The organism is Hyphomicrobium sp. ghe19 (assembly GCF_902712875.1).
Taxonomy (GTDB): Bacteria; Pseudomonadota; Alphaproteobacteria; order Rhizobiales; family Hyphomicrobiaceae; genus Hyphomicrobium_B.
This window is the reverse complement of the sequence record NZ_LR743509.1, coordinates 4,555,966-4,597,500: the sequence shown is the minus strand read 5'-3', so window position 1 is coordinate 4,597,500 and position 41,535 is coordinate 4,555,966. Positions and strand designations below refer to the sequence as shown.

37 protein-coding genes (2 of these 37 cut by a window edge) are annotated in these 41,535 nt (G+C 60.2%); 20 read left to right on the top strand and 17 right to left on the bottom strand.

Annotated features, from left to right (window positions below):
* Both AACL53_RS21885 and AACL53_RS21880 read left to right on the top strand, forming a co-directional pair.
* Window positions 1-1,264 carry the 3' portion of a M23 family metallopeptidase gene (locus AACL53_RS21885; RefSeq protein ID WP_339086816.1) on the top strand. It extends 809 nt beyond the left edge of the window, so 1,264 of the gene's 2,073 nt are visible here — the last part of the coding sequence; the start codon falls outside the window, past its left edge; it ends in the stop codon at window positions 1,262-1,264.
* Window positions 1,265-1,460: 196 nt separating this feature from the next.
* On the top strand, window positions 1,461-1,721 hold the full coding sequence (locus tag AACL53_RS21880; RefSeq protein WP_339086814.1) for a hypothetical protein: 261 nt from the start codon (window positions 1,461-1,463) through the stop codon (window positions 1,719-1,721).
* Window positions 1,722-1,819: 98 nt separating this feature from the next.
* Here AACL53_RS21880 and AACL53_RS21875 read toward each other — a convergent pair whose 3' ends face one another.
* Window positions 1,820-2,248: a cytochrome c family protein gene (locus AACL53_RS21875; protein ID WP_339086812.1), complete on the bottom strand. Its 429-nt coding sequence runs from the start codon at window positions 2,246-2,248 to the stop codon at window positions 1,820-1,822.
* Window positions 2,249-2,399: 151 nt separating this feature from the next.
* On the bottom strand, window positions 2,400-3,242 hold the full coding sequence (locus AACL53_RS21870) for a c-type cytochrome (protein ID WP_339086811.1): 843 nt from the start codon (window positions 3,240-3,242) through the stop codon (window positions 2,400-2,402).
* A gap of 225 nt (window positions 3,243-3,467) precedes the next feature.
* On the opposite strand from AACL53_RS21870, the gene AACL53_RS21865 reads away from it, so the two are divergent.
* The 3 genes from AACL53_RS21865 (at window position 3,468) to AACL53_RS21855 (ending at window position 7,524) form a co-directional block, all read left to right on the top strand.
* Complete coding sequence (locus AACL53_RS21865; protein ID WP_339086809.1) at window positions 3,468-4,952, top strand: DUF1254 domain-containing protein; 1,485 nt, start codon at window positions 3,468-3,470, stop codon at window positions 4,950-4,952.
* Between the two features lie 319 nt (window positions 4,953-5,271).
* Window positions 5,272-6,654, top strand: a complete 1,383-nt coding sequence (locus tag AACL53_RS21860; RefSeq protein WP_339086808.1) for a glycosyltransferase family 39 protein — start codon at window positions 5,272-5,274, stop codon at window positions 6,652-6,654.
* 81 nt (window positions 6,655-6,735) lie between these two features.
* Window positions 6,736-7,524, top strand: coding sequence for an FkbM family methyltransferase (locus tag AACL53_RS21855; protein WP_339086806.1), 789 nt, complete (start codon window positions 6,736-6,738; stop codon window positions 7,522-7,524).
* A 645-nt stretch (window positions 7,525-8,169) separates the two neighbouring features.
* Here the strand turns inward: AACL53_RS21855 and clpB are convergent.
* The 7 genes from clpB to AACL53_RS21820 all read right to left on the bottom strand — a co-directional run bounded on the left by clpB (window position 8,170) and on the right by AACL53_RS21820 (window position 19,828).
* A complete protein-coding gene (gene clpB / locus AACL53_RS21850) occupies window positions 8,170-10,764 on the bottom strand; it encodes an ATP-dependent chaperone ClpB (RefSeq protein WP_339086805.1) in 2,595 nt (864 codons plus the stop codon).
* An 824-nt stretch (window positions 10,765-11,588) separates the two neighbouring features.
* On the bottom strand, window positions 11,589-12,683 hold the full coding sequence (locus AACL53_RS21845) for a DUF4167 domain-containing protein (RefSeq protein WP_339086804.1): 1,095 nt from the start codon (window positions 12,681-12,683) through the stop codon (window positions 11,589-11,591).
* Between the two features lie 426 nt (window positions 12,684-13,109).
* Window positions 13,110-14,012 carry a peptide chain release factor N(5)-glutamine methyltransferase gene (gene prmC / locus AACL53_RS21840; protein WP_339086802.1) on the bottom strand — a complete coding sequence of 301 codons (903 nt, stop codon included), beginning with the start codon at window positions 14,010-14,012 and terminating at the stop codon, window positions 13,110-13,112.
* Between the two features lies 1 nt (window position 14,013).
* Window positions 14,014-15,093 (bottom strand): peptide chain release factor 1, encoded by a 1,080-nt coding sequence (prfA, locus tag AACL53_RS21835; protein ID WP_339086800.1) that lies wholly within the window; start codon window positions 15,091-15,093, stop codon window positions 14,014-14,016.
* A gap of 108 nt (window positions 15,094-15,201) precedes the next feature.
* Window positions 15,202-16,086 (bottom strand): helix-turn-helix domain-containing protein, encoded by an 885-nt coding sequence (locus AACL53_RS21830; RefSeq protein ID WP_339086798.1) that lies wholly within the window; start codon window positions 16,084-16,086, stop codon window positions 15,202-15,204.
* A 100-nt stretch (window positions 16,087-16,186) separates the two neighbouring features.
* Window positions 16,187-18,481: a phosphoenolpyruvate--protein phosphotransferase gene (ptsP, locus tag AACL53_RS21825; protein ID WP_339086796.1), complete on the bottom strand. Its 2,295-nt coding sequence runs from the start codon at window positions 18,479-18,481 to the stop codon at window positions 16,187-16,189.
* 84 nt (window positions 18,482-18,565) lie between these two features.
* Window positions 18,566-19,828: an aspartate kinase gene (locus AACL53_RS21820; protein WP_339086795.1), complete on the bottom strand. Its 1,263-nt coding sequence runs from the start codon at window positions 19,826-19,828 to the stop codon at window positions 18,566-18,568.
* Window positions 19,829-20,039: 211 nt separating this feature from the next.
* Between AACL53_RS21820 and ubiG the strand changes: the two genes are divergently transcribed.
* Both ubiG and AACL53_RS21810 read left to right on the top strand, forming a co-directional pair.
* On the top strand, window positions 20,040-20,822 hold the full coding sequence (ubiG, locus tag AACL53_RS21815) for a bifunctional 2-polyprenyl-6-hydroxyphenol methylase/3-demethylubiquinol 3-O-methyltransferase UbiG (RefSeq protein ID WP_339086794.1): 783 nt from the start codon (window positions 20,040-20,042) through the stop codon (window positions 20,820-20,822).
* Between the two features lie 50 nt (window positions 20,823-20,872).
* The gene (locus AACL53_RS21810) at window positions 20,873-21,529 is read left to right on the top strand and encodes a rhomboid family intramembrane serine protease (protein WP_339086793.1); all 657 of its coding nucleotides are present in this window, start codon (window positions 20,873-20,875) and stop codon (window positions 21,527-21,529) included.
* A gap of 108 nt (window positions 21,530-21,637) precedes the next feature.
* Here the strand turns inward: AACL53_RS21810 and oxlT are convergent, their stop codons facing one another.
* Window positions 21,638-22,915, bottom strand: a complete 1,278-nt coding sequence (oxlT, locus tag AACL53_RS21805; RefSeq protein WP_339086792.1) for an oxalate/formate MFS antiporter — start codon at window positions 22,913-22,915, stop codon at window positions 21,638-21,640.
* A 158-nt stretch (window positions 22,916-23,073) separates the two neighbouring features.
* Between oxlT and AACL53_RS21800 the strand changes: the two genes are divergently transcribed.
* Together AACL53_RS21800 and AACL53_RS21795 are read left to right on the top strand one after the other, a co-directional pair.
* Window positions 23,074-24,078 (top strand): ketopantoate reductase family protein, encoded by a 1,005-nt coding sequence (locus AACL53_RS21800; RefSeq protein ID WP_339086790.1) that lies wholly within the window; start codon window positions 23,074-23,076, stop codon window positions 24,076-24,078.
* 59 nt (window positions 24,079-24,137) lie between these two features.
* A complete protein-coding gene (locus AACL53_RS21795) occupies window positions 24,138-25,661 on the top strand; it encodes an acyl--CoA ligase (RefSeq protein WP_339086789.1) in 1,524 nt (507 codons plus the stop codon).
* 88 nt (window positions 25,662-25,749) lie between these two features.
* On the opposite strand, the gene AACL53_RS21790 is transcribed toward AACL53_RS21795, so the two are convergent.
* Window positions 25,750-27,066: an MFS transporter gene (locus AACL53_RS21790; protein ID WP_339086788.1), complete on the bottom strand. Its 1,317-nt coding sequence runs from the start codon at window positions 27,064-27,066 to the stop codon at window positions 25,750-25,752.
* A 308-nt stretch (window positions 27,067-27,374) separates the two neighbouring features.
* Complete coding sequence (locus AACL53_RS21785) at window positions 27,375-27,659, bottom strand: hypothetical protein (RefSeq protein WP_339086786.1); 285 nt, start codon at window positions 27,657-27,659, stop codon at window positions 27,375-27,377.
* 264 nt (window positions 27,660-27,923) lie between these two features.
* Here AACL53_RS21785 and AACL53_RS21780 point away from each other — a divergent pair, with 264 nt between their 5' ends.
* The 5 genes from AACL53_RS21780 to AACL53_RS21760 all read left to right on the top strand — a co-directional run bounded on the left by AACL53_RS21780 (window position 27,924) and on the right by AACL53_RS21760 (window position 31,329).
* Window positions 27,924-28,049 carry a hypothetical protein gene (locus AACL53_RS21780; protein ID WP_339086785.1) on the top strand — a complete coding sequence of 42 codons (126 nt, stop codon included), beginning with the start codon at window positions 27,924-27,926 and terminating at the stop codon, window positions 28,047-28,049.
* A gap of 92 nt (window positions 28,050-28,141) precedes the next feature.
* Entirely contained in the window at window positions 28,142-28,402 is a 261-nt protein-coding gene (locus AACL53_RS21775) for a hypothetical protein (protein WP_339086783.1), read from the top strand.
* A 277-nt stretch (window positions 28,403-28,679) separates the two neighbouring features.
* Window positions 28,680-30,116, top strand: a complete 1,437-nt coding sequence (locus tag AACL53_RS21770) for a cytochrome ubiquinol oxidase subunit I (protein WP_339086782.1) — start codon at window positions 28,680-28,682, stop codon at window positions 30,114-30,116.
* A gap of 5 nt (window positions 30,117-30,121) precedes the next feature.
* On the top strand, window positions 30,122-31,129 hold the full coding sequence (gene cydB / locus AACL53_RS21765) for a cytochrome d ubiquinol oxidase subunit II (protein ID WP_339086781.1): 1,008 nt from the start codon (window positions 30,122-30,124) through the stop codon (window positions 31,127-31,129).
* Window positions 31,130-31,194: 65 nt separating this feature from the next.
* Window positions 31,195-31,329: a DUF2474 family protein gene (locus AACL53_RS21760; protein WP_339086780.1), complete on the top strand. Its 135-nt coding sequence runs from the start codon at window positions 31,195-31,197 to the stop codon at window positions 31,327-31,329.
* Between the two features lie 74 nt (window positions 31,330-31,403).
* Here the strand turns inward: AACL53_RS21760 and AACL53_RS21755 are convergent, their stop codons facing one another.
* The 4 genes from AACL53_RS21755 to AACL53_RS21740 form a co-directional block, all read right to left on the bottom strand.
* Window positions 31,404-31,946 carry an RNA pyrophosphohydrolase gene (locus AACL53_RS21755; RefSeq protein ID WP_339086778.1) on the bottom strand — a complete coding sequence of 181 codons (543 nt, stop codon included), beginning with the start codon at window positions 31,944-31,946 and terminating at the stop codon, window positions 31,404-31,406.
* A gap of 157 nt (window positions 31,947-32,103) precedes the next feature.
* A complete protein-coding gene (locus AACL53_RS21750) occupies window positions 32,104-32,631 on the bottom strand; it encodes an RNA pyrophosphohydrolase (protein ID WP_339086776.1) in 528 nt (175 codons plus the stop codon).
* A gap of 83 nt (window positions 32,632-32,714) precedes the next feature.
* Window positions 32,715-34,151, bottom strand: a complete 1,437-nt coding sequence (locus AACL53_RS21745) for a S41 family peptidase (RefSeq protein ID WP_339086774.1) — start codon at window positions 34,149-34,151, stop codon at window positions 32,715-32,717.
* Window positions 34,151-35,764 carry a peptidoglycan DD-metalloendopeptidase family protein gene (locus tag AACL53_RS21740; protein WP_339086772.1) on the bottom strand — a complete coding sequence of 538 codons (1,614 nt, stop codon included), beginning with the start codon at window positions 35,762-35,764 and terminating at the stop codon, window positions 34,151-34,153. The genes AACL53_RS21745 and AACL53_RS21740 overlap by 1 nt, the downstream gene beginning before the upstream one ends.
* A gap of 257 nt (window positions 35,765-36,021) precedes the next feature.
* Here AACL53_RS21740 and AACL53_RS21735 point away from each other — a divergent pair, with 257 nt between their 5' ends.
* The 5 genes from AACL53_RS21735 to AACL53_RS21715 all read left to right on the top strand — a co-directional run bounded on the left by AACL53_RS21735 (window position 36,022) and on the right by AACL53_RS21715 (window position 39,824).
* Window positions 36,022-36,210, top strand: coding sequence for a twin transmembrane helix small protein (locus tag AACL53_RS21735; protein ID WP_092869055.1), 189 nt, complete (start codon window positions 36,022-36,024; stop codon window positions 36,208-36,210).
* A gap of 67 nt (window positions 36,211-36,277) precedes the next feature.
* Window positions 36,278-36,859 (top strand): cob(I)yrinic acid a,c-diamide adenosyltransferase, encoded by a 582-nt coding sequence (locus tag AACL53_RS21730; protein ID WP_092869054.1) that lies wholly within the window; start codon window positions 36,278-36,280, stop codon window positions 36,857-36,859.
* 300 nt (window positions 36,860-37,159) lie between these two features.
* Window positions 37,160-37,915, top strand: a complete 756-nt coding sequence (locus AACL53_RS21725) for an electron transfer flavoprotein subunit beta/FixA family protein (protein WP_339086771.1) — start codon at window positions 37,160-37,162, stop codon at window positions 37,913-37,915.
* The gene (locus AACL53_RS21720) at window positions 37,915-38,859 is read left to right on the top strand and encodes an electron transfer flavoprotein subunit alpha/FixB family protein (RefSeq protein WP_339086769.1); all 945 of its coding nucleotides are present in this window, start codon (window positions 37,915-37,917) and stop codon (window positions 38,857-38,859) included. The genes AACL53_RS21725 and AACL53_RS21720 overlap by 1 nt, the downstream gene beginning before the upstream one ends.
* Window positions 38,860-38,894: 35 nt before the next feature.
* Window positions 38,895-39,824 (top strand): 3-hydroxybutyryl-CoA dehydrogenase, encoded by a 930-nt coding sequence (locus AACL53_RS21715; RefSeq protein WP_339086767.1) that lies wholly within the window; start codon window positions 38,895-38,897, stop codon window positions 39,822-39,824.
* A 59-nt stretch (window positions 39,825-39,883) separates the two neighbouring features.
* Here the strand turns inward: AACL53_RS21715 and AACL53_RS21710 are convergent, their stop codons facing one another.
* Window positions 39,884-40,681 carry a zinc ribbon domain-containing protein gene (locus AACL53_RS21710; protein ID WP_339086766.1) on the bottom strand — a complete coding sequence of 266 codons (798 nt, stop codon included), beginning with the start codon at window positions 40,679-40,681 and terminating at the stop codon, window positions 39,884-39,886.
* A 126-nt stretch (window positions 40,682-40,807) separates the two neighbouring features.
* Between AACL53_RS21710 and AACL53_RS21705 the strand changes: the two genes are divergently transcribed.
* Window positions 40,808-41,535: the 5' portion of an SDR family oxidoreductase gene (locus AACL53_RS21705; RefSeq protein ID WP_339086764.1), read on the top strand. The gene runs 31 nt beyond the window's last position; only the first 728 of its 759 coding nucleotides appear in the window; the start codon lies at window positions 40,808-40,810; the stop codon falls past the right edge of the window.

Sequence of the window (41,535 nt, the reverse complement as noted above, 5' to 3'; positions counted from 1 at the left end):
GGTACCCGCGCAAGGAACGGACTCCTGGCAGCCAAAGGCGGCGACGTCGGACAATCTCAACACGACCGATATCTTCAAGTCGACCGAAGCCCCCGACGAGCCGTCCGACGACCTCGAAGGCGGACAGGTGATCGTCGTGAAGGTCGGCCCGCAGGACACGCTCGCAAAAATCCTCGCCAAAGCCGGCGCGCCCGAATGGGACGTGCACAGCATGATCGAGGCGGGTCACGCAATCTTCTCGGAGAACGCACTCGTTCCGGGCCAGGAAGTTCGCATAACGCTCATTCCCTCGCTCTCCGATCCGCGCAAGATGGAACCGGCGCGCTACTCGATATTCTCCGATGGCCACGACCATCTCGTCACCGTCAGCCGCAGCGCCGCCGGCGAATTCGTCGGCTCTTCGCAACCGCCGTTCAACGACGAGCTGCAGCACATCGCCAACAGCGACGGCGACGATCCGCAGAACGTCAGCCTCTATGCCAGCGTCTATTTCGCAGGCCTCAATCAAAGTCTGCCGCCCGAAACCATCTCGAAGGTGTTGAGCATCAATGCCTTCGATACGGACTTCCGCCGCCGCGTCCGCCCGGGCGATGCGCTCGAGATGTTCTTCGACATGAAGGACGATCAATCGACCGACGGTAATCCCGGCGAACTTCTCTACACGGCGATCTCGAGCGGCGGCGCTCTCTACAAATTCTATCGCTTCCGCTCGGCCGATGGCGTCGTCGACTACTACGACGAGGACGGCAACAACTCGAAGAAGTTCCTTGTCCGCAAGCCCGTTCGCGGCGACGACGTGCGCCTCACGTCCGGCTTCGGCGTTCGTTTCCACCCGCTGCTCAACTCGCGAAAAATGCACACCGGCGTCGACTGGGCCTGCGCGCAGGGCACCCCGATCATTGCCGCAGGCAACGGAACGATCGAGGAAGTCGGACACAAGGGCTACTACGGCAATTATATCCGCATTCGTCATGCCAACGGCTATCAGACCGCTTACGGCCACATGAGCCGCTTCGGAAACGTGACCCCCGGCATGAAAGTCCGCCAGGGCCAGGTCATCGGCTTCGTTGGATCGACAGGTTTGTCGTCAGGTCCGCACGTGCACTTCGAGGTGCTCGTCAACAACCGCTTCGTCGATCCAATGTCGATTCAGGTGCCGCGTGAAAGAAAGCTCGACGGCAAGGATCTCGCCGAATTCCAGAAAGAGCGCGGCCGCATTGAAGAGCTCATGCGCCGCACGCCCGTGATGCAGCAGAACAAATAGCGCCGTTCTGTTTCGTTCGCCGCCGTGCATCTCGCGTTTGCGCATCACGAGAATAACCCGCGCGCGAAAAAATCTCAGAAACCATTTGTGAATACTCTGATGGAAAGCTCGGGGTCGTCATCAGATTTCGAATCGCGGATGATGCGATCTGGGTCTCAACACGTCCGCGGGGGACGAAACCACGGAGGGAAGAACCATGAAGACCTTTGCAGGCTGTCTTGTCGTCGCCGCAGGCATTGTCATCGGACCGGCCGCCGCCAACGCTTATGAACGCGTGACCGATGCAGCATTAGGCGGCCTCGCAGGAGCAGTTGTATTTGGTCCCGTCGGCCTCGTCGCAGGCGGCGTCATCGGCTACACCGCCGGTCCGAACATCGCGTGCAAAATCGGCGCGAAGCGCTGTTACCACCGCGCCCGTTACAACCGCGATCGCGATCGTGATCGTCCGCGCAACTAATCAGTCTTCCGCGATCGGCGGCCGGCTCCACGGAGTGGAGTCGCCGATCGCAATCACAGACACGCGCCAAAGGCGTGTCACCTATTGCAATCAGCACCTCACATCTTGTTGCCCGACTTCGTATCCTGCTTGAGGAAGGCGATGATCTTCGCGCGCTCGCCCGCATCCGCTAGCCCGCTGAAGATCGCGCCCATGTTGTTCCCCGGCACGACCGCATTCGGATTGGTGATCCATTGGTCGAGCGTCTTCTCGTCCCAAGTGATGCCCGAACTCTTGAGCGAATCCGAATATTCAAAGCCTGGAACGGTCCCCGCCTTCCGGCCGACGACGCCGTAAAGCGTCGGACCCAATCGATTGTCGCCCTTGTCGAACGCGTGACACTCGCGGCAATGGCCGTTGAAGGCCAGCTCGAGGTCGTCGTTGGAGGGATTGCTTTGAGCGAGAACTGCCGCGGTCGTGCCGAGGCAATAGAGAGTTGCGGCTGCGGCGACGAGAACGACGCCGGCCTGAAGGGAAATTTTTTTCATGCGACCTGGAGGAAAGTTTGAGATGCTTCGACGGATGATGAACGTGGAAGAATAAGCAGTGTTCCTCTCGAAACGTTTACAAATCCGACAAGTTACACGCGGCGCCGTTCGCGGCGAATTCCGCATCTGATTATTCGCGGACCTGCTTCTATCAGCGAGGCTGTTCCGAAGGCTTGGACGGCCGCGGCTGCGATGTAACGTAAGCCGCTACGTCCCATGCCTGCTGTTCGCTCAAAAACGGATTGCGATAGTCCGTCGTTAAGTAGGGCATGTTGGCTCGGATGAAGGCCGCGGCAGTTTCTATATGGCTCATGCCCGCTTCTGAATTGAACGAATCTGCGCCCCACAGCGGCGGCACCGAAAAACCAACCTCGGGTGGCAATCCACGTTGGCCCTGACCGTTCGTTCCGTGACAGCTGGCACATGAGTCGGAGAAAATTTTCTCACCGCGCTCACGGTCCGGTTTTTGCTGTGCCGGCGCTAGCGGCAGCAGTCCCATCCCGGCCACCCGCACACCTTCCGGAGAGTCTTTTCCAACAAATCGCATGTAGGCGATGAGGGCATCCATCTCGCGTCCGTTTTCGGGCAGCGGCTGGCCATTCATACTGCGCGTCATGCACCCATTGATGCGCTCGGAGAGCGTCACGACTTCATCGTTCGCCATCATGGGGAATGACGCGAACGTCGAAACAAAAGGTGCTGCGAACGGTTTGCTCCCGGCTTTCAAATGACATTGCGTGCAAGCCAAATCGTTGCCGGCATATCGTAATGCCGGATCCGAGGCGCTCTTGCCGATCAAATGCGGCGTCTCCGTAACGAGCTGCCATCCATACTGGATCAACTGGTTTTCAGGAGTTGCCGGAAGCTTGAAGACGTCGCGAGATGCGTACCAGTTAGGTGGCCATCCCCACACGATGTATCCGGCACCAAGTCCGATGAGCCCTGCTGTCAGCCCAACGAGCAGCACTATTCCCTTGGCATTTGGTCCGCTCATTGGCCCCCCGCGCAGCTAGTAGGACCTATCCTCTAACCTCGGAAGCGTTAACGGCCGCAAAATACCCGCCCGACCGACATCCCCGCGAAGGCCCGGATCCAGCAGACGCTCGTTATCCAGACGCGAAATTCGTTGTTTACCTTTTGCAACGGGATCTCGCGCGTTCGCAGGAAAAGAAGTGTTTTCATAGGGCCACGGGGTGTCGAGAGGGCAGGAGCCTGCAAGATGCCAGAACGTTCAGCGCGAGGACGACGCCTATGTATAAGCGCGTCGATTGCCGCTTGGTCCTTTGCCGTAGTGATCGGTCAATCGACGGCGGTAAGAGCCCAGAGCATCACCCCCCAGGAAGCACACGACATCGCCGTCAATGCCTACCTGTATTTCTATTCCCCCGTGACGATGGATCTGACCCGGAAGCAGCTAATCAATACGCCGGCCGGCGAGGAATCGATCGGTGGTCCGATGAATACCTTCGCCAACATAGAATCCTATCCGACTGCCGACATGCGGGTCGTCGTCCGCCCGAATTTCGATACGCTCTATTCGAGCGCCTGGCTTGATCTCACGAAAGAGCCCGTCGTTGTCTCGGTGCCCGATACGCATGGGCGGTACTATCTTCTGCCGATGCTCGATATGTGGACGGATGTCTTTGCGTCACCCGGCTGGCGAACGACCGGAACACAAGCCGGTAACTTTGTTCTCGTGCCGCCGGGCTGGAAGCCCGAACTGAAAGGAAAGATGATTGAGGATTTCGGGCTGCCGAAAGACACCCAGCTCATCGACGCCCCGACGCCTTACGTCTGGATTATTGGACGCACGAAGACGGATGGCCCGGCGGATTACGATGCGGTTCACGAAATCCAGTCAGGCTTCAAGATCACGCCGCTCTCCGAATGGGGCAAAGCCCCGGCGCCGATCGAAGCCAAGATTGATCCGAGCGTCGACGTGAAGACGCCGCCCAAAACCCTCGTCGATACAATGCCTGCCGGCAAATTCTTTGCTTATGCCGCCGAACTTTTGAAGCTGCACCCTCCGCACATTACGGATCAACCGATCATCGCGCAGATGCGCCATATCGGCATTGAGCCCGGCAAGAGCTTCGACATCACCAAGTTGGATCCCGCCGTTCAAAAGGCGCTTGAGACGGCTCCGCAGGACGCGCAGCAGCTCATCAAATGGAAGCTCCCGACATTGGCACGCGTGGCCAACGGCTGGTCGATGAACACCGACACGATGGGCGTCTACGGCAACTACTATCTGAAACGAGCCCTGATCACCCAATTTGGCCTCGGCGCCAACCTGCCCGAGGACGCGATCTATCCAGCAAACCTCGCAGACGACACTGGCAAGCCTCTCGACGGCGCCAATAAATACACAATCCATTTTGACAAGGCGACGATGCCGCCGGTCAACGCCTTCTGGTCAATCACGCTCTACGATGATGAGGGGTTCCAGGTTGCCAACGATCTAAATCGCTTCGCTGTCAGCAGCTGGATGCCCTTCAAGTTCAACGCGGACGGCTCACTCGATCTCTATTTTCAAAATGACAGCCCCGGCGCCGATAAAGAAGCGAACTGGCTGCCTGCACCAGAAGGGCCGTTCAATCTCACCTTGCGCCTCTACGCCCCGCAATCCGATGCGCTCACCGGCAAATGGAACCCGCCGCCTGTGGTGCGGAGCCTAGGCATCGCGCCGGTGACAGCCCAGTGAGGTCATAAGAACGCCCCTCGCTCAAGGGGCGTTCTCCTTTCAAATGTGGAAGGTCGTCTTTGGATCACGACAGCCCAAGAGAGCGTGGCGTTTGCATTGATGCACCACAGCGACCTGCAAAGCGAAATGCTTACAGAACAGTAAGAATGCCGGCGCTATTCCGCCTTCGATGAGAAGCAGGTGATCAGATATATAAGCTCTCGATTTCCTGTCTCCGTCAGGCACCCAAAATAAAATGACGAATGAAATTGTTGGTTTCCCCCTCGGTGAAAATGGGCGGGCGGCAGCTCTGCAACGAGCAGCCCAACGAGTCATTCAATTGTGGGGGGCAGTAGCGGGTCGAGATTTCTCGCTTCCCTTGCTGATCGGCGTCTGTCTCCTGGTCTCGGTGCCGCCAGCGCTTTTTCATGGGTACCATTATGTTGAAGGACTGACTGTAACGATTGCTCAAAGCGCGTTGGACGATGGGAATTGGCTTACTCCGCACATCTACAATGCGCGTTGGATAGAGCGCCCGACGCTTCTATCCTGGCTGATAGCGGCGATTAGCCTGCCGTTCGGCCACGTCAGTCCATTCATTGCACGTCTCCCAATAATTCTATCTCTTCTGTCCGGTATTCTGCTGGTTTGGCGCGCCTTGCGGCCCGTGGCGAGCGCCGAAGCGGCCGTGTTTGGGGCGGCCCTATTTTTAGCGAGCCCCATCGTCATGCGATATTACGTGACGTCGGTGGCCGACATTCCACTCGCAGTCGTATTGTTCGGCGCATTCCTCGTTTGGTGGCGCTCATATGCCACCGGGCGAATTTCTCTCAGTTGCTGGATTGGAATTGGCGGACTTCTGGCGGTAGCGGCACTGATGAAGGGACCTCAGCCCGTTGCCTATTTCATGCTTGGTCTTCTGACCTTCGTCGCCATGACCTCTACGTGGTGGCAAATTCCGGGCCTCATTCTAGCGGGCTTTCTGGCGGCCATCCCCACCGGCTTATGGTACGCATATGTCTTCGTTCCCGGTGATCAAAGCGAATGGTTGAGATACACAAGGCTTGCATCTCCCGGGATCGCTCAGCCGCACCCGCTCGCCAATGCGGCCGACTTCTTTTTCGAGTCTCTTCCAGCGGCGTTGATGGCTATCGCCCTACTGCTGACGGGCCGCAGTTCCGTCAAAAAAACCGTCCCGCAAAATTTTGTGCTGGCACTGAGCTGCTACGCTTTCGCCTGCACCGTGGTCATTCTGTTTTGGCCAGCCGAGGTCAATCCCCGCTATGTCTTGCCGATGGTGCTGCCACTATGCGTGCTCGGGGGCATCGCCTACGACGCTTTGTCGGAGCGCAGGACAGTCCTCGTCGCGAGCGGCATTTGTATCACGACGGTTTTGTTGGGATATGCGGCGGTCCATTCAGTTTTCGATGGGCTGATCACACCAGCTTATATTCATTCGAAAATCAGCGGTGCACAAATCGTTGAGCTCGTCCGCAATGCGCCCGCTCCAATTTATCGGACAGATCCGCGCGCGGGCCTGAATGAATTTTCGTATGTGCCCTCCAGGGTCACGACAATCCGTGCAAATACGATATCGACGATCGCTAAACCCGCATGGATCGTGGTTCCCTCAACGGACGCACCAGCGATTATTGCGCAAGGCAAAGGACGAATAATGTCTCGCCTGGCATTAGACCACTCGATTTTACTTAGATTTGAATAGGTTTGTCGACTATTGTATTACCAGGCGCTATCTTGCTCGCCGACTTGGCTTTGAGCTTAGAAGACTCCTGGAAGCATCATCGTGCTGAAACATCTGGCTGTATCAACGGCTCTTCAGTTAGGCATTTCAATCGCAAAGATCGCGGATCCGAACGATGTTCGCGCGTTAATCCGGCGCATGCACCCGGTTACGACTGAGCACGAACTTGTGCGCATCGGTTGCTCAGGCGACGGCGGCTACCTCGTTCCGAATGATTTGGACGGCATCACCGCCTGCTTCTCGCCCGGCGTCGACAACCGGGCAACCTTTGAGGAAACGCTCATTGCGCGCGACATCCCATGTCACCTAGCCGACGCCAGCGTGAACTTTAATCCGATTAAGGACGAGACCAAAAGCACGTTCCTCAAAAAATACATTGGCGTGTTGAACAATGATCTATTCATCACGCTCGATAAGTGGATCGATACTTTTGATCCTAGCGGCGGCGATTTGTTGCTGCAGATGGATATCGAGGGCGCTGAGTGGCAAGCGTTGCTCAATATTTCCGAGAAAAATCTCGCGCGCTTCCGCATCATTATCGTTGAGCTGCACGATATGGAACGACTGATGGACAAACATGCCTTCCAGGTCATCAAAGCGGTGATGGATCGGCTGCTCGAAAAGTTCTACATCGTGCACAATCATCCGAACAACTATGGCGGCCTCGTCACCGCGGGTGACATTGAGATACCGCGCGTGCATGAATTGACGTTACTCCGGCGCGACCGGGTAGAGAACGCGATGCCCGCGACACGGTTTCCACATCTGCTCGACCGGACCAACGCTGAGGATCGGCAAGACATCCTGCTGCCGCCGATCTGGCACGGCTGAAACCCTTCGCAGTTGCTCCGCACCTGCTTCCGCTCCAAGGCCAAAGCGCCGATGCAGTGGGCACAGGGACGCGGCACCTCTGCGCGTCAGCGCAGCATCGCGATCGATACTTGGCGCCGGATTGGGTCAGAAGCGAACGCGATGCTCACCGCGCCGCACATCCCTTGATGCGTGTCGCGCGGCAGGCAGCAAATCCCCGGCTTGATCGTCTCGAAGGGCGGCCCTGCATGCCCGCTCAACGTTCGCGGCACGAGCTTCTGCCCTTTGTCCAGCGCGGTAAGATACGTAGGCTGTGCGCCGATAGAGCGGGGATAGTTTTTCCCTGGCGATCTTTTGCGAACCAGAAGATAAAGCTCGAACGCAACACGGCCTTCACTCGCGTTCGATGGCAACAGCTGATGTCGAAACTCAAGGATGAATTGCGCGCAGTTTTGCAGGAAGAAACGCGCCTACTTGAAACAAGCGGCGACAGCGGCGCCGCAAGCAAACATCCCCGAGGAGTGACGTCCCGGTCGATTGTTTATTCGTCGAACTGCAGCCATAGCGGACGCTGGGATCGATGGAGACCTTGATGGCCGCGAAATGCTTGACGAGCCGTCCCCGTCGGCCGACTGCGCAGAGCGCGCAGTCGCCGGGGACAAAGCATCAAGCAATCTCCTTCGCCCGTACCCCGTTGATCGTCAGATCGCCGTCGGCAACGGAAAGGCGCACGGTGTCGCCGTCCTTCACGTCGCCCGCCAGGATCTTCTCGGCGAGCGGGTCCTGCACGGTCCGCTGGATGACGCGCTTCAATGGCCGCGCGCCGTAAGCGGGATCGTAGCCGCGGTTGGCGATCCACTGCCGCGCCGCATCGTCCAGCTCGATCTTGATCTTGCGATCCGCGAGCAGCTTCTGCAGACGGCCGATCTGAATATCGACGATCTTCGTCATCTCGCTCCGCTGCAAGCGGTGGAACAGAATGATGTCGTCGAGACGGTTCAGGAACTCGGGCCTGAACTTCGTCCGGACTTCCGCCATCACCTCTTCGCGCACGGCTTCGGTGTCCTCGCCTTCCTTCTGGTTGACGAGATATTCCGCGCCGATGTTCGACGTCAGCACGATCAGCGTGTTCTTGAAGTCGACCGTGCGGCCCTGGCCGTCCGTCAGGCGCCCGTCGTCGAGCACCTGCAGAAGCACGTTGAAGACATCCGGGTGCGCCTTCTCAATCTCGTCGAAGAGGATGATCTGATACGGCCGCCGGCGCACGGCTTCCGTCAGCGCACCGCCTTCTTCGTAACCGACATATCCCGGAGGCGCGCCGATCAAGCGCGCAACCGAATGCTTCTCCATGTACTCCGACATGTCGATCCGAATGAGCGCAGTGTCGTCGTCGAAGAGGTATCCGGCGAGCGCTTTTGTGAGCTCCGTCTTGCCGACGCCGGTCGGGCCTAAGAACATGAACGAGCCGATCGGCCGGTTCGGGTCTTGCAGCCCGGCGCGGGCGCGGCGAACCGCAGTCGACACGGCGACGACGGCTTCCCGCTGTCCGATGACGCGCTTCGAGAGAGCGTCCTCCATCTTGAGAAGCTTCTCGCGCTCGCCTTCGAGCATCTTGTCGACAGGCACGCCCGTCCAGCGCGACACGACGGCCGCGATCTGATCCGGCGTCACCGCCTCTTCGACAAGCGCACCCTTGCCTTCCTGCTGTTCGACCGCTTGAAGCTTCCTTTCGAGTTCGGGTATTCGGCCGTAACGAAGCTCGCCCGCGCGCGCCAGGTCACCCTTGCGCTGCGCCTGCTCGAGTTCGTTCCGCAGGTTGTCGAGCTCTTCCTTGATCTTCTGCGCCGAACCGAGCTTCTGCTTCTCGGCTTCCCAGCGCTGCGTCATCGCTTTCGACTTTTCTTCGAGATCGGCAATCGACTTTTCGATGCGGCCAAGACGATCCTTGGAAGCCGAATCCGTTTCCTTCTTCAAGGCTTCGCGTTCGATCAGCAGCTGCATCAGATCGCGATCGATCGCATCGAGCTCTTCGGGTTTGGAATCGACCTGCATCCGAAGACGCGACGCCGCTTCGTCGACGAGGTCGATCGCCTTGTCGGGCAGAAAGCGGTCCGTGATGTAACGGTTCGACAGCGTTGCAGCAGCGACCAGCGCGCTATCGGTGATGCGCACGCCATGATGCAGCTCGTACTTCTCTTTCAAGCCGCGCAGGATCGAGATCGTATCCTCGACTGTCGGCTCAGAAACGAAGATCGGCTGGAAGCGCCGCGCCAGCGCCGCGTCCTTCTCGATGTGCTTGCGATATTCTTCGAGCGTCGTCGCGCCGACGCAGTGGAGTTCACCGCGGGCGAGCGCAGGCTTCAACAGGTTGCCGGCATCCATCGAGCCCTCGGTCTTGCCGGCGCCGACGATGGTATGCAGCTCGTCGATGAACAGAATGATGTTGCCGCCTTCGGCCTCGACCTCGGACAGAACGGCTTTCAAACGCTCCTCGAACTCGCCGCGATATTTGGCGCCCGCGATCAGTGCGCCCATGTCGAGCGAGAGCAGCTTTTTGTTCTTGAGGCTTTCAGGCACGTCGCCCTTGACGATGCGCTGCGCCAAGCCTTCGGCAATCGCCGTCTTGCCGACGCCGGGCTCGCCGATGAGAACGGGATTGTTCTTCGTGCGCCGCGACAGCACTTGGATGGTGCGGCGGATTTCTTCGTCGCGTCCGATAACGGGATCGAGCTTGCCGGTCGCCGCCGCTTCGGTGAGATCGCGCGAATAGCGCTTCAAAGCATCATAGGCCTGTTCGGCAGACGCCGTGTCGGCCGTGCGGCCCTTGCGAATGTCGTTGATGGCGCCATTGAGCTTGTCCGCCGTAACGCCCGCGTCGCGCAGGATCTTGCCGGCGTCCGTCGTGTTGTCGAGCGCCAACGCGAGCAGCAGCCGCTCGGCCGTGACGAACTTGTCGCTCGCTTTGTCGGCAAGCTTCTCGGCGGAATCGAACATCCTCGCCATCTCGGGCGAGACGTAGACCTGACCGGAACCGCCGGTCACCTTCGGCTTTTTGGCGAGATCGGCTTCGACCTCACGCAGCGCCTTCCGCGAATCTCCACCCGACCGCTGAATGAGACCGCTCGCCAGACCCTCCGGGTCGTCGAGCAGCACTTTCAGGAGATGAGCGGGGGTGACCTGTTGATGATTTTCGCGTAGCGCCAGCGACTGGGCTGCCTGAACGAAGCCCTTGGCGCGGTCCGTGTACCGTTCAAAATTCATGTCGCGTTCTCCAGCGCATTCTCACCACCCCATAAGGCCCGGAAAGAATGCCATGCGATTTGATATTTATCATCCAGGCGCGGACAAAGACCCAATGGTAGGCATCCCCACCGCCCCGTATGATCAACGCGATATAGGCGTGGGCGGCGCCGGAAAAAGGGGCTGGGAAGGCAAAACCGGGGGAAATTTCGCGCCATGGCAAAGGTTGGTCCCGCAAGGATTGAAGCTCTTTATCGCCACCCGGTTAAGGGTTTGATGCCGGAACCGCTCGAAAGCGTTCCTTTGACTCCCATGTAGACGTTGCCCTTCGACCCTGCGTACGCGATCGAAAATGGACACGGCCCCTTCGATCCTGAAAACCCCCGCCCTCTCTCGAAGATCCACTTCGTCGTGCCGATGACGAACGAGGAACTTGCAACGCTTCGCACGGAGCTTGACGAGCGGACGTCGACGCTCGTTATCGTCAAGGCGGGTATCGAGAACGCCCGCGGTGACCTTCGCACGGAGTACGACCGCCGCCGGATCGACCGGCGTCCGCGATTTGAAAATCCCTTCGTTTCTTTCGAAGACGCTCGGCCACTAAGATTTCGTCGTTTTACGCACGGATCGTTGATGGCGGCAGCGTCCAGACCGGCGACGACTTCGAAATCACCGATTGACGGCGGCCGCTCGCCACGCCCCACATCCGTCATCCCGGCGAAGGCCGGGATCCAGGCAACGGTCAGCGCAGCAGGTGTCCGCACCAGCCGATGGCGGCCTAAAACGCATTTCGCCGGCCACGGAGACCGTGACCGGCGAAAAAATGCACGCGCTGATGCTCGCGCTTATTCCTGGTCTTCGTTCGCGTTCGCAGCGGCCGGCGGCGCAACCGGAGCCTCGGCGGGCTCCTCACGGCGCGGGCGGCGAACTGGACGGCGAAGGAATGCCGGTTGTTCCTGCTCGATGGAGGCCGGAGCGGCCGCTGGCGCTGGACGCTCTGCTCGTTCGGGACGTTCAGCGCGCTCAGGACGCTCTGCCCGTTCCGGACGCTCCGCCCGTTCGGCACGCTCTACCCGTTCCGGACGCTCGGCTCGCTCGGGACGTTCGGCCCGCTCTGGGCGCTCCGCACGCTCGGGACGTTCCGCGCGCTCAGCGACAGGCTGCGGCGCGCCAACGACTGGCTGAGGGAAACCATTGACGCCATCGCGATCGCCGCCGTTGGAGTTGCCGTTCGGGCCCTGATAACGCTCACGGCGGCGGAAACCGCCCTCGCCCTGATTGTGATTGCCTTCGCCGCCATGCGGACGCCGGTCGTCGCGGTAGCGGTTGTCGCCACGGAAATCTTGCCGGTCGTTGCGATCGTTCCGGTCGTACCGCTGCTGGTCGCCCCGATCGTTGCGATTGTCATTGCGATTGTTGTTGAAGCGCTCGTGCCGCGGCTGGCGGTTTTCGTAGCGGTTCTGATTGTCGAAGTTGCGCGGCTGCTGCGGGAACGGCGGCTGCTGCGGATCGGGCTGCTGCCCAGCTTGGCCACCGAGCTGCGGCTGACCGCCGAACTCGTCGCCTTCCTCGTCACCGAACTCATCGCCGTCCGAACCCTCGGGCCCGGCGAGCGAATGCGTGCGAGCGGCCCCGTTACCCATGGGGTCGACGCCACCCTGCTGCGCCATCTGTTCGCGATAGCTGAGGATGATGCGATTGTAGTGTTCCGCGTGCTGCAGGTAATTCTCAGCCAGCACCGGATCGCCCGAAGACAACGCGTCACGCGCCAGCGTTATGTACTTTTCAGCGATGTGCGAGGGCGTGCCGCGGATTTTCACATCGGGCCCCGAGCTCTCGAAACTGCGCATCAGGGGATTTTGCGATTTGCGGTTATTGTTATTATTATTGTTGTTGTTGTTTCGACCGCGACCGCGACGGTTCTGTTGACCTTGCCTCATGGGCTCCCGTTCATGCTTGTTGATACGTTGCCACCGGCGCTCGCTGATCGTTATGCGGCGCCATGGATCCTCCGATCCAATTCAATAAGTCGATTCTAAAGCCACCACTGCCCCACGGACCTCAGTCCCGGCTCTTGCCCCACTGCCTTGGGCAAAATCGCAGTAATCCCGTTCATCAACCCTGCAAAAGATACTAGAGCCGTCCTCAAAGGAGCTTTGTCAGCACACGCGCCGAGAAAAGAAGCTCGACGCTCGACACTCAACGGACCAAGACGTCCGCGAAAGTTTGCGCTGATGATCTGAGATGGGAAGGCCGGGTTTATCGCCGCTTCAGCGGCACGTCAGCTCCGGGCGCATCCGATCAAACTCTTCACTGCCGATATTACCCCGGAAACACGTTTCCGCAAATAGAAATGATCGGTTAGGTTAGAGATGTATCTCCATTGCAACAGCTCGGGCATGTCCGCCGAGATCGAGGCGCCGGCCGATGGGCTGCGCACCGACTGCCTTGAATAGGCTTTCCACAGCATCCGCTTGTGTCGAGCCAACCTCAAGGATAAGCCTCAGCGGGCTCTGCAATTCCAAGGCGTTATGGGCGATCTCACGGTAAACGTCCAAGCCGTCCGCCCCGCCATCCAAAGCCAGAAGCGGATCGAAATCCTTAACTTCTCGCTCGAGGCCGGCAATCTCTTCCCCGCTTATATAGGGAGGGTTTGAGACGAGAAGGTCGAATGGGCCCGGACAGCCGGAGAGACCAGATGTCGCAACGAACACGATTCGGCCGGCAACGCCCAATCTATCGGCATTTCCCCGGGCGACTTCGAGTGCGGCCAAACTGACATCGGTCGCCACCCCCGTCGCGCCGGGAAGTTCGGCAAGCAGCGTCGAAATGAGAATGCCCGAACCCGTACCGATGTCGGCAATCCTAAGCGGCCGCCCCGAAAGCCCGCTCGACCTAATGACGTCGAGAGCGAGATCTATGACGGCCTCGGTATCGGGCCTTGGATCGAGAACGTCCGGCGTCACGGTGAACATCCGGCCATAGAATTCGCGTCGCCCGAGAATCCGTGAAACAGGCTCATGCGCAAGCCGGCGACTGACAGCGTCGCTGACGATCTCCGCTGCAGCTCCCAACGGCCGCGAAGCTGCCGAAATGAGCTGCGCGCCATCGATCCCAAGCAATCCCTGCAGCAGAAAACGCGCGTCGCGTTGCGGGCTTTCGAGCCCTTGCTCGACGAACGCCCGCGTCATTGCCGCCAAAGCATCCGCGACGGTCTGCTCTGGCCGAAGATCCACGAGAGGCAAATCCTGAGCGCGCGATACCGGCATGTTACGCCGCGCTCAGTTCCGCGAGCATTGTCGCCTGATGATCGGTCACGAGCGCGTCGATCAAGGCATCGAGACCGCCGCCGGTAATGATCTCATCGAGATTGTAGAGCGTCAGGTTGATCCGGTGATCGGTGACCCGGCCCTGCGGAAAATTATACGTCCTGATCCGCTGCGAACGATCGCCCGAGCCGACCTGCGATTTGCGTGCGTCGGAACGCTCGTTGGCGGCCTTCTCGCGTTCGAGTTCGTAAACGCGCGCTTTGAGAACAGCCATGGCCAGACGGCGATTCTGATGCTGCGATTTTTCCGCCGACACAACGACGATCCCCGTCGGCAAATGCGTCATGCGAACGGCGCTTTCCGTCTTGTTGACGTGCTGACCGCCCGCGCCGCCTGCCCGCATCGTATCGATGCGGATGTCTTCCGGCTTGATGTCGACGTCGAGTTCTTCCGCTTCCGGCATGATCGCGACCGTCGCAGCCGATGTATGGATGCGGCCGCTCGCTTCCGTCGCCGGAACCCGCTGCACCCGGTGCACCCCGGATTCGAACTTGAGCCGCGCAAACACGCCCTGGCCCGTGATCGAGGCGATGATTTCCTTGTAGCCGCCGAGATCGTTCTCAGACGCCGAGATGATCTCCGTCTTCCAGCCCTTGAGGTCGGCATAGCGTGAATACATGCGGAACAGATCCGCCGCAAAAAGCGCGGCCTCGTCGCCGCCTGTTCCCGCCCGGACCTCGAGGATCGCGCTTTTCTCGTCGGCGGCATCCTTGGGAAGCAGCGCGATGCGAAGAAGCTGCTCGAGCCCGGTGATGCGCTCCGAGAGGCTCGCGCGCTCCGCATAGGCGAGATCGACCATGTCCTTGTCGGCGCTTGGATCGCGAATAAGCTGTTCGAGGTCCTTGTTTTCCGCCTCCGCTTTGCGCAGGGCGTCAATCTGCGCCACGACGGGGCTCAGCTCCGAGAATTCCTTGGTCAACTTCACGTAGTCGGCTTGCGAGACGCCGTGGTTCAGCTGATCCTGAATAGCCATCCAGCGTTCGGAAAGACGGTCGAGTTTTTCGCGCGGCAGTGCTGACATGTGTTCGATGGGTTTCGCCGGTGGGCTTAGACGTGGGCTTTGATGACAGGCCGCGAAAGAACCGCGGAGCGCTCTGAGCGCGAAGGTCGCGCATCAGCCGGCTCGTATCTAATACGAACCGCCGCCGATCCGCAATTTATCCCCCCGCCGCGACCGGGGATCGTCGACCTCGATATAGCGCATACCGTCTCGGATGGGGCCGTAATGTTCCTGAAAATAGCTGCTGGCCCAGCGCACGGCCGACCCGAACGGCTTTGAAACGGTTTCAAAAATAGACGAATGCAACATAAGCAGCATCAGGCCGAGGGGCAGCGACACGGCGTAAAGGGCCCGCTGCGGCCGTCGCCGGAACTGATCGAGCGCTTCTTGCGGCAGCCGCTTGGCGCCATTCGCAATCGCCGAACCGGCACGCATGAAGTTGGCCGCCTGCACGCTGCCTTGCCGCCCGGACTGCCTGTCCCTCGGTCCGCTCGTCGGGTTGCTCGGTAGCGAGCGCGGCTCGGACCGCGGCCAAGCTGACTGCGGCGAAGAGGGTTGCGAACGCGGAAACGGCTGCGCCTGCGCATGGGGCGGTGAATACGCCGGCGCCTGAACGTGAGCCGGCGGGTAATCGCTGGCGGCGGGCAGGCTCTGAACCGGCGCAAAACTGGAAAGATACGAGATTAATTGGCCGATGGCATTGAGCGCCGGGCGGCCATTGATACCGGCCATCGACGTATACGTCATGACGATCGCCGAGGTGTCGGGCCAGTCCGGCAAATATTCGACATGGCCGGTTTCGAGCGCTTCGATGACCTCCGGGCGAACCTGCAGATACTCCGCCGCCTGCGGCAGCGTCAGCCGCAATGCCCGCCTGAGATCGATAAAGAATTGCCCGATGAGAGCGCGGCTTTCAGCGATTTGCTGATGCTGAGCCGAATCCATGCGCGCCGTAACCGGCCGCGCATATTCATAACCCCCGACCGGAACGGTCTGCTCAAAGCCACGACGCATACAACATTCCGGCATAACGCGCCGGCCCCCAACGTTAAGCATACTCTTGGCTAAAAATGCTTGTTTGTCAAAGCCTGAGCGCAAAAATGATCGGTGTTCGTTAACCGTCGATCGCGACGCGCTCCTTTTCCGCGAACTGGAGCAAGGACATGCGGACGTCTTTCGCACCTTCTTTCAAAAGTCCGTCGATGTAGGCCGTCGCCTTGGCGGCATCGAGCGACAGCACCATCGACTTGATCGGACCGATGGAAGCCGGCGCCATCGACAATGAACGGAAGCCGAGCGCGATGAGCGTCATCGCCTCGAGCGGACTTCCCGCCATCTCGCCGCAGAGCGTAACCGGCACGTTGTAGCCGTGCGCTGTCGTGATGAGCGTTCTGAGCGCCCTGAGCGGTGCTGGCGCCAGCACGTCGAAGCGGCTCGCGACGCGCGCGTTGGTACGGTCGGAAGCAAACAGGAACTGCATCAGATCGTTGGACCCGACCGACACGAAATCGACCCGCGTCAGAAAAGCGTCGAGTTCAAACAGGAGCGCCGGAACCTCGAACATTGCGCCGACGAGCACCGCCTCCGGAAGCGGATGCCCATGCTCGGTCAGAAACGCCTTTTCCCGCTCGATCAGCGCCCGGATGGCGCCGAGTTCATAGCTCGCAGACACCATCGGGATCATGACGCGAAGCTCGCGCCCGGCCGCAGCCTTGAGCAGCGCGCGCATCTGGAGCCGGAAAAGCTCAGGCCGGTCGAGCGCCATTCGGATCGCACGCCAGCCCATGGCCGGGTTTTCTTCCTTCGGCTGGCGAAGGTACGGAAGAACCTTGTCGCCGCCGACGTCGAGCGTACGGAAGACAACGGGCTTGCCGGCCGCTTCGTCGATAACGGATCGGTAAAGCTGCGTCTGCCGGTCGAGGCGCGGAAAAGATTCCGACAGCATGAACTGCAGCTCGGTACGATAGAGCCCGATCCCGTCGGCGCCGGATTCATCCAGATGAGGCATGTCGACCAAAAGACCGGCATTCATCATCAAGGTGATCGGAACGCCGTCCTTGGTGATTGCCGGGCGGTCGCGCAACGACTGAAAACGCTTCTGCCGGCGCGCGCGGAACCGCACCTTGTCGGAATATGCGGAAATGAGTTCCGGCGTCGGGCGAAGGTGAACTTCGCCCGTGACGGCATCGACGATCGCGGCATCTCCGGCGTAAACCCTGTCGACGATCCCAGTCGCCTGCCCGATCGCAGCAATGCCGAGCGCCTTCGCGACGACCGCGACATGGCTCTGGCTCGACCCGTCTTCGACGACGAGCCCCCTGAGGCGGCTTCGATCGTAATCGAGCAGCTCCGCCGGCCCCATCGTCCGCGCAACGAGGATCGTATCGGGCGGGAGACCGCCATCGTCCTCGGAACTCTTGAGACGCCCGGCAAGCACGCGCAGCAGCCGGTCGGAGAGATCGTCGAGATCGCGCTGGCGCTCCCGCCAGTACGTATCGTGCTGGCGCAGCATGCGCGTGCGCATGGCGTTTTGAACGCGCTCGACGGCAGCCTCGGCCGTCAAGCCGCCTTCGACGGCTTCGCGCAAACGGCGATGCCACCCTTTGTCATGGGCGAACATGCGATAGGCTTCGAGCACATCGCGGTGCTCGCCGACGTTCGACAGGTGCTCCTGCTCGAACATTTCGTCGATATGTTTTTGCAGCTTGTCGAGAGCCAGATCGAGACGCTCGAGTTCGATGGCGGGATTTTCCGCCAGCAGCTGCGTGACGACGATGCGCGGCTCGTGCAGCACCACATGGCCAAGCGCGATGCCGTCCGACAGTGGCTCGCCTTCGATCACACCCGGCTGCGAACGCGATGCTTCGATGGACGCGACGGTGCCCGCGACAGCGCCGGAAACGAGGTTCTCCGCGATCACCATCGCGGTCGCCTGCAGCACCTCGACGTCCTCGTCGGAATATTCCCTCGGCGTCCGGTTCTGAATGACGAGCACGCCGAGAACTTGCCCCGAACGCGAAATCGGCACAGCGAGGAGGGAGTGATAAATCTCTTCGCCCGTCTCCGGCCTGTAGGAGAACGCCGGATGGTTCGAAGCCTCCGGCTCGTTTACCGTTACGCCGAGCTCCGACGCGCGCCCGACCAGGCCCTCGCCGCGCTTCAGACGGGTTGTATGGACCGAATCGGGATTGAGGCCTTCCGACGCGAAAAGCTCGAGCGAGCCGTCCTGACGCTTGAGATAGATCGAGCAGACCTCGGCGACCATGACGCCGGCGATCTGGCGGACGATACGGTCGAGCTTCTCCTGCCCCTCGCCGCCATCCGCCATGATCTCGCGCAAATGGCGCATGATCACCCGGAGCGAGGTTTCGCTCGGTAGGGGTCTCGGATCGTCGCGCCGCGCTATCATAACCTTGCCAACCGTCCCGCCGGCAGACTGCTGCCGCAGATTGTTTCATATCCGCAAAGAGACGGGGCTTGGAAGTGCGCCCGTCTAATCGTTGTCGAGGCCGTAGGCGGAATGCAACGCGCGAACGGCAAGCTCAGCATACGCCGCTTCGATCAATACACTGACTTTGATCTCGGACGTCGAAATGGCGTGAATGTTGATGCCCTTCTCCGAGAGCACCTTGAACATCTGCGCCGCGACGCCTGCGTGGCTGCGCATCCCGACGCCGATGACGGAAATTTTCACGATGTCGGCTGAGCTCTTGATATCGAAATGGCCGATGTCGGCCTTGGCCTTCTTCAAAACGTCGATCGCGCGCGCAAGCTCGGCCGCCTGAACGGTAAACGTCATGTCCGTATGTTTGCCGTCGGCGCCGACGTTCTGGACGATCATGTCGACGTTGATGTTCGCGTCTGCGAGCGGCCCGAAAATCCGTGCGGCGACGCCCGGTTTATCGTCGACCTTGAGCAGGGTAACCTTGGCCTCGTCCTTCGCATAGGCGATGCCGCTCACGACTTGCTGTTCCACGATCTCATCCTCGTCGCATACGATAGTGCCGATATCTTCGATATTGTCTGGGCTGAAGGCCTTCATGCCATCGGGCGCGACAAAGCTCGAAAGAACGCGTGTTCTGACTTTGTAGACCATCGCCAGCTCGACGGAACGGGTTTGCAGTACCTTCGATCCGAGCGACGCCATCTCGAGCATTTCTTCATACGAGATCTTGGCGAGGCGCTTCGCCTTGGGAACGATGCGCGGGTCCGTCGTATAAACACCGTCCACGTCGGTATAGATGTCGCACACGTCGGCTTCGAGCGCGACGGCAATCGCAACGGCGCTCGTATCGGAGCCGCCGCGGCCGAGCGTCGAAATCCGCTTCTCGAGCGGCTCTATTCCCTGAAAGCCGGTAACGACCGCGATTTCACCGCCCTCGATGGCCTTTTTGATCTGAGCGCCCGGAATTTCGGTGATGCGCGCCGAGCCGTGGGCTGCATTCGTCTTCACCGGAACTTGCCAGCCGGTCCACGAGCGCGCCCTGAGGCCCATGCCCTGAAGCGTGATCGCGAGAAGCCCGGCGGTCACTTGCTCGCCGGTCGCGACGACGGCGTCGTATTCCCGGACATCGTAAAGGGGAGACGCATCCTTGACCCAGGCCACGAGCTGGTTCGTCACCCCCGACATGGCCGAAACGACGACGGCAACCTTGTTGCCGGCATCGACCTCGCGCTTCACGTGGCGAGCGACATTTTGAATCCGTTCGATATTGGCGACGGAAGTACCGCCAAATTTCATAACAACCGTCGCCATCGGCGAAGCGCTTTCCCTGAGCAAACCCGCTCGGACCCGGATAGGGGCCAAACGCGTAATGAGATTTGGATTGAGTCCGGCGCTTCTTAACCGCTCGCGCGCCCCCCTGCAACTGCCCTCGGCCTGGCAGGCCAAAACCAGGCCGAATTGGACAATCCCTTGACAATACGAGCGCCCGGCTCACGAGTAAGGCTTAAGACCGGAGAGGATAATGACCGCACCGCAACAATCTGGAGCCCCAAGATCTGGAGACGGCGACCGAACGCTCGATAGCGAAGAGGTCGAGCGTTTTTCGCGCCTCGCGAGCGAATGGTGGAACCCCACGGGGAAATTCCGGCCCCTTCATCAGATCGGCCCCCCACGCCTCTCGTTCATCCGCGATTCGGCCGTCGCACAGTTCGGCCGCGACGCCAAAGCCCTGAGGCCGCTATCCGGGCTGACGGCGATCGACATCGGCTGCGGCGGCGGCCTTGTCGCCGAACCCTTGGCGCGCATGGGCGCAACCGTGACCGCCATCGATCCCTCGGAACGCAATATCGCAATCGCCAAGTCGCACGCCGACCCGCAGGGCCTGACAATCGATTACCGCGCAGCCCGCGTCGAAGACCTCGTCGCCGAAGGCCGCTTATTCGATATCGTCGCATGCCTCGAAGTCGTCGAGCACGTTCCGGACCCCGCGAAGTTCGTCGCCGAATGCGCGGCCTTGGTCGCGCCCGGCGGCATCGCCGTTTTCTCCACACTCAACCGGACGCTCAAGGCCTGGGCTCTCGCCATCGTCGGCGCTGAGTATGTTCTCGGCTGGCTGCCGCGCGGCACCCATCAATGGGACCGCTTCATCACGCCCGAAGAGCTCGGACAATATGTCAGGGCGGCCGGCTTGGCCGACACGAACTTCGAAGGCATCACGTATAATCCGCTGCGGGACGTGTGGACGCGAAATCCAGATACCGGCGTCAATTATCTGATGTCGGCACGAAAACCCCACCCGGCCTGATCGAGTACGCAACGGCATTGAGCACGGCGCAGCTTCTTGAGGGGACGGCCATGTTTCCAATCGGCGACGACGACTCGACGGTCGGCACCACACCGGTCGTCACGTACGCCCTGATAGTGGCCAACATCCTTTTCTTTTTGGTCGAACTGAGCAGCGGCGACCAATTCGTCGAGAAGTGGGCGTTCATTCCGAGCCACTTCAGTCAAAGCCCGGCGACAGAATGGCCGACGATCTTCACCGCCATGTTCATGCATGGCGGCTGGATGCACCTCTTCGGCAACATGCTCTATCTCTACATCTTCGGCGATAACGTCGAGGACAACTTCGGACCGGTAAAATACCTCGCCTTCTATTTGACCGCCGGCGTCGCCGCGACGTTCGCCCAATATGTCTTCAATGAAGGCTCGAACATCCCGAACGTCGGCGCCTCCGGCGCAATTGCGGGCGTGCTCGGCGCCTACATTCTGATGTTTCCAAAATCACGTGTGGACGTGCTCGTCATTCGCCAAGTCATCTCGATGCCGGCGATGGTCGTCATCGGCTTCTGGATCGTCCTGCAGCTCCTCAGCGGCGTCGGCTCCGTGGCGGACACCGAGACGGCCGATACCGGAGGCATCGCGTACATGGCTCACGTCGGCGGCTTTGCTGCGGGTTTCGTAATCGCCTTGCTGTTCAGAAAGCGCGGCGGTCCCTCGCAAACGGCGTGACGCGCCGGAGAGACGCGCCCGGAAAGACGCGTCGGAAAAAAGCGAACGAGCCGGAACCAGGTTCCAGCTCGCTCGAAACTTTCAAAGCATTTGAAATCTAGCGACGCGTCACTGCTTCCGCAAAGCCCGCTCTCGCATCGGCTTCAAAACCAAGAGCGCGAGAACGGCCGCCAGGATATTCATTCCCGCTGCCGCGTAGAACACCGCGTGCCAGCTTCCCGTCGATTTCGTCAGGATGCTGGAGAACGGCACGAGTAGGGCTGCCGTTCCCTTCGCCGTGTAGAGAAGGCCTGCGTTCGTCGTCGCGAATTTCGAGCCGAACGTATCGCCGCACGTCGCCGGGAAGAGGCTGTAGATTTCACCCCACGCGAAGAACACGAGGCCAGTCAACAGCACGAACATGAACGGATCATGCCCATAGTGGCCGAGCGCGAGAATGCCGATGCCCTCGATGCCGAAGGCGATGAACATCGTCTGCTCACGTCCGATCTTGTCCGAGACCCAGCCGAAGAACGGTCGCGTCACGCCGTTGAGAATGCGATCGAGAGAGAGCGCAAACGTCAACGCCGGCAACGTAATGCCGAGAAGCGAAACCGGAACGTCCGCAACCTTGAAGTCCTTAGCGATGGGCGCGAGCTGCGCCGTGGCCATCAACCCGCCGGCCGCCATCATAACGAACATCGCATACATGACCCAGAAGATCGGCGACTTCAGCATCTCCAACGGTGAGAATGATCGCTGCGCCGAAACCAGCGTCGTTGGCCGGGCTGCGAGCGTCTCCTTCGGCGGCGATCTGAGCAGGAACGATGCAATCACGATGACGACGGACTGCAGAATTCCGAAATAGAGAAAGGCCGCTTCATATCCGTCAGCGGCGATGACCTTCGAGATCGGAATGATTGTCAGTGCAGACCCCATTCCGAAGCCTGCGGCCGTCACGCCCGCCGCAAGGCCGCGCCGGTCGGGAAACCATTTGAGCGCGTTTCCAACGCACGTGCCGTAAACCGCGCCCGCGCCGATGCCGCCGATCGCCTGTGCGACGTAGAGCATCATGAGCGAGTCCGCGTATGAGTTCATCGCCCACGAAATGCCGACCATGATGCCGCCGAACAGCACGAGCGGCCGCGGCCCGAACTTGTCTTCGAGATAGCCTTCGAATGGAATGAGCCACGTCTCCGTCAGAACGAAGATCGTGAATGCCCATTGGATCGCCGCCAGCTCCCAACCGAACTTGGTAGCCATCGGATTGACGAACAGCGTCCAACCGTATTGCAGGTTGGCGATCATCGTCATGCACAGCACGCCAAGAAGCAGCTGCAGCCAGCGCTTCGACGACGGCGCCGCGACACTTGAGGCGGGAGCGCTCGTCTCCGCTTGAATAGTCATAGTGTGGGCCTTCCCTCAGGCTTGTAATTCTTTTTGATTTCGCACTAAAAGCGCTCCGCACATAAATCGTGAAATATCGCGCTCGACAAGTGGAGCGTTGACGCGAACCGGCAACAAAGTTTTTGCTGCGCTGCGTAATACGTGAAGGACGAGGTTCAATGAAAATTTGTGTCGTCGGTGCAGGTGGTATCGGCGGCCTGCTTGCCGCACGCCTCGCGCAGTCCGGCGAAGAGGTCACCGTCATCGCTCGCGGGCCCCATCTTGCCGCGATCCGCGCGAATGGACTGAAGCTGATCGAAGAGGACGGACGCGAAAACATCTCTCGCATCGCTGCGACAGATAAAATCGCGGACGTGAGCGAACAGGATCTGGTCATCCTCGGAATGAAGGCACATCAGGTCGCAGCCGTCGTTCGCGATCTTCCCGCGATGTATGGTCGCGACACCGCCGTGCTCACCGCACAGAACGGAATTCCCTGGTGGTATTTCTTGCGCGTCAGCGGACCGCACGAAGGCCGGCGCCTCGAAAGCGTCGATCCCGGCGGCATCATCGCCGACAATCTGCCGGCCGAACGCGTGCTTGGCAGCGTCGTTTATCCGGCTGCTGAGATAACCGAGCCCGGCGTTATTAAGCATATCGAAGGCAACCGCTTCTCGATCGCCGAAATCGACAATTCGAAAACTGAACGCATAGTGCGTATTTCCGAGGCGTTGCAGAAAGCGGGCTTCAAAGCCCCCGTCGCAGGCGATATCCGCGCCGAGATCTGGACGAAGCTCTGGGGGAACCTGAGCTTCAATCCGATCAGCGCCCTCACACATGCTACTCTTGAGGATATCTGCAAATTCCAGCCGACGCGGGACGCGGCCGCACGCCTCATGCGCGAAGCCCAATCCGTCGGCGAAGCTCTGGGCGTTCGCTTCCGAATTCCCTTGGAGAAACGCATTGCGGGAGCCGAGGCTGTCGGCCCGCACAAGACGTCGATGCTTCAGGATATCGAGGCAGGCCGCGGCATCGAAGCCGATGCGCTGATTGGCTCCGTCATCGAACTAGGCCAGATCGCCAACGTCCCGACCCCGCAAATCGAGACGGTTTACGCCTGCGTGAAGCTGCTTGCGGCGACGCTCGCACGCGATGGCGGCCGCCTGAGAATCGAAAAAGCCTGAGTTGAAAAAAGCGTGACGACGCCTTCAAATGGCGACGCACTGGAGACACGAGTAACAAAATGACAACGAGCGCGACACTTCACGACCTTCTCAAAGCAGGCGATGACCAGGCCCCGGCGATCAGAGCTTCGGGCGCCGAACCACTCACATATGCGGGCTTTCGCACGCTCATTCTGAGAACGATCGCTCGCTTGAACGAGTTCGGGATAGGCCGCGGAGACCGTGTCGCGATCGTACTTCCGAATGGCCCGGAAATGGCGACGGCCTTCGTTGCAACCGCGTCGGCCGCGACCGCTGCGCCGCTCAACCCGGGATATCGCGCCGACGAGTTCGACTTCTACATGTCGGACATCAACACGAAAGCGCTCATCGTTGAGGAAGGCAGCACCTCGCCCGCGGTCGGCGTCGCCGAAAAGCGCGGCATCACCATCATCACGCTCAAGTCCGATCCCGCGCACGGCGCGGGCGCATTCACGCTTTCGACTGCTGCCGCCGGCCGCGAACAGCCTGATCGGCCCGGCCCGGCAGATAGCGACGATACCGCGCTGATCCTCCACACGTCCGGCACCACGTCTCGTCCCAAGATCGTGCCGCTGACGCACGGCAACGTCGCGGCGTCCGCGTCCAACATCGCGGCGGCACTGAACCTCGCGGCCGACGATCGCGCGCTCAACATAATGCCGCTCTTCCACATTCACGGACTGATCGCGGGCGTACTCGCGCCGCTGTCGCGCGGTGGCTCGATCTTCTGCACGCCCGGCTTCAATGCCCTCAAATTCTTCTCGGCAATGGAAGAGGCCGCGCCGACTTGGTACACAGCGGTCCCGACCATGCATCAGGCGATCGTCGGCCGCGCCAACCACAATCGCGAAACGATTGCGCGACATAAGCTGCGCTTCATTCGCTCGTCCTCGTCGTCGCTGCCGCCGCAAGTCATCACCGAACTCGAAGCCGCATTCGGCGCGCCCGTCGTCGAAGCGTACGGCATGACCGAAGCGTCGCACCAAATGGCGTCGAACCCGATCGGTGGCGTACGGAAACCCGGCACCGTCGGCATCGCCGCCGGACCCGAGGTTGCCATTATGGACACCAACGGCAATTTGCTCGGAGCCGGCGAAGTCGGCGAGATCGTCATCCGCGGCGACAACGTCACCGCCGGATACGAGAACAATGACAAGGCGAACGGCGAAGCCTTCACCAACGGCTGGTTCCGCACCGGCGACCAGGGCACCATCGATGCCGACGGTTACATCACTATCACGGGCCGATTGAAGGAAATCATCAATCGCGGCGGCGAGAAGGTATCGCCGCGCGAGGTCGACGAAGTTCTAATGGATCATCCGGCCGTCTTGCAGGTCGTCACGTTTGCCGTGCCGCACGACAAACTCGGCGAGGATGTCGCCGCGGCCGTCGTTCTGCGGGAAGGCCAGGAAGCAACCGAGCGCGAGCTGCGTGACTTCGCCGGCGAGCGCTTGGCGAACTACAAGGTGCCGCGCAAGATTCTGCTTCTGCCGGAAATCCCGAAAGGTGCGACGGGCAAGCTGCAGCGCATCGGCTTGGCGCAGAAGCTCGGCCTCGCCTGAGACAGGCTGCCGCCCACAAACTGACAAACAAAAACGCGCCCAGCTAACAGCCGGGCGCGTTTTTCATGACGGTAGTGATCGAAGAAACTTAGCGATCAGTCGACTCGAGCTGACGGCTCATCGCCAGCGCCAGCAGCGTAACGACGGCGCCTGAGAGCAGATACCCGCCAGCCGCCATCAGACCGAATTGGCTCGACAGATAAAGCGCGACGAACGGCGCAAACCCAGCGCCGACGAGCCAGGCAAGGTCCGTCGTCAACGCCGATCCCGTGTAGCGATAAGCCTTCGAGAAATTCGAGGCCACCGCGCCCGACGACTGCCCGAACGACAAGCCGAGCAGGATGAAGCCGGACACCATGAAGATGACTTCGCCGACGTCGCCGCCGTTGAGAAGCTGCGGCGCGAACCCGCTGAAGGCGGCAATGGCAGCCGCCGTCGCGGACAGCAGATTTCTGCGGCCAACGCGATCGGCCACATACCCGGAGAGCACGATGGTCACGAGACCGACGACAGCACCGATGAGCTCGATGACGAGAAAGCGCGATGGGCTCTGATCCGTGTAAAGGAAGACCCACGAAAGCGGGAACACCGTGACCATGTGAAAGAGCGCAAAGCTCGCGAGCGGTGCGAACGCACCGATGACGATATGCACGCCCTCGACGCGGATCGTCTCTCCGATGGGCTTCGGCTCGAGTTCACGCTGCTCGAAGTGCTGCGTGTATTCCGGCGTCACCACCATGCGAAGCCGCGCGAAGAGCGCAACGACGTTGATCGCGAACGCAACGAAGAACGGATAGCGCCAGCCCCAATCGAGGAAATCTTCCGACGAAAGGTTGGCAGCAAAATAGGCAAAGAGAGCAGCTGCGACCATCAAGCCGAGCGGCGCGCCAAGTTGCGGGATCATCGCGTACCAGCCGCGGCGCTTTTCAGGCGCGTTAAGCGCTAGCAGTGCGGGAAGTCCATCCCATTCGCCGCCGAGAGCAAGGCCCTGGCCGATGCGGAAAGCCGCGAGAAGAAACGCCGATGCCCAGCCGATTTGTTCGTAGCCGGGAAGGAACGCGATCGCGACGGTCGAGCTGCCGAGCAAGAACAGCGTGATGGTCAGCTTCACGCCCTTACCGTAGGCGCGATCGATGCCCATGAAGATGACGGTGCCGATCGGGCGGGCCACGAAAGCGAGCGCGAAAATCGCGAACGAATAAAGCGTGCCGGTCAGCGCATCGAGATGCGGAAAAACGAGCTTGGGAAAAACGAGGACTGACGCAATGGCGTAGACGAAGAAGTCGAAAAACTCCGAGGTCCGGCCGATGATGACCCCGATGGCGATCTCGCCGGGATTAACATCTCCGTGACGGGCATTCACGATTCTCGCGTCCCGTTCGAACGTGGCTGAGGCTCCACTCATCGGCCGTAATTGCTCCTTGAACCATGCCCAGCTCTGCGCGCAAAGCGACCGCGAGCCTCTTCGTAGCTTCTTGTCCCGGTCCCAACCGCGAGGGCATTGGGCAAATTGTCCAATGTGCCGGATGCCGCAGCGTCTCTCCCGAGCGCCATTCGCCTTTCCGGATCAGGACCTTGCCAGGGTAGACTGAGGTTCGGCATGTGTTGAGGGGCGGGCTGCTACGCAGATACCCCGGCGGCGTGACGTTAGCTCCCGCGACCGTCGTGCATGAACTTGTGGAGCCCCGCTCGGGCCCTGGAAAAATCGTCACCCTACTTTCCGGACGCGCGTTTTCCACTTCCTGGCCCGCCCGTACCGGGAATGGGCGGCGCCGGACCGAGCTGATAGCCGGCCGGTCCATCTTTCAAAAACTCGCGGTGATGAGAATTCGGCCGATCAATCGGGACGACCGGCGTCGTCTTGTAGGACTTCTCGGCTTCTTTCTGGATCCGAACGCTTTCGGGCTCCGCATCCCCATAAGCGATCATGCTGAACGCGCCGAGCCCGAGAATAGCTACCGCGGCCGCAATGCAGCCGCTGACGTACGGTATTGTCATCCTAAAGCTCCTCAAGCTCTCGGAAGCACTCCCCGCCGCGGACTCAAAATATGCCGGATCGCGTGAAATTCCAGATTATTCGGCCGTTCCGCGAATGCTCTATGTCGAATGATCGTAGGTCCGCGACGCCTCGATGCGGAACCTAGTTCAAAAACTTATTCACAAAGGATCAACCACTTTTCGACATTTCACTGCCAACACACTGAAAAATCGTACTAAGTTTCCATCATAATCAGTTCAAACAATTTGTATTCCTGATGCTTCATGTCAAAACTCACTGATCCCCCCGATGGCAGCGAAAGACCTTCGATGAGCTATTCGCTCATGCTAACGCTGCTTTGCGCCGTCCTCGTCGGCTTGGCCACTTGGACCATCTTCCTGATCCGCTGACGCAAATACGGCCAGCCTTGCAGCCTGATCCGGATTCCCCATGTAAATGAGGCGGGTGGGACCATGCGTGACGATGAATTATGAGGCTGAAAATGAAAAAACCAATCCTCGCCGTCGCGGCGGCGCTGGTTGTTGTTGCGCCGGTCTGGGCGCAAACGGCATCAGGTCAGACGTCTGGAGGATCGGACGTGATCATCCGCACACCGCCGAGCACCGTGAATAGCGGCGATAGAAATGTCGGCTCGCCTGCCCCGACCTACCCGGACCGCCTGAGGAACTACACCAATCCATCGATTTACAACACGCGGCCCGGCGGCGTCCAAAGCGGTGGTGTCGGCGGCCAGCGTCGTTAGCCGCATGACACTCGCAAAGATTACGCGAAGCACTTTCTTGATCTGAGTCTAATTTCGGATTTTTTCTGAATTGCTCGTCGCGATGAAATAGATCAGCCTGCGAACGATCGCGAACGATGATGTGCACTGAAAAGTCGCCCTCGCCTTAGCCGTTCATTAAGTTCGCGCAGGCGACACTGTTTCCGAATAGCGGTGCGAGGTGCAATGTAGCCGCGACTTTTCCGCCGGTGAAGGTGAACGCGTGATACCTCGCGCGCTCGGATACCGAGGCTAAAGCATGGATACCACCGCGGCATCTGCCCTGGCCATCGACTTGGCGCGTTTCCAGTTCGCATTCACCATCTCGTTCCACATCATCTTTCCTGCACTCTCCATCGGGCTCGCAAGCTATCTCGTGGTGCTGGAAGGTCTTTGGCTGTGGACTGAGCAAGCCAAATACCGCGAACTCTATCAGTTCTGGGTGAAGGTATTTGCGATCGCTTTTGCCATGGGCGTCGTGTCGGGCATCGTCATGGCGTACCAGTTCGGAACCAATTGGAGCGTTTTCTCGACCTTCGCCGGTCCGGTCACAGGCCCTCTCCTCGCGTATGAGGTTCTCACCGCGTTCTTCCTCGAAGCGGGCTTCCTCGGCGTTATGCTTTTCGGCTGGCAAAAAGTCGGCCCCGGCATTCATTTCTTCGCGACCATCATGGTCGCAGTCGGAACGTTGATTTCGACACTCTGGATTCTCGCGTCCAACAGTTGGATGCAAACGCCCGCGGGCTTCACGGTGGTCGACAACCAAGTCGTTCCCACCGATTGGCTGAAAGTCGTCTTCAATCCGTCATTCCCATACAGGCTCGCGCACATGACGGTCGCGGCGTACTTGGCGACGGGACTGCTCGTCGGCGCCTCTGCCGCATGGCACCTTCTGAGGGGCCGGCAGACGCCCGCCATACGCACGATGCTCTTGATGGCGATGGGACTGGTTTTGGTGCTGACGCCGATCCAGATGTTCATCGGCGATCAGCACGGCCTCAACACGCTCGAATACCAGCCGGCCAAGGTGGCGGCTATTGAAGGCCATTGGGTGAACATTCCCGGCGAGAGCGTCCCGCTCATCCTGTTCGGCTGGCCGGACATGTCGGAGGAAAAAACGCTTTACGCTGTCGAAGTCCCTTATCTCGGCAGCTTGATCTTGACCCATAAACTGTACGGCGAGATCCCGGGACTGATGCAGTTTCCGCGGGACGATCGACCAAACGCGACGGCGGTATTCTGGACGTTCCGCATCATGGTCGGCCTCGGCATGCTCATGCTCGCGCTCGGCCTCTGGGGCCTGTGGCTGTGGTGGAAGTCCGAGTTGTACACATCGAAATCCTTCCTCCGTTTCGCTTTGTGGATGGGACCGGCGGGACTGATCGCCATTCTGGCAGGTTGGATAACGACCGAGATGGGTCGGCAGCCCTGGGTCGTCTACAATGTCATGCGCACGGCGGTCGGCGCATCGAACCATTCCGTTCTCCAACTTTCGATCTCGCTGATCGTTTTCATCGTTTTATATTGCCTCGTCTTCGGCATAGGCCTCGCCTACATGCTGAAAATCATTGCGCGAGGTCCGGACGAAGGCGCGGGCCCCGCCGCCGGCTCCATCGATGAGCCTTTCCGTCGTCCCGCCCGCCCGATTTCCGGTGCCGAAAGCGACGGTGTTGTTCCGTCAGCGCCAGGGAATTGACAGCCATGGGCATCGATCTTCCGCTCATCTGGGCACTGATCATCGGCTTCGGCCTGGTGATGTACGTCATCATGGATGGCTTCGATCTGGGTGTCGGAATTCTCTTCCCGTTCGTCCCCGCCCGCTCCGATCGCGATTTGATGGTGAACTCCGTCGCGCCGATATGGGACGGCAATGAGACGTGGCTGGTGCTCGGCGGCGCGGGTCTCCTAGCAGCCTTTCCGGTCGCCTATTCGGTCGTTCTGACGGCCCTCTACCTGCCGATCATCGCAATGCTCGCCGGTCTCATCCTTCGTGGCGTCGCCTTCGAATTCCGTTTGAGCGCCGAACGGACGCCGAGACACACATGGGATACGTTGTTTTCCTTTGGCTCCTATCTCGCGACCTTTTCACAAGGTGTCGTCCTCGGCACGTTCATCAAGGGCTTCGAGGTAACCAACCGCGCTTATACGGGAGGACCGTTCGACTGGCTGACGCCGTTCAGCATCTTCACGGGACTGGCCTTGCTCTTCGCCTACGCGCTTCTCGGGGCAACATGGCTGATCATCAAGACCGAGGGCCCCTTACAGGAGCGCATGCGCGCGCTCGCGCGCCCGATCATCATCACACTCTTCGCGGCGATCGTCATCGTCAGCATCTGGACGCCCATCGAGCATCCGGCGATTGCGGAACGCTGGTTCTCGTTACCCAACATCATCCTGTTTTCGCCGGTACCGGTTCTCGTCGTCTTGGCGACGCTCGCATTGCTATGGGCGGTACAGCGAGATTCCCACGGGCTGCCATTTGTGCTCGCGCTGGCCTTGATCTTCCTGGGCTATAGCGGCTTGGTCATCAGCCTGTGGCCCAACATACTTCCGCCGTCGATATCGATCTGGGAAGCAGCATCGCCCCCACAGAGCCTTGGCTTCACGCTCGTTGGAGCGCTCTTCATAATTCCCTTCATCCTCATGTACACGGCTTGGGCCTACAGCGTGTTTCGCGGCAAGGTGAAAGCTGGAGAGGGCTACCATTGAAGCCGGGCGCTCCCAGCGGGCGTTCGGTACGCGGAACGCGTGTCGCCCGCGCCGAAGATGCCGAAATGGAGAAGCCTTCGTGGCTCAGCCGCATCGGCTGGCTTGTTCTGATCTACGCTGGGGGCGTCGCCGCGGTCGGTGTCGCCGCGGTTCTTATTCGAATGCTCATGTCAGCCGCCGGCATGACCGTGCCACACTGACAATCCGTTTGCTGAATCTGCCGTTTGCGGAATTGGATGCACGGCCGAACAAACGCGCGAACGCGCGAGATGCGCTAACGCTGGCGTTCAGCCAATGGGCGCACCAGATGCGCGAAATCACCCGTCACGCGCTCGTAGATTTCGCGCTTGAACGGCACGATCAGTTTCGGCACCGAGTCGAGCGGCGCCCAGCGCCACGTATCGAACTCGGCTTTCGTACCCTCCTTCGGCGATATATCGATTTCGCTATCGTCTCCGAGGAAACGCATCGCGAACCATTTCTGCCGTTGGCCGCGATACCGGCCCTTGAGCGCGATGCCGAGCAAGCTGTCGGGAAGCTCGTAGGTCAGCCACTCCGGATGCTCGCCGATCACTTCGGCGCTTGTAACGCCAGTTTCCTCGCGAAGCTCTCTGAGAGCCGCAAGCCGCGGCGCTTCGAACTTCTCGATACCACCCTGGGGCATTTGCCAGATGTATGCCTGATGATCTCCCGCCCACTTGGGACGGCGACGGCCAACCCACACCAAGCCCTCACGATTGAGCAGCATGATGCCGACACACGTCCGGAACGGAAGCGCATGATGCGAGAGGCTCGGAAGATCAGGCAGCAAAGTCATTAGCTGGGCCTGTGGATAACTTGACGCGAGTTTGCGCTATGATTCGTCTATCGTACAGAAAATCATAGCAGTCTTATGACATTAGACTGTCACATAGGGGGCAAACGCCACAAGCCGCATTTTTGGGCAGCTTTCTGAAGGCGGGAAGGTACTTTCATCAGCCGCCCTCGCCGCGCGCGAGCGGAGCGAACTCGGCGAGGACATCCCGGTAGACCTCCCGTTTGAACGGCACGATGAGATCGAGAAGATCGTCGGCCGGCGCCCAACGCCAAGCCACGAATTCAGGCTCTCCCTTAGGAGGCATGATGTTGATTTCGCTGTCATCTCCGGTGAAGCGGAAGGCGAACCATTTCTGCTTCTGCCCGCGATATTTACCGCCCCATGCGATGCCGATGAGATTGTCGGGGAGATCGTAGGTCAGCCATTTCGATAGCTCACCAATCTGTTCGGCCGAGACGATCGCTGTTTCCTCGAAAAGCTCGCGACGGGCAGCCGTCGCCGGATCTTCGCCCGGATCGATGCCGCCTTGGGGCATCTGCCACCACGTCCCGCGTCCCTCGGCGTCGCCGGGGATGTCGGCGCGCCGGCCAACCCATACGAGGCCGTCGCGATTGATGACCATGAGGCCGACGCAGGGACGGTATCCAAGCTCGTCCGCTGCGGCCTTCTTCAATTTATCCGGCACTGCCTGCCCCTTATTGAATAGAGCCCAACAAAATGAAGGGCGCCGAATGGGCGCCCTTCAAACCCTAACCTCTGCAGGTCGCTTTAGTTCGGCGTGACCTTCTTGTCATCGTCGGACGGAACCGGAGCCTTGTTGTTCGATCCGGACGACGGCCCGGTCGTGGTCGGCGCAGGCGACGGCGTTGCGCTGGACGTCTCCGGACCCTTAGCGGTGCCGTGCAGGAAGTTGATCGCGTACTGCAACTGCGTGTCCTTGTCGGCATCCTTGGCGACGTAGGACGACGAACCCGACGGTTCAGCCAGATCGTCATCCTTCGTCTGGTCGGTGCCGTCAGGATTCTTCAGATGGCCGCGAAGGCTCGCTTCGCCGCGCGGCTTCTCGGCGGCGATCTTGTCCTTCATGTCATCCGGCACGGCTTCCTCGACGTTGATATCCGGCTCGATGCCCTTGGCTTGGATCGACCGGTTCGACGGCGTGTAGTAACGAGCCGTGGTCAAGCGGATTGCACCGTTGGCGCCGAGCGGAATGATCGTCTGGACCGATCCCTTGCCGAACGACCGCGTGCCGATGACCGTCGCACGCTTATGATCCTGCAAAGCACCCGCAACGATTTCCGAAGCCGACGCCGAGCCGCCGTTGATCAGGACGACGAGCTTCTTGCCGTCCGAGATATCGCCCGGACGAGCGTTCGCCCGCTGCGTTTCCTCGTTGTTGCGGCCCTTGGTGAGAACGATGGCGCCCTGCTCGAGGAAGTCATCCGACACCGCGATGGCCTGATCGAGGAGACCGCCCGGGTTGTTGCGCAGATCGATGATGTAACCCTTGATGTTGGGCCCGATCTGCTTGTCGAGAGTTTCGACGGCTTTCACCAGGTTGGCATGTGTCTGCTCGTTGAAGGTCGTAACCTTCACGTAGCCGATATCGCCTTCGGCACGCGACTTGACGGCGTTGATGCGGATCACGTCGCGCACGACTTTCACGTCGAACGGCTCATCCTTGCCCTTGCGCACGACCGTCAGCATGATCGGCGTATTGACCGGACCGCGCATCTTCTCGACGGCCTGTTCGAGCGTCAGGCCGGAAATCGCTTCGTTATCGAGATGGGTGATGAGATCGTTCGCCATCAGGCCGGCCTTGGCGGCGGGCGTGTCGTCGATGGGCGAAACGACCTTGATGACGCCGTTCTCCATGGTGACTTCGATTCCGAGGCCACCGAATTCGCCGCGCGTCTGAACCTGCATATCCCGGAAATTCTTCGGGCTCATGTACGATGAATGCGGATCGAGGGATGCGAGCATGCCGTTGATCGCCGCTTCGATGAGCGCGGTATCGTCGGGCTTTTCGACGTAATCGGAGCGAACCCTCTCGAGAACGTCGCCGAAGAGATCGAGCTGCTTATAGAGCTCGGAATTTTGCGACGCGGTCGCCGAGTACGTCTGAGTGACGTTCAGCAGCGTGGTCGCGCCGGCCAAACCTGTCATCAACAGGAATGTCCAGAATGCATAGTCAGTCTTGCGCATTAGCCTTGTACCTTCTGCTGACCTGATGCCCACCAGGGATCGGGATCTATAGGACGCCCATCTTTACGAAGTTCAACATATAAAACAGGTCCGCTAACAGGCGCGGGCGAGGAATTCTTTTGCCCACCGCTCATAGTGCCGACAGGCTCGGCAGTCAGCACGAACTGTCCCGGCTGGACGTCGATCTGCGATAGACCCGCGAGCAGCACATGATAGCCGTCGCCCGCGTTAATGATCAAGAGTTGGCCGTAGCTGCGGAATTCTCCCGCGTAGACAACCCAGCCATCACACGGTGATGTCACCTGCGCCGAAGCCCGCGTTTCGATGACCATGCCTTTCGACTGGCCGCCAAATTGGGTGCGCTCGCCAAACGTCAAAGCGCGCCGCCCTTGGGCCGGCAAAGGCAGTTTGCCGCGAGCGTCCGAAAACGGAATAGCAGGTTTGATTCGGCCCGGGCTGCCGGTGATGAGCGATGATCCGCCAGGAGCGAGTTCGACCATGGCCACTTTCGAGCCGCTTCCGCCGGCGGGGCTCGGAGCCGCCGGCGCAAGGTCGGCTTCGGGCGCGGAAACTTTCGTCAGCCCGCCGACGGGGATCGCCTTCACCTGCGGAGCGGCTGCCGGCGATTTGAGGGCCGGGTTGGTCGCGACATTGCTGGCAAGCGTTCCTGGTGCTGCCGGCTTCGCGTTATCGCCATCCTGCTCGGGCGGCGGAGGCTTGATGATCTGCGGTCCGGCCGGCTGAGTCTGTCCTTGCGACGCGTCAGCGACATGCCGTGCCTTGAGTTCGTCGTTGTAAGCGCCGAGCCCTGTCTTCTCCGTCACGGTCGTATCGAGACGGTTGATCAGTTCCGACAGGTTAGTGACGCTCTTCGTGATTTCGGCGGTCGCGACACGAACCGACGCTAGCTCCGACTGGCGATCGGCGAGCGTCAGCTTTTTGACTTCCATGAGGCTGGCGAGACGGGTGCGCGCTTCGTTGAGGCGGTCCGTTTCAGCCTGCAGCCTCGCGCCCTCGGTGCGAATATTACCCATCACGCGCTGCAAATCAGCGAGCTGCGTTCCGAGCGTAACCGCTTGGTCTTTCAGATCCGGAAACGCCGACGACAGCAGCATCGCGCTCCGCACCATCTTCAGAGCATCCTCGCGCCGCGTCACGAGGACCGGCGGCGGATTGCGCCCCATGCGTTGCAATGCGGTCAGCAATCCTGAGATCTGCCCATGCCGCTGGGCGAGAGAGCCCTGCACGACACGCTCCTGCTCTTCAAGCTCCGAAAGGCGCCCCTCGATCGACGTCATCTGCGCTTCGCTGCGCTGAATGAGGCCCGCCGTTTCGACGAGGCGGCCGTTCAGCCGCTCGCGTTCGGCGCCGAGCTGCACGACGTCGGACTGGATCGTCAGCTCTTTGGCGGCATTGGCATCGAGTTCGCGTTTCTTTTCTTCAAGCACCTTGCGCGCGGTGCCCGGATCGGAAGGCAGAGCGTCCTCCGCATAGAGAGGACCAAGCGGAGCGACGGCAAGCGACAGCATCAGTGCGCCGGCCAGTCCCGCACGTGCGCCCACGCCATTAAGGCGAGGCCGTCCACTGCGCGACGACGATAGGTTCTTTGACACGAGACCTCGGCTCATTGGGCGCACATCGCAGGGTGTGCACGATTTGGGACGACCCGAACCGAGCGCGCGAATGATGCGGCGGAAAAATTAAGGGATTTACTGCGGAGAGCAAATTTCAAATGCGTAATGCTTCGCAGGCCGTACCCTGTCCGGGCTGGCCGCACACCTGTAAGGACTGTCGGTTTAACCACATGAACATTGCTCATCCCAGGTGGAAGGCGTAAGCAAAATCTCAAATCACGGTTCGGATGTAGGTAATGCAAACTATTCTCTATCATGCCACTACGATTGCTGTTTTTGCCGTACTCATCGTGTTGCTGTTCGGCTTCTGGAACATGATGAAGGGCAAAAACCCCAATCTGAGCCAGAAGCTCATGCGGTGGCGCGTTGGCCTCCAGTTTGTGGCAATCCTTATTATTCTTGCCTACGTCTTTGTGACCCACTAATGGCGGGCCGCCTGCCACAGGCGCTGACGCTTTTGTCCTGCATGAGCCAAACCAGGTTTTCGCACCAATGGTCGTACTCAATCGCATTTATACCAAAACCGGCGATGCCGGGACGACGGCGCTAGGGACGGGCGAGCGCGTTCCGAAGACGTCTCCCCGTATAGCGGCATACGGCACCGTCGATGAAACGAATGCCGTCATCGGCGTTGCGCGCACCCAATTGGCGGGCGAACAGCCGGACGTGGATGCAATGTTACTTCGCGTCCAGAACGATCTCTTCGATCTGGGCGCCGATCTCTGTGTGCCGGATCGAGGCCAAAAGCTTTCGTACGAGCCGCTGCGCATCTCGGACGCGCAGGTGACGCGACTAGAAGGCGAGATCGATCAAATGAATTCCGAACTCGAACCTTTACGTTCGTTCGTTCTACCAGGAGGCAGCCCGGTTGGCGCGGCACTTCACGTCGCACGGACGGTTTCGCGCAGGGCCGAACGGAAAATGGTCGAACTGGCCGCCCTCCCCGACGAGCCGGTGAGCGCACCCGCCCTCAAATACATTAACAGGCTCTCCGACTTCCTTTTCGTCGCAAGCCGCTACGTCAACGATCGGGGCAAAAGCGATATCCTGTGGGTACCCGGTAAGAACCGGTGACAGGAGCCGATGACCGAAGGGCAATAATCCGAGAGACCCGCCAATCCCTTCTCCGGTAGCCTGAAATGTCCTCAAAACTTTAGGACACCGCGACGCACGCGCCGATTGACTTGAGCAAAACCCGCCCGTAGCTTTCGGCCTTCGCAGTTGCGAGAGCTATACTTTCTGCCACCGGGCAGGCCGGCCCTTTGGGCGCAGCCAGTTTGCCCGAGTGGGACAGCAGGCGCGCTGCAAGAACCTGCGTTCGTCCGAAGCGCGGGAAACAACAACAAGGGAGCGCCAGACATTCTGGCGAATGACATGAAGATCGTTGTCCCGGTCAAGCGCGTCGTCGACTACAACGTCAAGATTCGCGTCAAACCGGACGGTTCCGGCATCGATTTGGCAAACGTCAAAATGTCGATGAACCCATTCGATGAAATCGCCATCGAAGAAGCTGTTCGCCTCAAGGAAAAGAGCGGCGCCAAGGAAGTCGTAGCCGTCTCGATCGGCACGGCGAAGGCCCAGGAAACGCTCCGCACGGCGCTCGCCATCGGCGCCGATCGCGCCATTCTCATCGAAGTCCCGGAAGGCACGACCGTCGAGCCGCTCGCCGTGGCGAAGCTTCTCAAAGCCCTCGTCGAGACCGAAAAGCCCGATCTCGTCATTCTCGGCAAGCAGGCCATCGACGACGACAGCAATCAGACCGGCCAAATGCTCGCGAGCTTGCTCGACTGGCCGCAGGCCACGTTCGCCTCGAAGATCGTTCCGGAGGCAGGCTCGCTATCTGTTACCCGCGAGGTCGACGGCGGCCTCGAAACCATCAAGGTCAACCTCCCCGCAGTCGTCACGACCGACTTGCGGTTGAATGAGCCGCGCTACCCATCGCTTCCGAACATCATGAAGGCCAAGAAAAAGCCGCTCGATGTCAAGAAGCCGGAAGACTTTGGCGTCGATATCGCGCCCCGGCTCAAAGTTTTGAAGACGAGCGAACCTGCATCGCGTAAAGCCGGCGTGAAGGTCGGCAGCGTTGCTGAACTTGTTGAACTCCTGAAAAGCCAAGCGGGGATTCTCTAATGACGACACTTCTCCTCGCTGAGCTTTCGGGCAATGCCCTTTCGCCGGCAACGGCCAAAACACTTTCCGCGGCGAAGGATCTTGGCGGAGACGTCCACATTCTGGTTGTAGGCTCCGACGTTGGTAGCGCCGCGGATACAGCAGCCAAACTTGCAGGCGTTTCGAAGGTTCTCGTCGCGGATGCGCCGCAGCTTGCCAAAGGCCTCGCCGAGGAAGTTGCGGCACTCATCCTCTCGATTGCCAAGAACTATTCGGCGATCGTCGCGGGCGCGACTGCATACGGCAAGAACGTCCTGCCGCGGGTCGCCGCCAAGCTCGATGTCATGCAGATATCCGACATCACGAAGGTCGTTTCACCCGACACGTTCGAACGTCCCATTTATGCGGGCAACGCCATCCAGACCGTTCAATCGTCGGATGCAACGAAGGTGATCACCGTCCGCATATCCGCATTTCCCGCCGTTGGGGAAGGCGGTTCGGCTGCAGTCGAGACGGTCGCGGCTCCCGCCCCCGTCGGCATCTCGACCTTCGAGAAAGCCGAACTCTCCAAATCCGACCGCCCCGAGCTGGCCTCGGCGAAGATCATCATCTCCGGCGGCCGCGGCATGGGGAACGGCGAGAACTTCACCAAATATATCGCCCCGATTGCTGACAAGCTTGGTGCCGCCATGGGCGCCTCGCGCGCCGCTGTCGACGCTGGCTTCGTGCCCAACGACTGGCAGGTCGGACAGACCGGCAAAGTCGTGGCGCCCGACCTCTACATCGCCGTCGGCATTTCAGGCGCTATTCAGCATCTCGCCGGCATGAAGGATTCCAAGATCATCGTCGCGATCAACAAGGACGGCGAAGCGCCGATCTTCCAGGTCGCGGACTACGGGCTCGTGGCGGATTTGTTCCAGGCCCTGCCAGAACTCGACGCAGAACTCCAGAAAGCCGGACGCTAAGCCCGGCTTCTTATCACCGCGAAGGACATGCGTTCATGGCGCAAGCTCAGAAGCTGATGGAAAAAGGCAGGGTCGGCGTGAAACCTGCCAGGACGATCAGCAAGGTCGGCATCATCGGTGCCGGTCAAATGGGCAGCGGTATCGCGCATGTCGTCGCGCTGTCGGGCTATACGGTCGCGATCAACGACTTGAAAAAGGAGTCGTTCGATAAAGGCATCGAAGCCGTCCATAAGAACATGGCGCGTCAGATCGCCAAGGGCCTGATCAAGGAAGAAGATCGCGACACGGCGCTCGAGCGCATCAGCTTCGCACCGTCGTTCGAAGACTTCGGAGAGTGCGATCTCGTTATAGAGGCCGCCACCGAAGACGAAGCCCTGAAGCACAAGATCTTCGCGGCGCTCTGTCCCCACCTGAAGCCGACGGCCATGTTGGCCTCGAACACGTCGTCCATTTCGATTACGCGGCTCGCATCGACCACCGACCGGCCCGAAGACTTCATCGGCATGCACTTCATGAACCCGGTGCCGGTCATGGAACTCGTCGAGCTTATTCGCGGCATCGCGACCGGCGACGAGACGTTTGCGACGGCGCGCCATTTCGTCGAAAGCCTCGGCAAGACCACAGCAGTTTCGGAAGATTTTCCGGCCTTCATCGTCAACCGCATCCTGCTGCCGATGATCAACGAAGCCGTCTATACGCTCTACGAGGGCGTTGGCACCGTCGATGCAATAGATAAGGCGATGCGCCTCGGCGCGCATCATCCGATGGGTCCATTGGAGCTTGCCGACTTCATCGGTCTCGACACCTGCCTCAGCGTCATGCAGGTCCTGTACGAAGGCCTCTCGGACTCGAAGTATCGCCCCTGTCCGCTCCTCGTGAAATACGTCGAGGCCGGGTGGCTCGGCCGCAAGACGAAGCGCGGCTTCTACGATTACCGGGGCGAAAAGCCAGTCCCGACTAGGTAAGTCCCAACCAAGTAAGTCCCGTCAAGATAAAGGCTCGACCGCATAGCCTTACTTGACGTCTATCCCAAAACGCTGCCCAAAGTCCCCGCCACATCCGCCCGTTCCGCAAGCGCCGTTAGCGCCGGATAAACGACCAGCCATGACATCGCGCCGACAAAGAGCGTGACGCCGATCGCAACCGGCCAGGACATTCCCCAAAATCTCTTATGGCTCGCCGAAACGAAGACGAGAACGACGGCGTAAGTTGTAAGCGTCAAAAGCTGCCAAACAACGCTCAGATCGATGTCCGCCTGGGTCTTCAACACGGCAAACCCTGTCGCAAACCCTATGAGCGTGACGGCGATCGCCACCATCGATCCGTAGCTGACGCTCAACACACACAGCTTCACATACGACATCGGTGACCGCGGCAGCGTGCCGAGTGCGCGGCACACGTAGTATTGAATGGGCGTCAGGATCGCCATCCCAACGTACTGCACGACCTCGTTCGTCACGACCGTCGCGCTGCTGGCCGTGCTAGGAATATTGAAAAGCGCCGCAACCAGCTTCGGCACGATGACGTAAGCGAGCGTGAGCTGGAACCCGACCATTGCCGTCAGGAAAGCCCAATGCGAGCGATACGCGGGATCGTCCGTCAGCCGGATGATCGTATCGACGGGGTGGATCAGAAACGAAACGACAACCGGGAAGAAGCTGTTGTCGCGACGCGAGCTCAAGAACTCCGAAGAAAGAGCGCTCCAGCCTTGCTCGTCCTGATCGGCCGCAGCGGGCGCGCCGCAGCCGCTGCAGAACTTCCCCTGCAATGCCGTGCCGCAATTGACGCAAAATGCGGAACCTGCCGCTTCCGTCCCCGCCATGACCGCGAACCCCGTGCTGCCCCGAGCGGCGATTCTTCTATCATGGCCACATGGCGTCACAAACTGGCGCGCCGGGCCGTTCGGAGTTAAGCAGCCGTTTCGCATGATTCAGCACAAGAGACGAAAATGATTGGCAATTCACGCGTGGCAATGGTGACGGGCGCCGGATCGGGCATCGGCCGGGCTGTTGCCCTGAAGCTTCAGGCCGATGGATTTGATGTCGCCCTTCTCGGCCGGCGCGTTGCCGAGCTGGAAAAAACCGCCGCAGACGCCGCATCTGGCCGTGGCCGGTTCCTGGTCACGCCAGCCGACGTCACGGACGAATCCGCAGTCCACGCCGCATTCGAAAAGGCGCGCGCAACTTTCGGCCGTTTGGATCTCCTATTCAATAATGCCGGAACCTTCACGCAGGGCGTACCACTGGAAGACCTGCCGCTCGAAGAATGGAAGCGCGTCGTCGACGTCAACCTGACGGGACCGTTTCTCTGCGCGCGCGAAGCCATCCGCATCATGAAGGCGCAAACGCCGAGAGGCGGACGGATCATCAACAACGGCTCCATCTCGGCGCAGGTGCCGCGCCCATTCTCGGCCGCCTACACCGCAACGAAGCACGCTGTTACCGGCCTCACGAAATCCATTTCACTCGATGGCCGCGCCGATAACATCGCCTGCTCGCAGATCGATATCGGCAACGCCGCGACGGACGTCACAGCCAAAATGGCGAGCGGAATTCTACAAGCCGACGGCCGCGTCATGGTTGAACCACGGATGGATGTTGCCCACGTCGCGGACGCCGTCCTCTACATCGCCAACTTGCCGCTGGATGCCAACGTGCAGTTCATGACGCTGATGGC

Excerpts from the sequence above, each read along its gene's own strand:
- AACL53_RS21780 (WP_339086785.1), top strand. The coding sequence starts at position 27,924 with ATGTCAAAACTCACTGATCCCCCCGATGGCAGCGAAAGACCTTCGATG.
- AACL53_RS21810 (WP_339086793.1), top strand. The coding sequence starts at position 20,873 with ATGTTTCCAATCGGCGACGACGACTCGACGGTCGGCACCACACCGGTC.
- AACL53_RS21875 (WP_339086812.1), bottom strand. The coding sequence starts at position 2,248 with ATGAAAAAAATTTCCCTTCAGGCCGGCGTCGTTCTCGTCGCCGCAGCC.
- AACL53_RS21745 (WP_339086774.1), bottom strand. The coding sequence starts at position 34,151 with ATGCGCAAGACTGACTATGCATTCTGGACATTCCTGTTGATGACAGGT.
- clpB (WP_339086805.1), bottom strand. The coding sequence starts at position 10,764 with ATGAATTTTGAACGGTACACGGACCGCGCCAAGGGCTTCGTTCAGGCA.
- AACL53_RS21755 (WP_339086778.1), bottom strand. The coding sequence starts at position 31,946 with ATGACTTTGCTGCCTGATCTTCCGAGCCTCTCGCATCATGCGCTTCCG.
- AACL53_RS21715 (WP_339086767.1), top strand. The coding sequence starts at position 38,895 with ATGGCGCAAGCTCAGAAGCTGATGGAAAAAGGCAGGGTCGGCGTGAAA.
- oxlT (WP_339086792.1), bottom strand. The coding sequence starts at position 22,915 with ATGACTATTCAAGCGGAGACGAGCGCTCCCGCCTCAAGTGTCGCGGCG.
- AACL53_RS21800 (WP_339086790.1), top strand. The coding sequence starts at position 23,074 with ATGAAAATTTGTGTCGTCGGTGCAGGTGGTATCGGCGGCCTGCTTGCC.
- AACL53_RS21865 (WP_339086809.1), top strand. The coding sequence starts at position 3,468 with ATGCCAGAACGTTCAGCGCGAGGACGACGCCTATGTATAAGCGCGTCG.
- cydB (WP_339086781.1), top strand. The coding sequence starts at position 30,122 with ATGGGCATCGATCTTCCGCTCATCTGGGCACTGATCATCGGCTTCGGC.
- AACL53_RS21760 (WP_339086780.1), top strand. The coding sequence starts at position 31,195 with ATGGAGAAGCCTTCGTGGCTCAGCCGCATCGGCTGGCTTGTTCTGATC.
- AACL53_RS21820 (WP_339086795.1), bottom strand. The coding sequence starts at position 19,828 with ATGGCGACGGTTGTTATGAAATTTGGCGGTACTTCCGTCGCCAATATC.
- AACL53_RS21845 (WP_339086804.1), bottom strand. The coding sequence starts at position 12,683 with ATGAGGCAAGGTCAACAGAACCGTCGCGGTCGCGGTCGAAACAACAAC.
- AACL53_RS21795 (WP_339086789.1), top strand. The coding sequence starts at position 24,138 with ATGACAACGAGCGCGACACTTCACGACCTTCTCAAAGCAGGCGATGAC.
- AACL53_RS21735 (WP_092869055.1), top strand. The coding sequence starts at position 36,022 with ATGCAAACTATTCTCTATCATGCCACTACGATTGCTGTTTTTGCCGTA.
- AACL53_RS21880 (WP_339086814.1), top strand. The coding sequence starts at position 1,461 with ATGAAGACCTTTGCAGGCTGTCTTGTCGTCGCCGCAGGCATTGTCATC.
- AACL53_RS21720 (WP_339086769.1), top strand. The coding sequence starts at position 37,915 with ATGACGACACTTCTCCTCGCTGAGCTTTCGGGCAATGCCCTTTCGCCG.
- ptsP (WP_339086796.1), bottom strand. The coding sequence starts at position 18,481 with ATGATAGCGCGGCGCGACGATCCGAGACCCCTACCGAGCGAAACCTCG.
- AACL53_RS21725 (WP_339086771.1), top strand. The coding sequence starts at position 37,160 with ATGAAGATCGTTGTCCCGGTCAAGCGCGTCGTCGACTACAACGTCAAG.
- AACL53_RS21790 (WP_339086788.1), bottom strand. The coding sequence starts at position 27,066 with ATGAGTGGAGCCTCAGCCACGTTCGAACGGGACGCGAGAATCGTGAAT.
- AACL53_RS21770 (WP_339086782.1), top strand. The coding sequence starts at position 28,680 with ATGGATACCACCGCGGCATCTGCCCTGGCCATCGACTTGGCGCGTTTC.
- AACL53_RS21830 (WP_339086798.1), bottom strand. The coding sequence starts at position 16,086 with ATGCGTCGTGGCTTTGAGCAGACCGTTCCGGTCGGGGGTTATGAATAT.
- AACL53_RS21870 (WP_339086811.1), bottom strand. The coding sequence starts at position 3,242 with ATGAGCGGACCAAATGCCAAGGGAATAGTGCTGCTCGTTGGGCTGACA.
- AACL53_RS21785 (WP_339086786.1), bottom strand. The coding sequence starts at position 27,659 with ATGACAATACCGTACGTCAGCGGCTGCATTGCGGCCGCGGTAGCTATT.
- AACL53_RS21775 (WP_339086783.1), top strand. The coding sequence starts at position 28,142 with ATGAAAAAACCAATCCTCGCCGTCGCGGCGGCGCTGGTTGTTGTTGCG.
- prfA (WP_339086800.1), bottom strand. The coding sequence starts at position 15,093 with ATGTCAGCACTGCCGCGCGAAAAACTCGACCGTCTTTCCGAACGCTGG.
- prmC (WP_339086802.1), bottom strand. The coding sequence starts at position 14,012 with ATGCCGGTATCGCGCGCTCAGGATTTGCCTCTCGTGGATCTTCGGCCA.
- ubiG (WP_339086794.1), top strand. The coding sequence starts at position 20,040 with ATGACCGCACCGCAACAATCTGGAGCCCCAAGATCTGGAGACGGCGAC.
- AACL53_RS21730 (WP_092869054.1), top strand. The coding sequence starts at position 36,278 with ATGGTCGTACTCAATCGCATTTATACCAAAACCGGCGATGCCGGGACG.
- AACL53_RS21710 (WP_339086766.1), bottom strand. The coding sequence starts at position 40,681 with ATGGCGGGGACGGAAGCGGCAGGTTCCGCATTTTGCGTCAATTGCGGC.